Below are 54,971 nucleotides of genomic sequence, written 5' to 3'. Positions count from 1 at the left end.
AGGCCACTTATCTTGGCTAGAACACCGGGCTTGTCTTCAACGATCAGCTCGACCTCCACGAGCTTCTTTCCGGGCAGGGCTATTCTCTCCATGTGAACCTCGTTAAGGTCTGTGTCTATCTCGAGGAGAAAATAAGCCCCCTCAACGAGGCCGAGCTCGTAGGCGTAGTCTGGGGGTATTTCAACCTTTCCTTTCTCCCTTACCCTGACTATCTCGTAGTGCCTCATAGTCTAAGCTCTCCTTCCACCGATAAAAGCCTTGCCCAGCGGAAAGATTATTAACTTGCTCGCTGTAAGATTTCAACATGCAAATCATAGGCTACGTTTTCATAATCATAGCCTTTGCAAGACTCTTAGCGGAAGGCTTTGAGAGACTAGGCTACCCTGGCTTTTTGGGTGAGATAACCGCGGGCATGATACTGAGTGCAGTTTTAATCGACATGCCAAGGGGAGAGATGGTTCTTTTAGCCGAGCTCGGCCTGTTCTTCCTCATGATTTCCGCTGGCCTCGAAGTTACGCCTGAGGAGCTCCACTACGCAGGTAAGAAGACGCTGCCCCTGTATGCAATCACCTACGCCGCGATGTTCCTCGTCACGCTGCCCTTCACGGGCTGGACGGTCAGCTCGGACAACATCATAGTTGCGGCAATACTCTCGACGGCGTCTGCTCCGATAGTGCTTAGGCTGAAAAGGTTCTTCGGCGACGACTTCCTCCATGTTGCTCTCTCCTACGCGGTCATAAGCGAGGTCATGAGCCTCTTCATAGTCTACATGATGGTGAGGATACACGAGACCCCTGGCGACTACACGCCGATAATCACGAGCATCCTCAAGGATGCCATCTTCATAGGCGGCATCATGTACATCAACTACATCATAGGCATACAGCACAAGGTCTGGATTACGATGACATTGAGGAGGCTCAAGAGCGACGAGGCCGTTTTTGGCCTCTTCATGGTGTTTTCGACTTCCCTGGCCTTCGTCAGCGAAGAGATAGGCATGCACTTCAGCATAGGCGGCTTCCTTGCTGGCCTAATGATGCACAGCGACCTCGTGGGAACTAAGCAGTACGACAGGCTCACCACCATAGTCAGCGGTGTCACCTACGGCATCTTTGCCCCGATATTCTTCGCATGGAGGGGACTGAACTTCGAGACGGAGCTTTCCCTTACCGTGCTGGAGTTCTTCCTCGTGGTCTACTTCATTAGGCTTCTCCTCTCAGCGGCTGTGGTTAGGCACAGGGATGTCCCAACTTCCCTGGTTAGGGGAGCAGGAATAGCGAGCTTCGGAGTTTTGGGCCTGCTCGTCGGTGAGATAGGCTACGTCTCGGGCGTCCTCAGCGAACACATGTACGCCACGGCCTCACTCGCCTGCATCTTAGGAATATTTGCCTCAGCTACGCTGGGCCGGGCTGTGAATCACTACTGGATAAGGCGTGCGGAAACGGCCTCTTAAGCCATTCAATCTTTTTTTGATGGGGCTTTTAACTGAAAAAAGGCTCTTCGACGTTCTTTCCAATGTAGCGAAACGTTTTTAAGTGCCCCACAAATTAGCGAGTAAGCGAACCCTTGCTTTAACGTATAACCGTTTACCCTGTGAGAAAAGAAAGGAGGAAGTTGAAATGAGCTGGACAACCCCTAAGAGGGCTTTCATAGGAGCCGCCGCGGCAGAGGGCGGTACCAAGCTTAATGCATTTGACAACGCGCTCCTTAAGCTTGGCATAGGCAACGTCAACCTCGTCAAGCTCAGCAGCGTCATACCAGCGCACATAGAATGGATAGAGGAGCTCCATGATGTCCCAATAGGAATGCTCCTCCCGACGGTTTACGCACACATCGAGAGCGACGAGCCAGGAATGACCATCAGCGCTGCTCTTGGCATCGGAATAAGTGAGGGCAACGTCGGAGGACTCATCTACGAGTACAGCGGCTACTGCACCAAGGAAGAGGCGGAAGAAATGGTCAGAAAGATGGTCGAAGAGGGCTTCAGAGTCAGAGGCTGGAAGCTGAAGGAGTTTAAGGTTGCCTCCGCTTCGATAACTGTCAGGGACAAGCCCGCTGCGGCCATAGCGGCTGTGGTGATGTTCCCCTACTGAGGGTTTAGTTTTTAAGCCCTTTCTCTTCTTCAGCTTTTAGGGGTGGGAGTTTATGGGATTCAACGAGAGGGAGAACGCTTTCATTGAATGGTATCCCCGCGGCTACGGGGTGGGTTTCAAGGTTAAGGAGCGCTTGTTTGAGACTCAGACAAAGTATCAAAGACTCGAACTTTACGAGACCGAAGGCTTTGGCAAGCTCCTCGTCCTCGATGGGACTGTTCAGCTGGTCGAGATCGGTGAAGAGAGCTACCACGAGCCTCTCGTTCACCCCGTCATGCTCGCGCACCCGAATCCAAAGAATGTGCTCATTATAGGTGGCGGTGACGGCGGGACGCTGAGGGAGGTTCTCAAGCACGAAACTGTCGAGAGGGCCGTGATGGTGGAGATAGACGAGATGGTCATAGAGGTCTCCAGGCTCTACCTCGGCATAGATAAAGGGGCCTTCGAGGATCCGAGGGCAGAGGTTATGGTCGGCGACGGCGTGGAGTTCCTGAGGAACACCAACGAGAAGTTCGACGTTATAATAGTGGACTCGACCGACCCGGTCGGACCTGCGAAGATGCTCTTCAGCGAGGAGTTCTTCAAGACAGCTTACGAGAAGCTCAACAAGAAAGGCCTATACATAACCCAGTCGGGCAGCGTCTACCTCTTCACCAACGAGCTCCTCGATGCCTACCGGGGCATGAAGAACGTCTTCGACGAGGTGCACTACTTCAGCTTCCCGGTGATAGGCTACGCCTCGCCGTGGAGCTTCCTCGTTGGAGTCAAAGGTGACATTGACTTCAGAAAGGTCGATTTGGAGAGGGCCAAAGGGCTCGGCCTCTACTACTACGACCCGGAGAGGCACGAGACCCTTTTCCAGATGCCCAGGTACGTGAGGGAGCTCCTCGAGAAGAGGGCCTAACCCGCTCCCTTAAACTTTTGGAATTTTTGGAGGTGATTCACGCGTGTTTCGAGCGATACTTAAGAACACCCGAGTACTCGACGGCAGGGCCTTCATTGGGATGGGCCTCCTTGGTGTGGCCATGAGCTTTCCAAATCGCCCCGATGTTTATGATGCCCTCATATTGATGGTTTCGCTCGTCCTCTATGTTGCCTATGCCTTCGCAATAAACAACTGTTTCGACGCCGATACGGATTCCTTCAATCCAGCAAAGAGGCACAAGAACCCTGTGGCTAGCGGAGAGCTGAGCTTCCGCGCTGGGGTGATTTCGTCCCTCTCGATAATCCTTCCGGGAATCCTGCTCTCATACTCCCTCGGATTGGGTGAGTTCGCAATATATCTGGCTATGGTCGTCCTGGCAACGGTTTACTCCGCCCCACCGAGGCTGAAGGCCCGTCCGATAATCGACGTGATCTCCCACGGGGTATTCTTCGGGGCGCTGCCCTTCCTCTACGGGGCTTACTTCGACGGTCTCCTCACGCGAGGGGAGATGGCCATAACTGCCGCGGTGCTCCTCTACTCCTTTGCCCTAGAGCTGAGAAACCACCTGGAGGATTACGAGAGCGACCTTAAGGCTGGTTTAAAGACGACCCCAATAGTCCTTGGCAGGGAGACCTCGGAAATCCTGGTGGTGGCCTTTTCGGGCCTTTCCCTGGTCCTACTGCTTGCTTCCTTCAACTTCGCTCTGGGGGCGCTTGGAGTGGCTGTCTATAGCATCAGGGGCAACTACCGACTGATGGACGCTGGAATCGTCGCACTGCTCATTACCCACTTGCTCGGGGCGGTGGTGTGAATGAGGATCGCTCTCGTCAGCGACTGGTATTACCCAAAAGTCGGTGGCGTCGCGAGCCACATGCATCACCTCGCCATCCATCTCAGGGAACGCGGCCATGAGGTCGCCATCGTAACTAACGACCTCGAAACCGGGAAGGAGGAGGAACTAAACCGCTTTGGCATAGAACTCGTTAAGGTTCCCGGGATGATAAGTCCAATCTTGGGAATAAACATGACCTACAGCCTTGCCTCGAGCAGGGAGTTGGGGGAGTTCCTTGGGGATTACGATGTCATACACTCCCATCATGCCTTCACGCCTCTCGCTCTGAAGGCCGTCAAAGCTGGCAGAACCCTCGGGAAGGCCACGCTCCTGACGACCCACAGCATATCCTTCTCCCACGAGTCGAGGCTCTGGGAAGCGCTCGGACTGACGATTCCCGTCTTCAGTAGGTACCTGCGCTATCCCCACGAGATAATAGCCGTCAGCAAGGCTGCGGAGGCGTTCATCAAACACTTCACGGACGTCCCCGTGAGGGTCATTCCAAACGGGGTGGACGATGAGATCTTTAAGCCCTTGAGTAAAACGGAAAGAGAGCGCCTCAAGGACGAACTCGGTATCGAGGGAAAGGTCGTCCTGTACGTCAGCAGGATGAGCTACCGCAAGGGCCCGCAGGTTCTCCTCAACGCGTTCTCCGGAATAGAAGATGCCACCCTTGTCATGGTTGGCTCGGGCGAGATGCTCCCCTTCCTGAAGGCGCAGGCTAAGTTCCTAAAGGTGGAGGACAGGGTGCGCTTCCTCGGCTATGTGGAAAGCTCTCTCCTTCCGAAGCTCTTCGGCATGGCAGATGTCTTTGTCCTCCCGTCCATTACAGCTGAAGCTTTCGGCATAGTAATTCTTGAGGCGATGGCGTCAGGCATTCCCGTTGTCGCGACGGACGTTGGGGGAATCCCCGAGATAATTAAGGAGAGTGAGAGTGGACTCCTCGTTCCGCCAGGCAATGAGCTTTCGCTTAGACGGGCAATTCAAAAGCTCCTTAACGACGAAGAACTGCGCAAGTGGTTTGGAACCAACGGAAGGAAAGCCGTGGAGACCCGTTACTCGTGGAAGAGAGTCACCGTAGCGATAGAAAAGGCTTATGAGGATGCACTCCTTATGGGATAAGGGGATAATTATGAGGATGGAAGAACTCACCTGGCCTGATTTTGAGGAAGCCAAGAAGTCAATAGACACGGTTCTTATTCCCGTTGGGAGTGTGGAAGCCCACGGCAGGCATTTGCCGCTTGGTACCGACGTTTTTGCCCCCCTGGAGCTCTGCAGGCGCGTGGAGAAGAGAGTGAGAAAAGCGGGGAAGGACGTTCTAATAGCGCCGCCGATATGGTACGGCCATACATTCGTCCTGAACGTTTATCCTGGGACCATCGACGTTAGGGCCGATGCATTCAAAGCCTACGTTAGGGAAGTCATCTCGGAGTTCGTCGAGGAGGGCTTCAAGAGGGTAGTCCTCATGAACGGCCATGGGGGCAACGTTTATCCGCTCGTTGAGGCCGCCGAGGAAGTTGCGGAGAGCTATCCGAACGCCGAGATATGGCTCATAAACTGGTGGATCGACTTCAGGGAGGACATACTCAGCATATGCTCTAGCCAGGGTCATGCAGGCCAGGACGAAACGTCGGTGATACTCGCCATAAGGCCGGAACTCGTGAAGATGGACAAAGCAGTCGGCGAGAAAAGGACGAGCAGGGTTAGGGTCATCAGGAAGGACATAGGGAGGGAACTGTTCCCGGATGGGGTCAACGACGACCCTGGGTCGGCGACGAGGGAGAACGGCGAGGCAATACTTGGTGTAATCAGCGAAAAGATCGCCCGGTTGCTCTTGGGTGAAGTGTGATGGGAAAAGAGAAAGTTCTGGAAGAGCTGGACAGGCGTATAAAGAGACTTGAGGCCGAGATAGAGTTTGCCGAGGAGAGGCTCCGCTACCTTGAGGAGATAGGAGCACCCTCGAAGTACAAGGCACTTAAAAGGAGAGACTACTCCGTTTACTACACCATCTTCATGGGTGTCTGGATGCTCGTCGGCCTGCTCGCCCTCATGAGCATCAAGGACCGCCTCCCGGGGGTAATAAACATACCCCTGCTTCCATACCTTTTCATAGCCCTCTCGATCATTCTCATCCCCATCCTCTACCTAATGTGGAGCAAAAATCAGGAAGTCGGAACTCCGATGGACGAGTTTGAGGAAAGAGAGCGGCTCGCTCGGACGATAATCGCATCCTTCTATCGTCCACTCAGGAAGGCCATTGAGGAGGACGACAAAGAGGCCATGAAGAACCTCGCCGAGGAGCTCCTCCGGAATCCTGTCCTTGCAGGGGCCATTGAGAGAATGAACGAGGGTGACCCTAAGCTCATGGCTTACGCCCTCTACCTGTACGCTTCCTACACCGAGGGCCTTGAGGACGAAGTGAAGGGGACCATAAGCCGGCTCCACAACAAGCCCCTCAGGGCTCTCCTCGAGACCCTCATCGAGACCTAAAGGTTATAACCCATGCCGTCTCTCTTTTTATCGGTGAGACAGTTGAGATTCGAGGTTCTGGGCAAGGACGATATGAACGCCCTCTCAAGGGAGCTGAGCAGGGCTGGGATAATGAACCGAACTCTGGAGGAGGTTTCGCCCGAGATAGCGCACTACGTGGTCATAAACGGCACGTACGCCGAGATTATAGAGAAGGCCGAGGGTATAGAACCCCTCGAGGAAAGCCTGGAGGAGCTCAAGGCGGCTTTCGACGACCTAATGAGCAACTGGGAGGTAAACCAGGGAAGGACACTTGAGGAGCTCTTTGATGAGTCTGACCTGGGTAAGCTGCTTGTTGTTACGTCCCTCATTGAAGTCGGTGCTGTCATGGAAGAAGACGGAAGGCTCGTTCTCATGGAGAAGCCGAGGCTCGAGGGACTGCCCATTGAGCTGCGCTTCCCGATAGATGAGATCGAAGAGTATCTGGAAGAGCTGGAGGAGCGCTTTGAGACGAGCATGGTGACAGAGTTCACGCTGGAGAAGCACTACTATGTAGAAGTCATGGAGGTTGACAGGGAGCTCGTCGAGGCCGCGCTGGAGATAGCTGAGGAGTACGCAACGGAGGAAAGCATTGTCGAGGCCATGTTTGAGGGAATTGCTCGTTCGGTTTTGGCGGATGTTATCCTCGAGCTGGCTGAGAAGTACAGGAAGAAGAACGAGCTCATCGAGGCCCTGCTCGAGAGGGAGCCAATAGTGGTTGAGGGCAAGCGCGAGAGGGTTAACATATACTTCGACGAAGAAGCCATAGAGGACTTCCTGAAGGAGCTCCAAACGCTGGGCTACCTCAAGGTCAAGGGCAACAGGATCTGGATTTGAACTTCCTTTTTCTTCCAAATTTTGATTGGGTGTGCATGGCAACGGGAAATAGTGCTCAATGAAGCGAGCGGGATAAAGCTTAAAAATTCATTCTCCTACCTACGGCGGGGGTGGAGGAGATGGCGGTGCTGAAGGCCATCAAGTTCAAGGACAGGGACGGAGAGCTCTACTTCCGCTGCCCCAGGTGTGGAATGGTCTTCCGCAGGAGCAAGGACTACGTGAGGCACATCAACAAGGCCCACGGCCACCTCTTTAAGAAGGCTTGATCCCTCCCACTTTTTCTGAGGGATGAAGAAAAGCTAAGGGTCTGAACCGTGATGAGCGGTTCGGGCTTGCTGACCGTTATTCCCTAATCACTATGTCTTTTGTCAGCTTGACTATGAATGTCTTGCCCACCTTTTCCCTCGTGACGAGTTGCTTCTTCTCCAGCTCCTGGATTATCCTGCTTATGGTCGGTCTGGAATAGCCCGTCAGTTCGGGCAGCTCCTCCTGTTTTATAACGCCTCCCCTGTCGAGTATCGCCTTGACGACTATGCGCTCCTTCTCCGTGAGCACCTCTATCGGGACCCTGTTGGCGGCCCAGCGCTTCTTGGCGTAGTAGAGCGAAACCGGCACCGCGACGGCTAGAGACAGCAGCACCGCGGCGATTACCATGATCCAGTTGGTTCCTTCCTCTTCGGGTTTGGGTACGGTTATCTCTATGTCCTCTTTGAGCCAATACGTTTGGTAGCCCAATGCCTCTATCTTCGTCTGCACGTCCTTTGACATGCCCGCTCCCACTAGGATGACCAGCTCCGGCTTCAGCTTCTTGATAGCATCGGCCGTTGAGTCTGAGAGGGCATCCTCCTGCGTGAGGAGCAGAGGGTAGTTGTAGTTCATTGCCCATCTAGCCGCTGCCAAAGCCGAACCATAGTCGCTGGAGCTGGCCACGACGACGGTCTCCGCGCCGTTGGGGTAGAAATGTAGGGCTAACTTTGCGGCAGTTTCGGTTCTAACGGCTCCACCTATTCTCTCGACTACGAAGCCTATGTTCAGTAGCTCGTCCTGAACATCGTTGCTTACCGCCTGGGAGTCCCCTATGATAAGCACGTGGTTCCAGCCGGACTGGGCATAGGACTGGAGCTGGGCCAACGTTCCCGGATCGAGTTCCTTCGGATCAACGGGCAGAATAGGGACACCGAGCATCTTGGCGTACGGCCACGCCACGATGTAATCTATCAAATCATCGTTCCTCACGATTATCAGGTCGTATTTCGGGGTCTCCTCCTGAGCGGCGGAGAGGGAAAGCATGAGGGGCGAAACCATGAACAGGATGAGCACCAAGACAAGGGCCCTTTTAACCATTTTATCACCTGAAAAAAGAGTAGGGGAAGCTCCTTAAAAGGTTTTTCAAAGCTCCAGGCTCTCGCCGGGTTTGAGTATTACGACCTCTGCCTTATCTCCGACGAGCCTCTTGAACTCCTCAGGGTCTTTGGCAATCGGCGGCCAGGTGTTGTAGTGCATCGGAACGACCTTCTTCGGCTTGAGGAACTCGACGGCCTTGGCTGCTTCCCTCGGCCCCATCGTGAAGTGGCCGCCTATTGGGAGAAGTGCCAAATCAATCGGCCCGTAGAGCTCTGCGAGCAGCTCCATGTCCCTGAACACGAAGGTGTCGCCGGCGTGGTAGATTTTAACACCATCGAGCTCGATGATGTAACCACAGGCGTTTCCAATGCTGTACTTGCCGTCGCTGCTGGAGTGCCAGGCCGGAACCTGAACGATTTTCACGCCATCAATCTCGGTCGGGCCGTAGTTCATGCCTATGGTCGTTATCCCCTTGTTGTTCTCCATGAGGTAGGTGGCTATGTCGTACATCGCCACTATCTTAGCGCCGGTTCTTTGGGCTATCAATACGGCATCGCCAATGTGGTCGCCGTGGGCGTGGGTAACTAGGACCAGGTCGGCTTCAAGCTCCTCGGGCTTTACCGCCGCGGCCGGGTTGCCCGTCAAGAAGGGGTCGATGAGAATCCTCTTGCTCCCCACTATCTCGAAAGCTGCATGGCCCAGAAACCTCACCTTCACCATATCATCACCCCTAGCGGATATAATAACCAAAGCTCACTTAAATCTTTCGACTCTTGAGGAATTGGTTAATAATGGTCTTTTTAGCTCATGGGAGCTTTACTTATTCTCTTCCATGTTCATATTTGCCTTACTGCCCGTTTTGAGAAAGCTTATATAGAATTCCACCGAGTTAGGCTCGGTGATCCTGATGACGTTTGATTACTTCTTCAAACCCAAGGCCATAGCCGTGATCGGAGCTTCTAACGATCCTCTCAAGCTCGGCTACGAAGTCTTCAAGAATCTCAAAGGGTACCAGGACGGCAAGGTCTACCCGGTGAACGTCAAGGACGAGATCGTTCAGGGAGTCAAGGCCTACAGGAACGTCAAGGACATTCCGGACGACGTGGAGCTAGCGGTTATCGTTGTCCCCAAGAAGTTCGTCAAGCAAACGATAATCGACTGCGGCGAGAAGGGCGTCAAGGGAATAGTACTCATCACCGCGGGCTTCGGCGAGACCGGCGAGGAAGGAAAGAAAGAGGAGCGTGAGCTCGTCGAGATTGCCCACAGGTACGGAATGAGAATAGTTGGCCCCAACTGCGTCGGAATAATGAACACCCACAACGGCATGAACGCCACCTTCGTGACCAATGCTAAGAAGGGCGACATAGCCTTTATCAGCCAGAGCGGAGCTTTGGGGGCTGGAATCATCTACAAGACCATCAAGGAGGGCATCGGCTTTTCTAAGTTCGTCAGCATAGGTAATATGGCCGACATTGATTTCGCCGAATTCATGGAGTACTTAGCCGACGACCCTGAGAGCAAGGCGATAGCGCTTTACATCGAGGGGCTCAGGGATGGTAGGAAGTTCATGGAGGTTGCAAAGCGGGTAACAAAGAAGAAGCCCGTCATAGTCCTCAAAGCCGGAAAGAGCGAGAGCGGAGCGAGGGCAGCTTCAAGTCATACTGGCTCTCTGGCGGGCTCCTACAAGATTTACGAGGCCGCCTTCAAGCAGAGCGGCATAATCGTTGCCGAAACCATCGACGACATGCTCAGCATGGCTCGTGCCTTCACCCAGCCCCTGCCTAAGGGCAAGCGTGTCGCCATAATGACCAATGCTGGCGGCCCTGGAGTTCTTACGGCCGACGAGATTGACAAGCGCGGATTAAAGCTGGCTAACCTCGAGGAGAAGACGATAGAGGAGCTCCGTTCCTTCCTGCCGCCGATGGCAGCAGTGAAGAATCCAGTCGATATGATAGCGAGCGCCCGCGGCGAGGACTACTACAGAACGGCAAAGGCCCTCCTCGAGGACCCGAACGTTGACATGCTCATAGCGATATGCGTCGTCCCGACCTTCGCGGGAATGACGCCAACTGAGCACGCTGAAGGCGTTGTCAGGGCCGTGAAGGAGGTAAACAACGGCAAGCCGGTCTTGGCGCTCTTCATGGCGGGATACATAAGTGAGCCGGCTAAGGAAGTTCTCGAAAAGGCCGGCATTCCGAGCTATGAGAGACCTGAGGATGCTGCATCTGCCGCTTATGCCCTCGTGGAGTTTGCAAAGGACGTTGGAGTTTTAAAGAAGGAATGAGGTGATTTTGGATGGCGAAGGTTACTGACATAGTGTTGTGGGACAAGCCGGGGGAGAGGGTTCTCCTCCTCGGCAATCAGGCCATAGCCAGAGGTGCCCTCGAGGCCAACATAGCGGTTTTTGCCGCCTATCCAGGAACGCCGAGCTCTGAGCTGACTGATACGATGGCAATGGTTGCCAAGAAGGCTGGAGTTTACATGGAGTACTCTACCAACGAGAAAGTGGCTTTTGAGACTGCTTTGAGCGCCGCCTGGGCTGGATTGAGGGCCATGACGGCAATGAAGCACGTTGGCTTGAACGTCGCTGCCGACACCTTCATGAGCGCCGTTGGAATGGGCGTTGAGGGCGGCTTCGTCATAATGGTCGCCGACGACCCGAGCATGTGGTCTTCACAGAACGAGCAGGACACGCGCGTTTATGCTAAGTTCGCGAACGTCCCCGTTCTCGAGCCGATTTCGCCGCATGAAGCCAAGGAGATGACGAAGTACGCCTTCGAGCTGAGTGAGAAGTTCAAGCACTTCGTCATCCTCAGAACCACCACGAGGAGCTCCCACGCTAGGGGCGACGTAGTTCTCGGTGAGCTCCCGGAGGAAATAAAGACCGGCAAGAGGAAGTTCGGTGAGTTCAAGAAGGACCCGAGCAGGTTCGTCGATGTTCCCTCCAACGCGAGGCGCTTCCATCCGCAGATACTCGAGAAGATAGAGAAGATAAGAGAGGAGCTCGACAACTGCCCATTCAACTGGATTGAGGGCAAAGAGGACGCCAAGGTCGGTATCATCGCTCCGGGTTTGAGCTACGCCTACGTCAAGGAAGCTCTGGCATGGCTCGGCATCGAAGACGTCAAGATACTCAAGCTAGGAACCCCGTTCCCGGTTCCATACGGACTTCTCGAGAAGTTCTTCGACGGCCTTGAGAAGGTTCTCATCGTTGAGGAGCTCGAACCGGTGGTTGAGGAGCAGGTCAAGACCTGGGCCTTCGATAGGGACATCAGGATTCCGATACACGGCAAGGACATCGTTCCGAGGATCTACGAGATGACCACGAGGAGAGCTGTCGAGGCCATAGCGAAGTTCCTCGGCCTTGAAACCCCAATAGACTTTGCCGAGCTCGACGAGAAGTATAAGAAAGTTAGCGAGATGGTTCCGCCGAGGCCGCCAAGCCTCTGTCCTGCCTGTCCGCACAGGAACACCTTCTACGCCATCAAGAAGGCCGCAACGCCCAGGGCCATATTCCCGAGCGACATCGGCTGTTACACCCTCGGTGTTCTCCCGCCGCTCAAGGCTGTCGATACAACCGTTGCGATGGGCGGTTCGATAGGAGTTGCCCACGGTCTCAGCATAGCCCTCAACGGCTCCGTCGCCGAGGACGAGCACAAGGAGGGCAAGGAGAAGAAGGTTATCGTGGCAACCATCGGAGACTCGACCTTCTTCCACACGGGACTTCCAGCTTTGGCGAACGCCATCTACAACCGCTCCAACGTCGTCATAGTCGTCGTCGACAACCTCGTCACGGCAATGACCGGTGACCAGCCGAACCCGGGAACCGGCGACACACCGCACGGACCAGGCAAGCAGATTATGATTGAGGAAGTTGCAAAGGCCCTTGGAGCGGACTTCGTTGCGGTCGTTGATCCCTACGACATAAAGGCCACCACCGAGACCATCAAGAAGGCCCTCCAGGTAGAGGGTGTGAGCGTCGTCGTTTCGAGAAGGGTCTGTGCCCTCCACAGGATCGGCGAGCTCAGGAAGGCACGCATACAGTGGCCGCTCTACCAGGTCAACGAGGAGAAGTGTACCGGCTGTAAGGTCTGTATCAACGCCTACGGCTGTCCAGCAATCTACTGGGATGCCGAGAAGAAGAAGGCAAAGGTCGACCCGCTCATGTGCTGGGGCTGCGGTGGATGTGCGCAGGTCTGTCCGTTTGATGCCTTTGAGAAGGTCAGGGAGGGAGAGCTATGAGGGAGTACAACATCGTTATCACCGGAGTTGGCGGCCAGGGAATCCTTACGGCCGCAAACCTTCTCGGCTGGGCCGCCCTCCGTGCCGGCTACAAAGTGAGAGTTGGTGAGGTTCACGGAATGAGCCAGCGCTTCGGTAGCGTTATCGCTTACGTCCGCTTCGGCGAAGACGTTTACGGTGCGATGGTTCCGGAAGGAAAAGCTGACGTCATACTCTCCTTCGAGCCTGTCGAGGCTCTGCGCTACATCAACTACCTCAAGAAGGGTGGACTCGTCTTCACCAACGCGAGGCCGATCCCGCCGGTTCAGGTCTCCATGGGCCTCGCCAAGTATCCAAGCTTAGAGGAGATAAAGAAGGTCGTCGAGGAGGACTTCGAGGCCAAGTTCATGGCCTTTGACGCCGAAGAGCTCGCCATGAAGGCCGGCAACGTCATCACCACGAACGTCGTCCTCATTGGAGCACTCACGCAGACCCCAGGCTTCCCGCTTGACGCCGAGCACGTCAAGGAGGTCATCAGGGTTAGTGTTCCACCGAAGGCTGTCGACGTCAACATGAAGGCCTTCGACCTCGGAGTCCAGGCGGCAAAAGAGATGCTTGGGCTCTGAGTCTTCCTTTTAAATTTCCCACCACTCTTTTTGTATCTCGATTATTTTCTCCACAGTTTTGAGGGTTTCGTAGCTTGGATGAACGGTCTCTTCAGTTTCCATCCCGCTTAAGTGGCCCTCAATGAAAGCTGGCAGGCCCTTCCTCAGTCCAACGTCGTAGCCGCCCTCGAGGATTACCGCGAGGGAGTACTTGGAAAGCGTTGAGCCAGCATAGCGGAAGAACCTCTCCGTAAGTCTCAACGTCGTGAGGTGCTCCCCGAGGAAGCCATCAAAGCCCGCAGAGATGAGGATGACCTTTGGATCGAGGTTCTCGACTATGGGTACAACTATCTCCCTCCATACGAAGATGTAGTCGTCGTCCCGTGAGTAGTGCGGCATGGGTATGTTTACTTTGGTTCCTTTTGCATCTCTGCCGCCGACCTCATGTTCGTGGCCGCTCCAGGGGTAGATGTCTGTCTCGTGGATATCGATGTGAATCACGTTTGGGTCGTTCCAGAAAATCTCCTGTGTCCCGTTGCCGTGGTGGGCGTCGAAGTCGATGATTACCGCCTTTCCGTCGAGGGCTTCAACGAGCTTAGCCGCTCCAGCTATGTTGTTGAATATGCAGAAGCCAAGCGTCGGGGCGTTGAAGGCTTTTCCATTCCTGCCAGAGTGATGGCCGGGCGGCCTGACAAGGGCGAGGTAGAGGCCTTTTCGCTCCATCGCCGAAAGCGCGGCCTCGCGGGAAGCCCCAAAGGCCTTTAATGCCGCGTTCCAGGTGCCCGGAGAAACGTAGGTGTCGGGGTCGAGGTTTCCGGAGCTTTTACTCAGCTCCCTTACCCTCTCCACGTAGGGCCTCTCGTGAACCCCAAGGAGGTCGTTAAGGGTGGCTTCCTCCGGCTCCCTGACGTTCTTCCAAAGGTCGTTGGCTTTTAGGCCCTCTATAGCGTAGTCCAGCCTGCTCGGGTTCTCGGGGTGGTATTCCTCAGGTCTGTGCTCCCTGAAGAGGGGAGAGTATAAAACTTCGTAAGCGGGCAAGGCCCGCGCCCTCCAAAGGGATCACCACTCATCCTCTTCCTCGATGAGCCCGTACTTCTCGAGCTCCCTTAGGAGCTTTCTCACGGCTTCCCAGGCGTCGTGCTCGCTCTTCGCGCCGGAGCAGACTATCTTTCCTGATGAGAAGAGCAGTATAACGGCCCTTGGCTCCTTAACGCGGTAGATAACGCCCGGGAACTGCTCTGGTTCATACTCACAGTTGGGCAGGCTCAAAGCAACCGCATCGAGGTTGAACTCCATGCCGATATCGCCGCTGAATACCATGTTCTGGATGTCTATCTGTGGCGCGCGCTGGAACTTGGCCCCTATGCGCTTGAGCATCTGGATGAGCTTGTTGACTGCCCTCTCGATGTCTTCGACGCTCTTTGCACCGGTGACGACGAGCTTGCCCGAGCTGAATATCAGAAGGGCCACCTTCGGCTCATCGAAGCGACATATAATACCCGGGAACTCCTCGGGGTTGTACTTGGAGTTGGGGCATATTTCGATGACTTTCTCGAGGTTGAGCTGCGTGAACAAATCCACAGAAGCGACAATGTTCTCGATCCTGAGCTTTACATTGCTCATGTCTACCAAGGCTTACACCTCCGGATGGTGGGTTTAAAAACCCTTTATAAATGAACGCTCGAAGTTTTTAAAGGTTTAGGTCATGAAAATGTCAAAACCCCAAAAATTGAACGTGGAAGAAAAGGAAGGGAAATCAGAGGTAGGCCTCCACGAGCAGCCTTCCGGCCTCCGTGAGGCTCTTCTCTCCGAGGAAGCCCAGTGCCCTCAGTACCGTTAGGGCCTTCTTGATTTCCTCCTCGCTGAGGCTGAGGTGCTTCCTTATCACGTCTACCTCATCCTGCTTGTAGTCCTTAACCTCTCCCTTCTCCTTCCATATCCTGTTGAAGACCTCGAGGTTCTCGTAGATCACGCGGAGCACGTTGTAGGTCGTTGGCGTAATTCCAAACTTCGTGGCGATGACTTCTTGAACCTTGGCGTTCTCAATGGCCGTCTTGACCTTCTCGCCGAGCTCGGTGAGCTTGACCATGCCGTTCTGGAGCTCGACGATGAAGCCCTTTGCCTCGGCCTCTCCAATGGCCCTTACGATGTCCCTCTCGTCCCCGCCGACGTAGTCCCTCACGAGCTCCACCAGCTCACTCCTTGAGATGTACTTCCTCTTCGGCGTCTTGAGGAGTATGGCGGCATCGTACTTGGTTAAGTATGGCTTCCTCTTTATCTCCCTGCTCATCCTGAGGTAGAACCTGCCCTTATCGGTGATTCCGTTCCTTATCAGGCCCTCCTCCTTGGCCTTGAGCACCCACTCGGCTATTGGGACATCACCGCTCTCGGCGTAGGTGAGGGCCTTCATTCCGTCTGCAGTTACGACGCCGAACTCCTTAGCATTCCTGCCCCAGTCGGTAAGCCAGTAGGTGTCCTTGTTCTTCACGAGCTTTCTCTCGATGAGCTCCTTTGACTCGAGGATGTGAAGCACCGCTCCGAGGTCCTCTACTTTGGCGAGCTTCTCTATCTCCCTGTACGTTGGCAGGATTTCTGGGTTGGTCTTGTATTTCTCTTCTATCTCAGCTATAGCCTCGAGAACCTTGAGCTCGTCTGCCAGCAGGTATATTGGAAGGATCCTCTCCTCTTCCCTGCCTATGGCCTCGTAGGTTTCCATCATGGCTTTTCCAAACTCTGTGATGCCCTTCTCATCGGTGAAGCCCTGGGCATCGCTGGCCGCGCTCCTCTTGCCCGCCTTGAGGGCCTCGAAGTCCTCCTTCCTCAGGGTTATCGCGCCCGTGAAGACGGGTACCATGCTGGCGGCCTTGAGCGCGAGCCTCGCCGCGGGGGTGGCGACGAAGGCCTTCCCCTTCTCGGTGGCGGGCGAAATCTTGAGAAGCCTCATCGCCTGAAGGGCGTTAGTGATGTTGTCTCCGTAGAGCCTGGCGTTCTTGTAGTTCACCAGCTCGTCCAGGGTTCCTATCTTGGGCATTCCGCGGAGGAAGGAGACTATCTCGGGCGTGAGGTAAACGACCGGGTGGGTCTCACGGTATATCTTCAGGAGCTCCCTTCCAAGCTCGTTAACACCGTTCTCGTCAGCCAGCTGCCTCTCCCTGAGGAGCTCCATCCACTCCTCGGGAACCTCTCCGGTCTCGACGGCCAGCTCGAGTATCTTGATTATCTCGCTATCGGCAAAGACGTCGGGCAGTTTTTCAACGTCAAGCTTTTCGACGAGCTCAAGCATCCTCTTTCCTGCCTCGGTGAACCTTATTTTACCCCCCTCAAGCTCGACGAAGCCGAGGATGTAGAGCTCAACAGCTCTTATCTGGAACTCTTCTGGGAGTTTCGCCTCTATTTCGGCCCCGCTCTCGGTGTTCTTCATCTCCTTCAGAATCTCGAGGTGCCTCCTTTTCAGAAACATCCCCCATCCCTCCCCTGCCTTTTCGGACTTTTTTATTACCCACATTTTTTTAAAACTTTCGGTAACTAAAAATGGAGAAGACTTAAAAAGACCACTGATAAGTTGGTGGTGGTGAGAGCATGCTAAACACTATAGTATTGGTGAGAACCGACAACTTCCAGAAGGCCAGCGTAGCACTGGCCGACCTCGTCCGCTACGGCGGTATGCGGATAAGGGGAGACCCGAGGATAATACCCCCCGCGCTCTCTGACTGGGCATTTGAGAAGATCTCCGGAGAGAAGCCAAGGAAGAAGTTCAAAGCTCACGTGGTGGCTCAGATAGACCTCCCCCCAGCGAAGGCTATAGGCAGGCTTATGGACATCCATCCGCCCGCTCACATTCTCGTGATACCTCCGGATACAGAGGTTCACAGGGAGCTCCTCAGGCTCTGGGGAACCTTTGAGAAGCTCCGCGGCTTCCACCCACCAAAGAGAACTAAGGGCGAGGAGAGGGCCAAGAGAAAGGAAGAGGACTTTGAAGAGTTTTAATGAACCTCCAGTTCCCTTTCTTCTCGCGTTTGTTGGGTCATCGTCAAGCGTCGCAGTTACTTCTTCCTCTTCCTGATCCTGATGTTCGCTATATCGCCAAGGGTTGGCTCGTAGTCCTTGGGTATAGTTGCCTTCTCCTTGGGGACTTCCTCGACGCGCTCGATGAGGGTTATCTTGAAGTACTTCTCCAGCTTCTTGGCCTCCTTTATCGTCGGCTCGCGGTAGCCGTGGGCTATGGCCTTTAGATCCTTCATCGAGAGGCCGATCTCGTGCGAAAGCTCCTCGTAGCTCTTTCCGCTTCTCTGTATCGCCTGGTAAACTCTCTCCGCATAGTCCTCGACGATGTCCTCCGTGTAGAGGGGCCTCTCCGTCCTTGGCTTGGGAGCCGGCTTTGGCCTGGGCCTCGCGTATGGCCTCCTTGGCTCTCTTCCGGTGGGCATCACGCTGAAGGTTCCGGGCTTTTTACGCCCGTATTTCTCGTAACAGCGGTCGCAGACGAGGAGCTCGGCTCCCTCGACCCGTATCGTGTGACCCGGACCCCTGATGGTGGCACCGCAGATTTCACATATCTTGGGCTTTGCCTTCCCCATATCAATCACCTTTTGGCTCCACTTGAAGCTTGGAGCTATCTTTTATAAACCCCTCGCCGTAGTCCTAGTTTGATGAGTGAGGTAAGGATAGAGAAGCTGCAAAAACTCGACCAGGAAATTCTTGAGAGGCTCATCGAGATATACATGAGTGGCTATGAGAATATGCGCGAGTACGGCGGCGAGGGCGAGAGCTACGCCAAGCGCTATCTGAGATGGTGCTGGAACAAGGCCAAGGACGGCTTCTTCGTGGCGAAGCTTGGGGATGAAATAGTGGGCTTCATAGTCTGCGATAACGACTGGTACAGCAAGTACGAGGGGAGGGTCGTCGGTGCAGTACACGAGTTTGTGGTGGACAAACGTTTCCAGGGGCACGGGATAGGCCACAAGCTCATGGAGAAGTGCTTGGAATACCTGAGCAAATACAACAACAGGATAGAGCTCTGGGTGGGGGAGAAGAACGAAGGTGCCATTAAATTCTACGAGAGCTACGGTTTCAGGAAAGTTGGACAGAGCGGGATATGGGTCAGGATGGTAAAGGATCTCCGAAAGGATGATAAAGAGCGGAAAGATAGTTAGTTTGTTGGGTGGATGCTATGCCTTGCATAGATCCACCAAGTCCCGAGAAGGTGAGGAAGTTGAACGAGGAACTTAGAGAAGAGAGTTTTATAAGGGAAGGAAAGGGCAGGCTGAAGGTGACGATAGAGAGCAGTGGAGAGACCCTTGAAACGACGATGAGCGGCTCTTTAAAGAGCGTTGGAGAGATAGCGAAGATGCTTGGAGTTGAGGCAAAGGGCGGGAAAATAGAGGCCGTCGTAGATGGCGTTAAGGTCAAGATGGAGCGCGGGAAGCTTGAGCTGGAGTTCGAGAATGGAGATAGGATGAGGATAGAGAAGGCTTGAATCTCGTTTCTCAATTTCCTTTGTTGGACTGGTTTTCTCTTAAACTTCCCTCAAGGATCACCAGGGAAAAAGGAAGTGGAAAAGAACTCGGATCATTTCACTGGCGGCCTGAACTTGTAGCCGTAGAGGATTATTCCGTCCTCCTCGAACTCCCTTATCTTCTTGGTGACGACTTCAACTTCCATGCCGAAGTCTATCTCCTCTGGATCAACGTCCGTGAGCTGGGCCAGAACTATCGGCCCCTCCTCGAGCTCTATGAGGGCGAGGGGATAGGGCTTGTAGTATTCAAAGCCACTGGGCGGATTTCTAACGAGGGTCCAGCTTAGCACTTTGCCCTTTCCGCTCAGTTCTACCTCTTCGATCTCCCTGCTGCCGCAGACTGGGCAGATTGGCCTCTTTGGGAAGTGGACATGACCGTTCTCGCACTTTCCACCGATGAGCCTGTACTTCTCGCGGAAGTGCCTCCAGTAACGGGAAACCTGCATTGGCCTAGACATTTCAGACCCTCCTCAAAACGGTAACCGTTATGTTCGAGCCGGTTCCACCTATGTTCTGGGTCAGGCCCACCTCAGCGTCTGGAACCTGGTTCGGAGCCTCACCGCGGAGCTGGAGCACTGCCTCAACCGTCTGGTAGACGCCAGTCGCTCCAACTGGATGGCCCCTGGCCTTGAGTCCGCCCATGGTCTGTATTGGATAGTCGGCATCGATGGCGATCTGACCTTCTCTGGCGAGCTTCGCACCCTCTCCCTTCTTCGCTACTCCGAGGGCCTCGAGGCTGAGTGCGGCCATGATGGTGAACGCGTCGTGGATCTCGAAGAAGTCGATGTCCTTTGGCTCAACGCCAGCCATCTTGTAGGCCCTTTCGGCGGCAACCTTTGCCGCTTTGAGCGTGAGTAAGTCTTCCCTGTTGGCGAGGTTGATTGTGTCGATGGCCCTTCCCATTCCCGCCACTTCTACCCACTTCTCCTTTGGAACACCGAGCTCCTTGGCCTTCTCTGGAGTTGTGATTATCACCGCCGCGGCACCGTCACAGACCGGGGAAGCATCGAATAGCTTGAGCGGATCAGCGATGTAGGGGCTCTTTAAGACTGTCTCAAGCTTTATCGGCCTCTTGAACATCGCGTAGGGGTTCTTTGCTCCGTTGGTGTGGGCATTTACCGCGAAAAGAGCCAGGTCCTCCTCGGTGTAGCCGTAGGTCTTCATGTAGTAGCGCATCACGAGCGCGTTGAGCGCCACGAAGCTCGCCCCGTGGAAGAGCTCCCACTCAGCATCGGCGGCGTAGGCGAGGTAACGCGTGGCATCGTTCGGCCAGGCATCGGTCATTTTCTCGACGCCGACTACGGCCACGACGTCCTCGAGGCCGCTCAGGACAGCTTTAACTCCCTCCTGAACCGCGGCACCGCCGCTGGCACAGGCAGCTTCGATCTTTACTGCCGGGATGTTTCCTAAGCCAGCCCAGTCGGCTATGAGCGAACCGAGGTTCTCCTGCTCGACGAATGGGCCTGAAATCATGTTTCCGACGTAAAGGGAATCAACCTTGTCTATTCCAGCATCGTCCATCGCGTTGAGAACGGCCTCGACGGCCAGGTCGCGGAGGGCGAGCTTCCAGTGCTCACCAACCGGGGTCATGCCTGCACCGATTATGACGGCTTTCCTCATCTCAACCACCTCACATTATGTACTTCCTTCTCGCCTTCGCGTAGAGGGCGTAGTCGATGTACTTCTTCCTGTTCACGTAGTCCATGGTCTTTGGAGCGAGGTCGCGCTTCTCCTCTATGGCATCCTGTACGACGATGCTGAAGGCATCGCTTCCTGCTCCAGAACCGAAGGAGACCCACAGTATTCTGTCGCCGGGCTTGGCGATGTCGAGAACGGCAGAAACGCCCACCATGGTCGCACCGCTGTAGGTGTTTCCTATGATTCCGGTGAGCAGTCCGGGGAGTATCTTCTCCTTGGGGATTCCAAGAATCTTGCCGACGGTGAGCGGGAACTTGACGTTGGGCTGGTGGAAGACGGCATAGTCGAAGTCGTTGACGGTTAAACCGAGCTCCTCCATCAGGGTCTTGGCGGCGTTGACTATGTGGTGGAAGTATGCCGGCTCTCCGGTGAACCTGTTTCCGTGCCTCGGGTAGTGTTCGTGCTGCCTCCTCCAGAAGTCAGGAGTGTCTGTGACGTATGAGTAGCTGCCCTCGAAGTAGGCAACGGTCTCGCTGCTCTTCTCGCCAACGATGAAGGCGGCTCCACCGGCTCCAGCAGTGAATTCGAGGTGGTCGCCGGGCCTTCCCTGGGCAGTGTCCGCTCCGATGGCCATAGCGTAGTCGGCCATTCCTGAGCCGACAAAACCGATGGCGGTCTGAAGTGCCTCGGTTCCAGCCTTACAGGCAAACTCGAAGTCGGCGGTGCTCACATCTGGAGTTGCACCGATGGCTTCAGCTATTACAGTCCCGGTGGGCTTAACGGCGTAGGGCTTGGACTCCGAGCCAAACCACACCGCCCTGATGAGCTTGGGGTCTATTCCCGCCCTCTTGAGGGCGTTGCGAGCGGCCTCAATTCCTATGGTGAGCGCATCCTCGTCAAGACCTGGAACGGCTTTCTCCTCGATCGGGAAGCTCGAAACTCCCCAGACCCTTCCGATCTCTTCGGCTTTGATTCTATACCTCGGAACGTAGGCACCATAGCCGACGATACCGACGTCCTTGATGGGCTTCAAGAGCTTTCTCATGCGGCATCACCTACAAAAGTTGAACGTAACTCCGCCTAAGGTTGAGGTGGGCCTTATAAAAGTCTTTCGGTGAAAGTGAAAGGCTTTTTCGACGATTGGCGATACCCGGTGAAGCTCATCTGAATTCAACCGAGTCTCTAAGTGACAAGACTTTCAGAAAATGTTGTTGTTTCTGGGATACTGCCGATCCCTTTAATCTCTATTTTCCTTCGCTTTATCTCTCACCTTTATTGCCTTCTCTCTTATGCTGTCATCCATTATCGCATCCACGACTTCATCAATGTTGTCAAAAGCAAGGTAGTACCTTTTCCCGTTTGTATCCTCTATGAGCATCCCTGAATCCGAGATAGCGTATGAGATAACCTCCCCATACCGGCCCGTGTATCTCCCCAGCCTGTACCTGCCGAATCCAAGCCCGTTGGTTCTCACTTCGAGCACTTCCCGGCAATCCCTGACGCTGAAGTCCCTCACTCTGATGCGGGTGCTTCCTCTCTTTGTCTCTATCACAAGGGCCACTTTGCCGTTTTCGTGCCTCACGACCACTTTCCTGGGAACGTATTCATCCAGATACCGCTTTATCATCACTGCCACAAAGGACACCGTCAGGAGAATCGGGGTCAGCACGACCAAAAGGGGCACCAGTGAGCTGTCCGCCATCCCAACCCCCTGATTATCCGGCCCTCAAAATTAAAGACAAAGATGCCCAGAACCCGTGAAGCCTAAGGCTTCCTGACCACGAAGAGTGCGTGGTCCTTCTCGTAGGGCTCGAGCGAAAGCCTCTCGACGACCTCGAAGTAGGTCGCAAGCTCCTTCTCGACCTCCTTAAAGACCTGCTCGGGCTCTTTGGTAACGTCTATGCTCCTGCTCTTGACGGATATCATGGCATAGCCACCGCTTCTGAGATAGACCTTGGCGTTGTCGATGAGTATCTTTGCCTGCGTAGGCTGAGCCACGTCCTCAAAGATGACGTCCACCTGGGGAACCAGCGCGCGGTATTCCTCTGGCTTCGTTGCGTCACCGAGAATGGGAACGATGTTCCTCCTCTCTTCGACGATTGGTACAAGCTCCCTGAGAACCCTCGGAGAGAACTCCACGCCGAAGACCCTGCCCTCCCAGCCGACGATGTCGCTGACGTGGGAAGCAGTGGTTCCGCTCGCAACGCCCAGGTAGAGGACGCTTGATCCGGGCTTAATCGGGAAGTGCTTGAGGCCGTTCAGTATGGCCGCGCCGAGCTTCGAGCGCCTCGGGTTCCAGACCCTGTATTCTTCTCCCTCGAACTTTATCAGCCTCTCGCCGTAGACCTTCTGGCCAGGGACGAGGTTCTTGGTGGCTATCTTCTCGCTCCCGTCCTCATCGATGAAGACGTAAACGCCCGGGAACTTGTGCTTCTTAATCTTCATTCAAATCACCTCTTACCGCCCTTCTTTTTCTTCTTTCCACCCTTGCCGGGCTTCTCGCCTTTTCCACCCTTAGCCTTTTTCTTCTCCTTTCCTCTGAACTTCTCCTTGCCCTTCTTTTTGAACTTCTTGCCCTTCTCTTTCTTTTCAGGCTTCTTGGCCTTCCTCTTGGGCGGGTTCGGGTACTTCTCCTTGATCTCCTTAATCCTCGTCTCTATCTCCTGTTTGAGCTCCTCGGCTATGTATTCGCCTGAGAAGTAATCAACGCGCGCTGCTATGGCCAGCTTTCCAGCAAGGGCCCTCGCTATCTTACCCCTCTGCCACCACGGCGAGCGGTTTATGGCTGGATACTGAAAGATGACACCGTGCTTGGGCGGCTTGGCACCGCTCCTTAGGTGTCTGAAGAGGGCCTTCTCTGCACCGAGCACCTGTATGGTTGAAGCCGGCATCATGGCAAGCTCCCTTAGGCCTCCCGCAAGGCTGATGAGCCTGGCTCCGAGCTTCGCTCCGACGAGGGCCTTGAGGTTTGGCGCGACGTCGTCCATGGCCCTCTCGAGGTAGTCCTCTATCTCGGCGCGGAGCCTGTAGAGCCTGTCTATCTCCTCGGCGAAGTCCTTCACGACCTTGAGGTCGGTCTCGTCCATCTGCGCTCCCATGGTGGTCTCTTTGGCCTTGAGTATCTTCTCTATCTTGCCCTCGCTCAGTCCGAGCTCTTCGAGCCTCTCCCTCGTTGCGTTGTCCCTGTGTCCGATTGCCTTCACGAAGGCGACGTACTGCTGGTGCTTCGGCAGGAGCTCGTCGAGCTCGGGGAAGTGCAGGCTGTACCACTCCCTAAGCCTCGAAACGAGCAGATTGACGACCTTGTCTATATCATCCAAGGCCTCGATGGCCTGGATTATCATCTTGTCTCTTGCTCCGCTCTGCTCCTGTATCCTCATCCTGGTGAGGGCGACGCCAACGGTGAAGTACTCCTCAAACCAGTCCTTTCCGAGAAACTCTTCCGGGCTTTCACGGAGCTTCTTGCCGGCCAGGTTGGGGAACTCGCTCACTGCGTTGTAGCCAAGATCCTTGAGCTTTCTGCTCAGCTCCGCATCCTCGACCACGAACTCGTCGTAGCCTTGGCTTTTGAGCTCCTCGAGAAATGAGAGCAATTCCTCACTCGGCTCGCCCTTCAGGAGTTTGTCCAGGCTCGCCTCTGGTCTTCCCGAAAAGACCTTCTGCCCAATGAGGTCACCGCTCTCGTCAAAGGCGTAGATGCCCCTGACGTTCTCGGCCAGATACGCTTTCATCATCATCACCCTCTCAGTTTTTGTCCTGGGAGTATAAAAGGGTTAGGCGTTTTAAACCCTTGCGTGTGTTCGTTCGGTATTAACCTTTGTGGGGATGCGCCGGACATTTGAGAAATCTGACTGGTCCAGGTTTTAAAGGGGCATTAATCTACATCACACGAGGTTATATATGTGCAATGGTCTGACGTTCGTACTAGTATAACTTGATTTTATCTAGAGTTTCACTTCGAGTAATAGAAAGGGTTAAATAATCCAGTGGCATATCTTGTAATGCAGTTTCCCTTGGAGGTGCAAGTCGTGAAATGGAAACCCCCACTAGTGTTACTCTTGGGAATCCTCCTATTGGGGGGAATCGTGACGGCAGCACCGGTTGAAAAACCAGAAGCAGTACCATTAGCCACAGTCAAAGCACTGGCAGTCAGGGAACTTCACAAGTTCCCGGAATTCAACGGGGCAGTCCCAACCAACCCAACACCCCTCTACTTCCCTGACGGCAGGTTGGCAGCTTACGAATTCAGAATGGTCAAGAATGGAAAAACCCTAGGCTACATAATCGTCTCAGCCAACAGGAACCTACCACCGGCAATCCTAGAGGCAGGCTTTGGCGAGAAGACTCCAAGCGACCTAATGAAAGAACTCGCCACGAGAAAAGGAGTAAAAACCTACCGCTTCGTGTACTTCAGCGGACTGAACTACGGACTCCTAACAGGAGAAAAAGTCATAGACATGAAAGGCAAGGAATACAAAAAGCCAGAAAGATACAAATTAACAATGGAGGACAAATCCCAAGAAAACCAGAAAAAATGGATGAATACTGAAACTTATGAGTCTCAAGTTAGTACTGTATCATACAAAGTTCTGTATACCGTTCCAGCATGGACAGAAAGTGATCCCGGGGGAGCCAGTGATTCGCTACCGCCAGGAACCAACAGCATTGGCCAAATATCAACACTTGCGAGCTCATATGATTACATAGGCCCAAATGCAGATCCATGGGATGACTGGGATGGATGTGCTCCAATAGCAGCCTCAATGATTATCGGTTACTACGAAATTCAATATCGTGACAGCTGGTACAAGGAAGCTGTAATAGACATACTACATGAAACTATGCTGACAGATGATGAAGGATGGACTTCAACCTCAAATATCGGCCGAGGCATAGAGAATTTCTATAACCGAGCAATGTATCTTCATTCTGAAGGTGTTCTATACTATGCCCCACACTATACATACACCACTAGCACAGTTGACAATCCAAGTAATTCATTGTTGTTTACCTACGTTATGCTGGAAATAGGGAACAACAGACCCCTGATTTTAACAGCTAGTAAAGCTAGTGGAGAAAACTTCGGATGGTCCGGAGCGTTTCATACAACTACCGTTGCAGGATACAGTTCACATAGCGATGGAACAAAGTATTTGTATATTCACACTACATATTCAGATCCATACACAGCTTGGATACTATTAGATAGTATAAGCAGTGAGCGGACGTTGACTCTAGTAAATCCTGTAAAGGTCAGTTGAGGTGAAGGACGGTGAAAATAAAACCATTAGTTTTCTTTTTTGTGATACTTTTAGTTTTTACAGGGATACTCTTTTTGAAAACTGTTCCACAGAAAACTAACATAAATCTTCTGGATGAAGATAATCTCCAATTGAACTGCAGTTTGAAAACGGAACCACTATTTACTCCAATAAACGCGTGGGTGGGCTGGTCCATCGGACAGCTAAAAAATGGAACAGTCTTGAAGTTTGCGGATCTTCCAGACTATGTGCCCAATGTGTCACTAGGTTCCGAAAAAAGCACAGGTATATTGTATGGAGATGACTGGCCTGCAGAGATGGGCATTCGCCCAAAGTGCATCATTGCGGGCAGTTCAACATTCTTTCAAAATAATGGAACAGCGATAGGCATGTATTATCCATATCCCATGCCTTCAGGGACGCCCTGCAAAGATGTAAAGAGGACAAACGTTTTGCTACCAGCAGGCAACATTTATTTTGCGGACTACGTTATCCCAACAGCAAACAGTACTTGGGAAATAAGGGAAAATATACCAAACGGCAACTGGACGGATTTCTTGAAATCCGGTGGAATAAGGGGAATCCGAAAAACCCGGATTACAGGGGGGTGTACCTGTCCAATTGACGTGGTAATGAGACAATTAGACAAGGATATAAAAGCGAAGGGCTTTGGGGAAGTTCCCCTCTGGATGACACCAAAAGAGAACGACTGCTTTAAGCCTCTCAGCGTTAAACTTTACCGCAAAGACGACCAGTACCTCTACGTTGAGTTCGCACGGGTTAAGGGCATGGATCTCGTTAGAGTTCTCATGATAATGGGCAGCGAGGAAGTCGTAAAAGCCTACGCGGAAGCCTTCACTGCGGGGAGCATCGAAGACTAATGCCTTTCATTTTTCACACTTGAAAGAGCAAAGAATAAAAATGCCTCAATCCTCCCAGAGTTTGAGAAATTGAGGCATGAAGCTAACAACAACGGGCCAGGATTATTCAGAACATTCCGGCCGTATTTAGAAGAAAGTGGCGGGTGGATAACATAGCCTCATGTAATGACTTTCACAGGGTATAGAGTTTGACAGTGATGGATGTGAATCCTTATAAATCCACATGGAAGCAAGAAATCATGTGGCATTGAGAGTGGATTGAATTTTGGTAGGAAACTGGCAAAACGCGGATTTATACGTAATATACCCGACATGCAGAAGCGGGCCGGAATCATTATTCGTGGGGGATGGTAGTTGAATGGTAGGACTCTCACAAAACTGCTTGTATTTTCCATAATTTTACTTCTCCTTATAGTGATGTTTTATTTTAGAATACTTCCTCAGAGGACGGAGCATAATGAAGGCTCTAAAAATTGCCTTCTGACTTCGAACGCAACCTACTGGCCCTCAATGCCCGTGGTAACTGTTCACCGCTATCTATCGAACGGTTCGATTGTAGAGTACGGAGAAAGCTTTACCCCGTGGCCCCATGAAGATAAGGGCTTTTACGTGATCGAAGACTGGGCTGAGGAACTGGGGATAAGCCCACCGTGCTACATCACCAAGGCTACAGGAAAGGCAGTGCTGGAAGCGGAAGGGAAAGCTGGCTATGGTCTATTCCTTCGGTGGAGAGTCAAAAACGACGGGAACTCTTGGAGCGATTTGAAGAGGGTGGACAAACGGAAAGAGACCGCTGTCTCCGCGGGTTCAGTGAGAATAGCAGTTTACACGATACCGATATCCAACGGAAGCTGGAAAATCGAGGCAGGTGAGCTCTTGGAGAACCCTTACTGGTTCAACAGCACTGGTGGAGGACGGTTCGTTTCCACTTGGTTCAACGGAACCTGTACCTGTAAGCCCGAGGAAATTTTAAAGGCCACTCTTAATAAAATCAAATTCTCTGGCTTCAAAGAAAAGGAACATGTGGAAATCTTAGAAACAGAGGCATTAAAACCCATGTATTCAGCTTTTTTCGTTAGAGACAGTCAGTACCTCTACGTGGAATTTGCCCAAGTGAAGGGCATGGATCTCGTCAGAGTCCTCATGATAATGGGCGATGAGGAAGTCGTGAAGGCATATGCCGAAGCGTTCACCGCAGGAAGCGTCGGAGGTTAAAGCCTTTCATTTTTCACCATCAAATGACGAGAAATAAAGAGACAAGGAAAAACCTCAGTCCTCCCAGGGCTCGGTGTACTTGAGGGCCCAGCCGAACTCCTCCTTGAGGATGTCGATTGCCGCGCTCGGTGGAATAACTCCGCGCTCGGTTATTATGACATCCACGTATTCAGGCGGGGTAACGTCGAAGGCAGGGTTCCAAACCTCGATGTTCTTTGGCCACGTTTCAAGCTCCTCCTTTGGTATGACCTCGTAGGGGTCGCGCATCTCTATCTCGACGAGCTGACCGAGCATGGTCTCTGGGTGGAACTTGTAGGTTTCGGCGGCAATCATATTCCATACCCTGTGCTCCTTGGCGGTGAGTGCTATTAGGGCAGTTCCAATCTTGTTTATGACGGCACCATTCACGGTTATGCTGTCCGCGCCCATGACGACCTTGTCCGTCATCTTCATGTAGTGCCTCGCCGCGGAATCAACCACGTAGATGACAGGAATGCCATACGAGGCTAGCTCCTTCGCGGTTAGCTTGCCCTGCCACTTGGGTCTCGTTTCCGTAACGATGACCTTTATATCCTTGCCCTGATCCCAGGCAGTTTTCATGACGCTTATCGCCGCCTTGCTGTGGCAGTGGGTCATTATGATGTCGCCGTCCTCTATCCTCTTGGCTCCGAACTCGCCTATCCTTATCACCGCGTTTTCCGAGTTGTGGATGAACTCTTTAGCAGCATTGATGACGACGAACTTGAGCTGATCAAGATCTGCACCGCCGGCGTATGCCACCTTTCCGCGGTGCATGACGTAACGGAGCGCGTTAGGCAGGGAAACCGCTGTGGGCCTTGTCTCGAAGAGTATCTTCGCCGCCTGCTTCATCTCGCTCCAGAACTCGTCCACGTTCGTGGCCTTGCTCTTCTCGGCTTGAACCTGAAGCGCGTAGGCGGCCGAACGGGCTATCTTACCCGCCCCCCTGATCTCCATATTCCTAATCTTCTCTGCTATCTCCAACACTTCTTTCACTACCACCATCTCTATCACCCCTCACTGGTAACCCCAAATTATGCTGAGGGGGTTTATAGAGCTTTTTATGTTCACTGATGAAGTCCCCTGTGCTTTGATGTTCATAAAAAGGCCTAGAAATTCCCTTTTACAAAAGTAAAGGGCTCTAACGACCATTGCAGAAAGATTTATAACCAATCGCCGCCACTTCTTAAGTGTATAAAATTGATGACGTAGACAGTATTGTTCATCTAATGGGGGGAAGGGAAGTGGAGGAAAAGCTCATGAAGAAGCTGGGTTCAGGGTCACTGGATTTTGAGTCATACTTCTCGGAGAAGGCAATAGAAATGAAAGCCTCTGAGATTAGAGAGCTTCTTAAGCTCGTTGAGAGCTCGGACGTAATCTCGCTCGCCGGTGGCCTTCCAGCGCCCGAGACATTCCCGGTGGAAACAATCAAGGCCATAACGGAGGAGATCCTCAAGACCCACGCGGATAAGGCCCTTCAGTACGGAACCACCAAGGGCTTCACGCCGCTCCGACTTGCCCTCGCCGAGTGGATGGAGAAGCGCTACGGAATTCCGATGTCCAAGGTTGAGATAATGATGGTTGCTGGCTCGCAGCAGGCCCTCGACCTCATCGGAAGGGTCTTCATCGATCCTGGGGACATAGTCGTCGTTGAAGGCCCGACTTATCTCGCTGCTCTCAACGCCTTCAAGTACTACGATCCGGAATTCCTCTCGATCCCAATGGACGACGATGGAATGATTGTGGACATCCTCGAGGAGAAGCTGAAGGAGCTTAGGGCCGAGGGGAAGAAGGTCAAGTTCGTCTATACCGTATCGACCTTCCAGAATCCAGCGGGAGTTACGATGAGCCTTAAGAGGAGGAAGAAGCTCATAGAGCTCGCACACGAGTATGACTTCCTTATCGTCGAGGACAGCCCATACAGCGAGCTCCGCTACTCCGGCGAGCCGATTCCACCCATCAAGCACTTCGACGACGAGGGCAGGGTCATCTACCTCGGCACATTCTCGAAGATATTTGCCCCCGGCTTCAGGCTTGGCTGGATAGCGGCTCACCCGCACTTCATCAGGAAGATAGAGATAGCCAAGCAGGCCGTTGACCTCTGCGCCAACCCATTTGCTCAGGTCATAGCCTGGAAGTACGTCGCAGACGGCCACCTCGACGAGCACATCCCCAAGATCATCGAGTTCTACAAGCCGAGGAGGGACGCTATGCTCGAAGCTTTGGAGGAGTACATGCCAGAGGGAGTCAGGTGGACCAAGCCGGACGGAGGAATGTTCATTTGGGTAACCCTTCCAGAGGGCATTGATACCAAGCTCATGATGGAAAAGGCCGTCGCCAAGGGAGTTGCCTACGTTCCTGGCGAGGCGTTCTTCGCTTACAGGGACGTCAAGAACACCATGCGCCTGAACTTTACCTACGTGCCAGAGGAGACGATACGTGAGGGCGTTAAGAGGCTCGCCGAGGTCATCGAGGAGGAAATCAAAGCTCTTAAGGGCTGAACTCCCTTATTTTCTTCTGTAAATCTTTTTATACCCTACAGCGTTTCTCTCTCTGGGTGGTTGTGATGAAGCCCTTAATCGGTATAATCGGCAGTATGGACTACTCCAAGAACCGCCTTTTCCTCAACAAGGCCCACTTGGAGAAGGTACTCAATGTTGGGGGAATTCCCGCTGTTTTCAGCGCAGATTCGTCCCCTGATGAGGTTCTAGAACACGTTGATGGAATCCTCCTCATCGAGGGTCCGGATATACACCCCCACTTCTACGGGGAGGATCCTTCCGGTGTCCTCAAATACGTGGATGTTGCGAGGGATGAGTTCGAGATATGCCTGGTGAAAAAAGCCGTTGAGAATGGGGTGCCCATTCTGGGCATCGGCAGGGGGATGCAGGTGATAAACGTCGCCCTCGGTGGAACGCTCTACCAGGATGTTTCAACGGAGATTCCCAAGGCGATAAAACACGACTGGGACCTTCACCTGATGGGACCAACGCAGCGTGTCCACGGGGTGAGGATAAAAACGAGTTCGAGGCTCTACGAGATACTGAAGGAAGAGCTGAACATAGAGGGCACCAGCGACGTGTTCCTTCGCGTGAACAGCTTCCACCATCAGGCCATCAAGAGGGTCGGGGAGGGAATAAAGCCGGTCGCCTATGCCGTGGACGGCCTCATAGAGGCGATAGAAGGTGAAGAAGGCTTCATCGTGGGTGTCCAATGGCAGGCAGAGTACCTCCCAGAGATGGAAAGGCTCTTCGAGGCCTTCGTCCTCGCTGCGGCTGAATACCGTGCCAAAAAGCTCGATATGGAGATGCGGGAGATAGAAGCTAAAGTCAGGGAGGGACTAAGTGAGAGCCATCGCAGCTCGGAAACGAGTAGTAACCCTCCCGACACGAGCCAAATGTGATTCCCCTCTTCTCTATCTTTCTCCTCGCCTCTTCGAGGATTTTCATCCTGAATTCTTCCGGCAGGTAATAGTAGCCTCCAATCCTCTCACCTTTCTCGTAGAGGGGCTCCAGCCTCTCCATAACCTCTGGCAGCTTTGCCTTCATTCTACTCAATCCATCGGGCCTCAGCTTCAGCGTCGAGACCGTTATGTGGCTCACAAAGCTCAGCGCGTCTAGGGTCTTATCGAAGTCTTCCCAGGTGTAGAATGGAATTACCGGATCTATGCGCGCGTAGACTGGAATTCCTGCACTCTTGGCCTTTTTAAGCGCCCGTATCCTGTCCTCTGGCTTCGGTGCGTTCGGTTCTATGAGCTTGGCCTTTCTTTCATCAATGGTCGTAACGGTGATCCCCACGGCACACTTCAGCTCGCTCAGAATATCGAGGTCGCGCTCAAAGATGTCTGATTTTGTAAGCAAAAGACACCTCACGTCGTATCGCCGGAACAATTCGAGCACCTTTCTTGTTATGCCTAGCTCTTTCTCGATGGTTGGGTACGGGTCGGAGGAATAGGAGAGGGCTATTATGTACCTTCTATCGAACTTCCTCAGCTCGCGTTCCAGCTTCGGCAAAAGCCCCTCCTTCGTCCTCACGCGGAAGGCCTTGGGGATGTAGCTCGTTATGTAGCAGTAAAGACAAGCATGGTCGCAGCCGGTGTAAACGTTCAGCGTATACTTGAACGGGCATGTGCAGAGCTTTGCCTTCCATGGGTCGAAGGGTCGGATGTACATGTTTCTGTCTACGAAAATGCCTTAAAATGGATTGCGTTTCCACTTACGGGTGAAAAAAGTGCCAAGCGAGGTTAGGGGTCGTGTAAAGTGGATTGAAAAGGGGCAGTTCATCGGCAGGGTGGAGCCTGATGGGTGCTCGATCGTCCTTGGGGACGGCGGGATAAGCCCGATGAAACTCCTTCTCCTCGGCGTCGCTGGCTGTACTGCCTATGACGTGGTTATGATACTCCAGAAGATGAGGGAACCTATAGAAGGGCTTGAAGTGGAGATAAGCGGCGAGAGGCGCGAGGAGCACCCGAGGATGTATGAAAAGGTTCACATCCACTACAGAATTTACGGCGATGTGAAGGATGAGAAAGCAAAGCGCGCCATAGAGCTCAGTCAAGACAAGTATTGCTCCGCCTCGGCCCACATAAAGCTCAGCGGTGCAAAGCTCACGTACTCCTATGAAATTATCAAGGGTTAACCTTTTAACTTCCCCTTCTTAGCCAGCGCGGGTGGTCGCGTGATAGAGATTATCAAGTACTTCGTGCTCCTCTACGGTGGACTGTTTGCCATTACCAACCCAGTCGGTGCTGTCCCGGTCTTTCTAAGCGTTACCCACGACCTTTCCATGGAGGAGAGGCGCGAGATAGCGGCCAAAACTGCCATAACTGTAGTCATAACCCTCATTACCTTCGCCCTCATCGGTCAGTGGATATTCAGGTTCTTCGGCTCGAGCGCAGACGCGTTCTCGATAGCCGGCGGTATTCTGCTCTTCCGCATGGCGATGGATATGCTCTCTGGAAGTCTCTCCTCGATTAAGATAAGTAGGGAAGAGACGGAGGAGTTCGACGAAGAGGTCGTTACCCTTGAGGAGGTCGCCATAATTCCACTCGCGATTCCCCTAATCTCTGGCCCGGGCGCGATAACAACCGTTATGCTCTACATGGCCAAAAGCCTCAGCGTATCGGAGAGGGCTGCGGTAATAGCGAGCATAGTCGCGATAGGTTTCACCGTCTGGCTCGTACTATGTTCAGCCAACAGGATAAAGACCAAGCTTGGAAGGGTTGGAATCAAAGTCATGACGAGGATGATGGGCCTAATTCTGACATCTATGGCAGTGCAGATGATAATCAACGGCATCAAGGGTGCCTTTGGCCTTTGAGGAAGGCTTTTTAAGTCTTTTTTCTAACCTTCCTTGGTGATGGTATGCGGGGAGAGCTGATTAAGATTCTCAGCCTCATTGAGGAGAAGGCCAACGAGCTCAAGCTCGACGGTTACGAGCCGGATGTCGTTCTCTTCGGCTTCGAGGCCTACGAGTTCCTGAAGAACCAGGTGAACAAGGAGTTCGGCGGTGAGGAGGAGGTGCTGGAGCTTTCTGGCATGAAGGTCCGCCTCCTCGACGAGCTCGGAAAGGACGCGGTCGTCGTTGACAGCAAAGCTTTGGGCCTTGGCCTGGGGGGAGCGAAGCGCTTTAAGGTTCTCGAGTGAAGCGGTAGCCCTTGAGAACGAGCAGGCTCAGGGCGATGGCCATTATATCGGCCAGACTTCCCGGATTCCTTAAGTCCTTCTTTTCTCTCAGGAAGGCGTCGAACTCCTCGAGCGTGAGCCTTCCCTCGAGGACTTCCCTGGCTCTCTCCCGGACGAGTTCCGCTTCCTCCTTTCCGGCCTTTCTCACGATGAGGGTGTCGGTGTTTTCGGCCAGAAGTTCGACGAACGCCCTCTGAACTGCCTCTTCGAGCGTCATCTCTTTCGTCAGCTCGTAGAGCCTCGCGAAGGTTTTGTAGCTCAGCTCGTAGCCGTTGAGCCACTCGCAGAAGATTAACTCCCTTTCACAGCTTATTTCGGCCAGCCTTTTCAGGTTGATGCCGTCCCTAAACAGCTCCCTGAAGGAGTCATCGGAATAGACGTCGTACTTGACCCCGCTCGGGATTCCCTTGGGGTTCGCTATTCTTATCGCCCGGTAGAGCTCCATCGTGTCCCGGACAGTGGACTCGTCTATGAGCCTTCTGACCCAGTCCCGAGCCTCGAGCATGTTCTTGCTCATTGAGAGGGCTATCACGAGCGGGATCTGGAGTGCCACTATCCCGAAGTTCGGGTTTGCATCCTGAACCTCCCTTGCGTTCTGGACGGCACGCTTTATCAGCTCGCCTATTCCGGCCTCATTGAGCCGGTAGGTTCCCCTTCTGAGCTGGTCACCGATCTTAGTGGCCTCGTGGAGTATGTCTATTGTCCAGGTCTCCGCGAAGATGAAGTGGTAGAGGGTCAGATCTTCGAAGTCAGCGTAGCGGTTCACGTTGCCCGGCTTCGGGATGGCCGCCTCTAAGAGGGGCCCGAGGGTGAAGGCCTTTATGATCCTCCACCGCTCCATTCAGACCACCAGGTAGAGGAGAAGGTAGATGAGGTACGCTATGAGGACGAGCTTCCTAGCGGTTCTTCTGGTGAGCATGTAGAGACCGAAGGCTATCAGCGTAACGCCCCAGAAGGCGCCCTTGATTTGGTGAGCGTAGGGTGCAAGCCACGAGATAAATGCTGGATTGAACTCCCTTACCAGAAGAACGATTCCGAGGAAGACGAGTATTATCCCGAGCGTCCGCATCTCAATCACCCCTCGCAAGCAGTATTATGCCTATTACCAGGAGGGTGAGGGCTAAGAGTGTAGTTCCGCCAATTGGGCCGATCAGCGGGAAGAGCGGCTTTGCTACAATAGCTGCACCGATGGCTATCAGTATTATTGCGAGGGTCTTTGTGCTGTCGCTGCCCGAAAAGATATCGTTGATCTTCTTTTCAGTCTCATCCGCCAGCTTGTTGAGCTTCTCCTCGAGCGACGTTTCCCCGTTCTCTTCCTCTGGCATGACCAGCGCCAGCAGGAAGTACAGCAGGACCATCGCGAAGGGGTTGAATACGAGCAGAACTACAAAGATTACTCTCACGAGCGTCGGGTCTATCTCGAGGTGCTCGGCTATCCCTCCGAGAACCCCCAGGAAGACTCTGTTGTCCTTTGAGCGCATCAGCTTCTTTGCCATTTCTCATCACCGGTTGTAAGAAAGGGAAAGGGGCTTAAAAAGTCATCCCCTAATGTTCACGTCTCCAACCACGTTGGAAATTGAAACGATTATTGTGCCATTTTCTCCGCCCGCGGTGTTCCTAACGTTTCCCAGCACGTCCTCCGCGTTGAGGGCCACACTAAAGTCCGGCGGGACGATGACTGTAATATCGCCCACCACATTGTTGATGCTCACGTGATCGCTGGCGTGGAGCGTTATATCCCCTACGACATTCTCGACTGTGTATTCTGCCCAGCTCTCGCCTTTAAAATCGCCGACAAAGTCTCTTACGGTCACTCTCTTGGCCCCTGCCGAGACTAAGAAGTCCCCGACGGCGTGCCCTATGCTAAGATAGTCGAGCTCTCTACCGACTTCTACCACAACGGTGCCGTTCCTGTAGTCGTTGCAGACGTTCCTCCTCCCGATAATGCTTTCCTTGATCGGGCAGTACACTTCGAGGATGCCGTTTTCAAAGCTGACGTTTATGGGGAGGTTGCTCTTGACCACGAGGCCGCTCACGTTTGCCTTAACCACGTATACATCTTCCACGGTGCTCCTGATGACAAGGGATGATGCGTTGAACTCTCCAAACTTGACAAGCGCTCCGGCGGTCTTTTTCGGGGTTATACCTCTGATCTCGATGTCACCGTGGAGCGCTAAGGCTAACGTCACAGCGGCACCCACGAGAACCGCCACGAGGATGAACGTGATGAGTGTGCCGAGAGCCCCGCCTCGCCTTTTCATGGACTGCACCTATAAAACTCTCATCACTTTTCTGTATAAGGCTTACGCTCAAGAAAAGTTAAGGAATCAGCGAAGGAGCTTCACGAACTCCCTCATCCAGGCGTAGAGGTCGCCTGGGTGCCTCGAGCTGACCCAGTTGCCGTCGACGACGACCTCTGCATCTACCCACTCGGCACCGGCGTTGACCACGTCGTCCCTGATGGTTATCGTGCTCGTTCCCTTCCTGCCCTTAAGCACTCCGGCGGAGATGAGTATCTGCGGCCCGTGGCATATGCTCGCTACCGGCTTTCCGTCCTCAAACATCTTCCTGGTTACCGCTACGGCCTTTTCGTTGAGCCTGACTATCTCCGGGGCCTTCCCACCAGGAAGAACGAGGGCATCGAACTCATCAGGATCAACCTCGTCAAAAGCTAGGTCAACGTTCACGGTGTAGCCGTGCTTGCCCGTTATCTTACCCCTCTGAAAGCTCGCAACGTAGACCTCGTGGCCCTCCTCTTTAATCCTGTGGAGCGGGTATATCAGCTCCAGATCCTCGAAGCCATCCGCGCTCAGAAACAGCACTTTCATAGAAACACCTCCGTATTAACGCTCAGAGAGAAATAGAAATGGGACACTTATAAGCTTTTGTGGACAGAGATGGGCAATTAGAGGGGCAGCTCGGTGGTCTCTTTGTGGACCTTGAGCACGACCATGGTGTGGGTCGCTTCAACGCCCTCGATTTCACCGATGGTGTCAAGGAACTCGTTGAGCTCCTCGCTTCCCTTGGTTCTGATCTTCACGAGCATGTCGTAGTCGCCCGTCGTCTCATAGATTTCGATTATCTGCGGGTACTTCGTGAGTTCCTTGGCGACGTGGGAGTATTTGCCGGCCTTCGACTTTATGAGGATGAAAGCCAGTATCCTGAAGCCAAGGGAGTCTGGATCGAGAATGACTGTGAACTTCCGTATGATTCCCCTTTCCTTTAGCTTCTTTATTCTCTCGTAAACGGTCGATTCGGCCAAGTTGACCTCTTTAGAAATCTCTCTCAGGGGCGTTCTGCTGTTCTTCTGAAGTATGGTGAGAATCTTCTTGTCGATTTCGTCCAAACCCATTCGCATGAGCACCACCGCCTGTAAAAAATTTTCGGAAGGTTATATAAACTTGCCGATTTCCGGGAACCATACTTTTATAAAATACCCCCCTCTCTTTAATTCAGAAACTTCTGGAGGGTCAGCCATGCCAACCAACGTTACGGCAGAGTACTTAGCGGCCGAGGAGGAGTACAGGAACGCCAAAACTATCCCAGAGAAGATAAGGGCGCTCGAGAAGATGTACGCCACCGTGCCAAAACACAAGGGGACTGAGAAGCTTAGGCTCCAGATAAAGCGAAAGCTGGCCGAGCTGAGGAAGGAGCTTGAAAAGCAGAGACAGGTTCAGAAGAAGGGTGGTGGCTACTCCTTCAGCGTGAGGAAAGAAGGGGCGGCACAGATAGTTCTGGCTGGCCTTCCGAACGTTGGGAAAAGCTCGCTTATGAAGGCACTGACCAACGTTGACATAGACGTTGCTGACTACGCCTTCACCACCGTCGAGCCAATCCCCGGAATGATGCACCATAAGGACGTTCAAATCCAGCTCGTTGAGGTCCCTGGCCTCGTTGAGGGGGCCGCTCTCGGTAAGGGTATGGGGCCTCAGCTTTTAAGCGTGATAAGGAACGCCGATGCGATAGCCATCGTTGTGGATCTCTCCCAGGATCCTGTGAAGCAGATGGAAATCCTCCTGAGGGAGTTCGAGAGAGCTGGAATAAAGCTCAACAAGCGCCGCCCGAGGGTCGAGATAAAGAGAACCGCCAGCGGCGGAATAATCATCAACGGCCAGGAGAACATAAAGGGCGACATTCAAGAGGTCATGAAGATGCTTCGCGAGGAGAGAATCCACTCCGCGGAGATAACCGTCAAAGAGCCCGTAACTCTGGAGGAGTTCGCCGATGCGCTCGACGAGAGTCTGGTTTGGAGAAGGGCGATGATAATAGCCAACAAGGGCGACGCTTCAGGCAGCAAGGAGAACTACGAAAAGCTCGTCCAGACCTATGGAGACAGGTTCAAAATCGTGCCAGTCTCGGCGAGGAGGAAGATAAACCTCGACAAGCTCAAGGATGAGCTCTACGAGTTAGCAGGAATAATCAGGGTCTTCACGAAAAGCCCGGGAGAGGAGCCGGCTTATCCACCAGTCCCGCTCAAGAAGGGCTCAACGGTTATGGACTTGGCCGAGAGGATTCACAAGGACTTCGCCAAGAACTTCCGCTACGCGAGGGTTTGGGGCAAGAGCGTCAAGTTCCCGGGCCAGAGGGTCGGAGCGGATCACGTCTTGGAGGACGGAGATATAGTGGAGATTCACGCGCGGTGATCTTGTCACCTACATCTCAGTCCGCGGCATGTTGGTCGTCTTTCTATTCTTGTTAAATCCCTCAGCCTGAACTCCTTCCCGTCCAGGCTGTCCATCACGAACTTTTCTCCGTCCCTCTCGAACACCCAGAAGACCTTGTAGGCCATCGCCTCCCTTACTATCTCAATCCTAGGTAACCACCAGGAGATTATCTTAATGTTGCCCCAGTGGATGGCGCTCTCAAAGGCCTTGATTTTGGCTTCTTCGTAGTCCACGAGGGGCTCCATTACCTGCCTCTCGTCGACGTCCCACTCATAGAGCTCTATGAAACCGTCGCCCCTCTCGGCGCCGAGGCGGTAGAGGTCAACGTAGACATAGTAATCAAGAACCCTGTCGCTCCTGCCGAGGCGTTTGTAGAAGAGCTTGAGGTGAAATATCCAATAGGGGTAGAGCACGAACTTAGAGTCCCCTTCAGGCTGGAATATTGGACGCATGACTTTAACCATCATCTGGGCATCCTCCGTTACAATCTGTTACAATCTATTGGGCCCAAATTAACTCGCAATCTCAACCAATAGTTTTCAACGATAGGTTTATAATATTTTGGTGCCTATTGAATGTTGCTGACCATCGGTCAGCATATATATTCAGGAGGGTTCAAAATGGGCCTAAGTAGTGCAGCTTGGGCGACCCTTCTGGTTCCAACTATTTTGGGCATTTTGGTGATGGTGCTCTACGGCTACTGGGACAAGATAACGGGCAAGGAGTACTACGTAGACGACGAGATTCTGGCCTATGACGAAGACCTTATGGAAGAACTAAGGAAGGAGGGTAAGGCATGAACACGGGAATACTCTTCGGTTTCCTGATTTACCTTGCCCTCCTTGCTTATATAGGCTGGTGGGCCAACCGCTACACTAAAACTGAAGACCAGTACTTCGTCGGAGGAAGGAGGGTCCATGTCCTGGCAGCCGCCCTGAGTGACAAGGCGAGCGACTTCTCTGGCTGGCTGATGCTCGGCTATCCCGGAGCGGCCTTCAAGAGCGGTCTCGGAGCATTCTGGGCGGCAGTTGGCTGTTTCTTTGGAACTCTGGCTGACTACCTCCTTATAGGGCCGAGGCTCAGGATATACACCGGAAAGTTCAGGGCCATAACGGTTCCCGACTACCTTGAGGCGAGGCTCAAGGATGACACCAAGCTCATCAGGATTCTCGGAGCGCTAATCATCGTGATATTCATGACGGCATACGTTGCGGCCCAGTTTACCGCCGGAGGAAAGACCTTCGCGGAGGGCTTCGGGATAAGCGACAACATGGGCATAATCCTGACGGTGATAATCCTCACTGCCTACGTTATCACCGGTGGCTTCTTCGCCGTCGTCTGGACGGATGTTGTTCAGGCCATGTTCATGCTACTGACCCTCATAATCGTCCCGTTCTTGGCGCTTGCAAAGGTTGGCGGCTTTGGAAAGGCCACGGAAATCATAGCCGCGAGCAACCCAACGCATCTCGATCCATTCGGCGGAGCAACGGGATGGGCTGCCCTAATCTTTGCCATAGGCTACGCCAGCTGGATAGTTGGCTACCTCGGACAGCCGCACATAGTTACGCGTTACATGAGCGTTGAGGATCCGAGAAAGCTCAGGAGGCCGGGTATATTCATCAGCGGCATCTGGACGATAATAGTCCTCTGGGGAGCCTTCTTCGCGGGCTTCCTCGGCTACGCCATGTATCAGACGGGCATCCTCCAGGTCAGTGACCCGGAGAAGGTCATCCCTGCTATGGCGGTTGAACTGATGCCCAGCTGGTTGGCGGGCTTCGTCATAGCGGGCATAATCTCGGCCGTCATGAGCACCGCGGATTCCCAGCTCCTAGTGGCTTCATCCGCCATCGCGAGGGACTTCTACCACAAGGTTCTCGGCAAAGAGCTCGGCAAGAGGCAGATGGTCAATATGGCGAGGATAGTCGTTACGGGCATCGCCCTGGTGGGCCTCTACTTCGCCCTCACTGGCAACAAGGTCGTCTACCAGATGGTCGCCACTGCCTGGGGCGGCCTCGCGGTCGGCTTCGGCCCGATACTGACCCTGAGCCTCTGGTGGAAACGCGTTACCAAAGAGGGCGGAATAATAGGAATGGCCTACGGTCTCATCAGCGAGGTCATCCTTGAGGCTAAGATATACGGCTGGGCATTCAACCCGGATGCTCCTGGCTTCTTCGGCACCCTCGGCCAGTGGTTCAACGCCGTGCCGGTGTTCTTCATCAACTTCTTCGTGACGCTGTTCGTCATAATCGTCGTCAGCCTGCTCACTAAGCCGCCTGAGGAGGTAGTTAAGCTCCACGAGGAGATATTCAGGAAGGTGCCCATCGAGAAGGGCGGCAAGACTGTTATGCAGGCCAGGGCCAAGAGCCAGGTCGAAAACGTCGCGGAGTTCGTCCTCGCGAAGGGACTCGCCTGATTTCCCTTCATTTCTATTTTGGGGGGCGATGAAATTTAACCTAACGTTGAGAACCATTTTTGATCAACTTAACATTTATAAGCATTGGTGTATATCTAAGAACGTCCGTTTCGTGGAATCTCTGGGGTGGGAGTATGAGACTCCTTGATCTAACCGAGAAGGACCCTTCTAAGAGAATTACCATATATTTTGAGGGAAAACAGCTCGAAGCGTACGAGGGAGAAAAAATCACCGTCGCGCTTCTGGCCAACGGCATATACTGGCTCACCACGAGCACTGACGGCAGGAAGAGGGGGGCCTTTACATTTGGGCCGGTTCCTCTTGTAATAAACGGCGTGAAGAATGTTAATGGGCGGAAGGCCATTGTTAGGGACGGTATGAAGATAGAGAGGCAAACCTACGGGGACTTCCAGGAGACTGTCGAGATTGACGGGGGTAAGCCCGTTCTGAGGCAAGTCGTTGACGTCGCTATAATAGGTGCTGGACCCGCCGGAATAGGGGCAGCGTTGGAGATTCAGGAGCATCTGACCGTTGCCCTCATCGAGGAGCGCGGCTGGCTCGGCGGCGACATGTGGCTCAAGGGCCTCCCCCAGGAGGGCTTTGAAGGCGAGCCGAAGGAGGTCATCAAAGGGCTCACCGGGAAGTTCAACGAGAACGTTAGGGTTTTCAGGAAGACTGTAGCCTTGGGAGTCTTCGACGAGGGCGAGTACTTCCTCGTTCCAGTCGTTAGGGAAAACCAGCTCATTGAGATAATGGCCAAGCGCGTCGTTTTGGCCACTGGAGCGGTGGACAACATCCTCCTCTTCGAGAACAACGAGTTCCCGGGTGTCTTCAGGAGGGACTTCGCGCTGGAGGTTATGAACGTCTGGGGAGTCGCTCCCGGGAGGAAGGTCGCCGTCGTTGGAAGCAGGCCCGAGGATGTAACCCCCGAGCTGGAGCGCTGGGGAATTGAATACATCGTCGTTCCCAATCCAAAACGCGTCGAGGGGGACGAGAAGGTTGGAAGACTCATAGACATGAACGGCAACGTTTACGAGGTTGATGCCGTCATTGTTTCCGACGGCAGAAGACCGGACATAAACCCGATAACCCAAGCTGGAGGAAAGCTCCGCTTCAAGAGGGGCTATTACACCCCTGTTCTCGACTCAAAGCACAGGATAAGGGATGGAATTTACGTAGCGGGAAGCGCCGTCAGCATAAAGCCGCACTACGCGAACTACCTTGAGGGAAGGCTTGTTGGAGCGTACATTCTCCAGGAGTTAGGCTACGAGGCTAATCCCTGCATCTACGAGGAGAGGCTGAAGGAGTACGAACCTGAAGCGGTTACGATTCACAGGATACCCTTCGAGGAGTTCAACCTCGAGGACGTCCAGATATGCGGCTGCGATGTAAGCCTGAAGAAGGTCGACGACGTCGTCAAGCAGGGCATAACGGACTTGCAGATAATCAAGCGCCTAACGCACCTTGCCATGGGCTTCTGCCAGGGCCGCTTCTGCCTCTTCAACGGCGCGGTGGTGGTCTCCCAGAGAACGGGAACCGACATGGCGAAGATCGATCTGCCCGTTGCGAGGCCTCCGCTCAAAAACGTGAGGATGAAGGTTACCGCCGCCAGGGGATGATTGCCATGCCGACGAGGGAACTCCCCGAGAAGAGTGAAATCGTAATCATCGGCGGGGGGATAATAGGCGTTACCCTCGCCCACGAGCTGGCCAAGCGCGGTGAGGAAGTTACCGTCATAGAGAAGCGCTTCATCGGCTCCGGCTCCACCTTCCGCTGCGGAACGGGCATCAGGCAGCAGTTCAACGATGAAGCCAACGTTCAGGTTATGAAGCGCTCAGTGGAGCTGTGGAAGAAATACAGCGAGGAGTATGGTTTCTCCTTCAAGCAGACGGGTTACCTCTTCCTGCTATATGACGAGGAGGAAGTCGAGGAGTTCAAGAGGAACATAGCGATACAGAACCGCTTCGGCGTCCCCACGAGGCTCATAACGCCAGAAGAGGCCAAGGAGATAGTTCCCCTCCTCGACATAAGCGAGGTGATAGCTGCATCATGGAACCCGACCGACGGTAAGGCCAGTCCCTTCCACTCAACCGCTGCCTTCGCCCTCAACGCTGAGAAGTTCGGGGCAAAGCTGGTCGAATACACCGAGGTCAAGGATTTCATCATCGAGAAGAGCGAGATAAAAGGCCTTAAGACGAGCAGGGGCGTCGTAAAGACGGGCATAGTCGTTAATGCCACCAACGCCTGGGCCAAGCTCATCAACGCGATGGCCGGAATAAAGACGAGCATCCCGATAGAGCCCTACAAGCACCAGGCGGTGATAACCCAGCCCATCAAGAGGGACACCATAAAGCCCATGGTCATCTCATTCAAGTACGGCCACGCTTACCTCACCCAGACCAGCCACGGCGGAGTCGTTGGTGGTGTGGGCTACGAGATAGGGCCGACCTATGACCTCACGCCGACCTACGAGTTCATGCGTGAGGTGAGCTATTACTTCACCAAGATAATCCCTGCCCTGCGGGAGCTCCTTATCCTGAGAACCTGGGCAGGCTACTATGCCAAAACGCCCGACAGCAACCCTGCCATAGGAAAAATCGAGGAACTGAGTGACTACTACATAGCTGCGGGCTTCTCCGGCCACGGCTTCATGATGGCGCCGGCCGTTGCCGAGATGGTGGCTGACCTGATAACCAAGGGTAGGACCGACCTTCCAGTCGATTGGTACGACCCGTATCGCTTCGAGCGCGGCGAGCTCAGGGGACAGGCGCTCCAGATGGGCTGAGTCCCTCCTTTTCTTTGACTTTCCAAGCGTTTCCAGCGCTTTTAGAGCCGGAGAAATTTTATAAAGGAGAATCTCCTAGGCGCGAGCGATGAGCAGAAGGGAGCTCGTCGTAACTCAGGGAAGGCGCGAGAAGGCAGGGAAGGTTCGCAGAATAAGAATCAAGCGCCGGAACGTGGTTCTGTTAGCTGTAGGCATGTTTCTGGCCAACGTCGCCTTTGGCATGGCCTTTCCCTATCTGAGCGTCTACATGAGGCTCCTTGGCGGCGGCATGCTTATGGTGGGTTTACTGAGCGTGGCCTTCAACCTGACCTCGACTGTCTTTCAGTACCCCTTCGGCTACCTCTCAGACAGGACGCACAACAGGAAGGCCTTCATATCCTTCGGCCTCTTCTCCACCGGCGCAATCTACGCACTCATGGCCTTCGTATCCACTCCCATCGCCCTGCTCGTCCTGAGGACTGTTCAGGGGACCTTCGGCTCGGCCATGATGCCTGCTCACTCAGCTCTGATAGCAGAACTATCCACGAGGGTAGGCTCAGCTTATGGGCTCTTCGGCTCGATTGAGAACGCAGGCTACATGCTGGGCAACTTCATCGGCGGGTTCATCATAAAGTACGTCGGCATTAGGGGAATCTTTCTCATAGCAGGGGCTCTCCTCGTCCTTTCCTCTGCGATAGTTCTCCTCCTCAGGGAGAGACCCAGGCCGAAGAGGGCTCCAAGAAAGCTTATACTCGTCCAGGAAGGGCGGGAAAGCGAGAAGGCAACCTTCCAGGGTGCGGCATTCAAGCGGCTCATGAGGGGCCATCTGGGCCTTTTCTATCTCACAGTTCTGCTCGTGATGATAGCTTCAGGTCAGGTCTATTCGGTGGTCTCGGTTTACTTCGAAGAGACATTTGGCAGCGAGTGGGTCGGCCTTCTCTTTGGCATAGATTCTCTGGCAGCTGCTTTAAGCGGCTACCTCCTCGGGAAGCTCATAGACAGGTACGGTGCGAAGAAGTTCTACCTTCTGGCGATAGCGGGCTATGCCATTGCCTTCCTCGGCTACGCCTTCGCCAAGAGCCTGCCCATAATGGTCGCCGTGGCGATTCTCTCGGGCGTCAAGTGGGCCATGACCCTTGGAGCTTCGTCCACATACGTGGCAACTAAGGTAAAAGCCGTAGAGAGGGGCCAGGCAATGGGCCTGCTCAACGCGGTGATGAGCCTTGGCTGGGTGATTGGGCCGTTCATCGGAGGCTATCTCTCGAGCATGAGCTTCGAGCTGAACTTCACGAGCACGCTCGTTCCCCTTGGCCTGGCCTTTCTCCTGGCGGTCAGACTTCCAGAGTGATGCACTCTGGCGGAACCCTCTCGACTATCCTGACGTTCTTCCCGGCTTTGTAAATCTTCAAGCCTTTCTTTCGAAGGCATTCGGCGTCTATTACCAGAAGAACCACGTCCCGCCCGTGCCGCCTGCCGGTTTCGATTGCCTCGCTTTTGCTTGTACTCAGGTGGACGAACTGCCTCTTCATGGGCTTCAAACCCTCGCGGAGGATGCTCTCGAGGTTCCTCCTCGGCGTGCCGTGGTAGAGAATCCTGCTTTCTCTGTCCTCCTCGTGGTTCAGGCTCACCGGAAAGCTGTGGCCGTAGCGGGCGCGGATTTTGTTTCCCCTGATTTCATAGCGACCCTTGGAATCGAGTTCGACTATCCTTCTTACGAACTCCTCCGTAACGTCTGGATAGACAGTTTTTAGGGCCTCGACGAGCTCGGAAAGGGGCACGAAGCCCTCCACGTCAGGCCTCAGTCCGAACTCTTCCGGCGAGTGCCGCAGGATGTAAGCCATTAGCTTGCTGACCTTCACGCGGTTCATGGTTCAAGGTTGGCGAGACGTTTTAAATGCTCTACCCTCTTCTCAATCGAAGGGTGTCTGTTCAACAGGTTAAACCATTTCCCCGTTTTTTCCGGCAGCAGGTTGAGCTCGGCCAGCTTTTTAAGCGCCCTTAGGGTTGGTTCAAGCCCCACGACATTCGCCGCGAACTCATCTGCCTTGAACTCGTTCCTTATGGATATCCTCGATTCAATAACAAAGAGCCAGAAGTAGAAGGCAAAGAAGAAAACGCCGAAGAAAATCCACGGTGATGAGAACAACTGAACGTTGAATTTGTGGAGGATGTAAATGAGTCCTATCCAGAAGAGGAACCAGCCAATGCTCAAAGCCGCGTTTATCCAGAGGTGCTTTCCTTTTATGTGCCCTATCTCATGGGCTAAGACCGCTTTAATCTCGTCCTCTTCGAAGTTATCAACCAAATAGCGGGTTAAAACAACGTAGCGGTAGCGGGGGATTATACCCGTAACCATGGCGTTGGCAAGCTTTTGGCCGGGCTTTCCTTTAACGATTATGTCCCTGACTTTAACTCCCTGCTCCTCACAGAACCTCATGAGCTCGGCCTTAAGCTCGGGGTCGAGCTCGCTCCTTGTCCCGACTCTAATTAGGATGAGGGGAAAGAGCGCAAAGAAAGCGAGTATTAGGATTGAGTACACGAGCAGGTCAAACCACCACTTTGAGGTTAAACTCTCTGGCAGGTAGAGCATCAGCAGCAGCCAGATAAAGGCAAAGCCGATGATCGGGCCCAGGATCAGTGCGAGAGCTTTCAGAACCTCCTTTTTTGGATTTTCAATCTTTTCCTCTGTAATATTCACTCCTACTTTAACAGTCTCGTAGATGATGAGGAAGATTGACAGGAGAAGCGGGAAAAGCAGGATTGCTGCAAATGCAAATACCTTGAATATTTCAGGTAGGGGAAGCTTATCTACCACGTCAGAGGCCCAATCGAGGGCTCCGAGGGCTATCATCGCCGGGAAGTAGAGTATGAAGGCCCCAAAGATACAGATGACCTCAGCCTTCAGCAGATTGTAGTTTTTCTCTTTCTTTGGTAGTTCTTCCCTCAGGATTTTGCGGCCCCAATACCTCATGATGATGGGAGGAACAAGGACGGTTGCAATGGACACCAGAATCAATGAAATCTCTTTCATATTTTCACCGGACAGAGATACGTCTGGTTTGGAATTTAAGAGTTGTGGTTCAATTTTCGAAAAAGGTTGGAAGAGTAAAAACCTCACGGCAGCTCGATGATGGCCCATATGGGCCTGTGGTCGGAAACTTCCACATCGCAGAGGCATCCGTAGTCTTTGACCTTTGCCGGCCAGTCCTTCTTGAGCAGGATGTAGTCGATGTTTTCGATGTCGATGTTGCCCCAGTTGAAGGTGTAAGGCGGCCTCTCCTCAAAGGCGTCATAGTAGTCGCGCGTGAGTATGGCTATCGCCTTCTCATCCGGCTCGGCGTTGGTGTCGCCTGCTATTATCTGGGCTACCGGCTCACTCTCCGTGAACTTGAGGAGCTCTTCCGCCTGCATCGCCCTTTCCTCAGGTGAGAGCCCCATGTGGACGTTGACGAGGATTAATCCGAGCTCATCGATGGTCACCTTCTGAGCCGGCCTCGCCTGTCCGACGCTCTCGAGGTTGAGTTCACTCTCCGTCTTCATGTGCCAGTGCGAGAAGACCGCTATGCCGTAGGTTCCTTCAACGGCCGGCTTGTACTCGTAGGCGTAGCCAAGATAAGCTGAAATCATCAGCGGGACGTCCTGGTAGCCGTTGCCGATCATTCCACCGACGACCTCCTGCGCCGCCCAGATATCAGGCTTCTGCTCCTTCAGGAGGCTAATCAGCTCGTAGCCGTTGAACGCCCCTTGGTAAGGCCCGAAGCCCTGGTGGACATTGTAGCTCCAGATGAGGACGTCCTTCTTGGCCTCAACGTAAGTCGGGCCTGCGTTGAAGAGGGCGAGAACTATTATCGAAACCACTGCGGGGCCGAGGAGCGAGCCCGCTATTTCTTTAGCGTTTGGAAGCCTAACCTCAGCACTTCCACCGTAGCTCGCGAGGGCGTAGATCACGGAAGCGGCTAGAATTAGGGCTTCAAGGTTGTCCTCCATGAAGGGCAAGCCGATGTCCCTGCCGACGTAGGCGCCCAAAGCCAAGGTTGCCACGAGGAAGAGGTAAACCGAGCCTATTACTCCGAAGCGGCTTCCCTTGGCGTTCTCAAGGAGTGCCATCGAAGAGGCCAGCGCGAGCGGGAGGCCGAGGAGGCCGAGCGGTTTAACGAAGAGCGCCGCCGCGCCCAGAACCAGGAGGAGCGATGCGATGCCCGGCTTCTTGGCCAGGTAGGGTCCAGCGAGAATTGCCAGAGCAATCACGAAGGAGTGGGCAACGAACTGGGGAAGGTAATAGACGGTAACCCCGGAATACCTCAGGACAGCGTTGGGATAGATTAGGCCAAGCTCGATTAGGGCCGCGAAGGCGTAAAGGCCGAAGCCAGGCTTTTTGAGTGTTCCCGCTTCCTTCCAGAGCGCAAAGGCTCCGAGGAGCACCAGAACCGCCAGGAGGACCCTTGTGTGGAGGAAGTCTATCGGCTCACCGCCGACGGCAAGAACCCTTAAGCTCAAATCCGCCACGAGGCCGATTGCGAGGTATTTAACGTCCAGTTCCTTGACGAGCGCGAGGGCTACTGGAATGGCCAGAGCTGCTATGAGGTGGGTGTATTCCGTTGCATCCGTGAGGAGCGACGCTAGAGCGTAAGCGACCATCACCGCTGCTCCTGCCTTCCTGCTTATCTTACCCACTAAGAACGCTGCGATTACGAAGAGGACTATCCCCAGCGCCGAGGGAAAGTTGGCACCATAGAAGAAGGTCTTCTCCAGACTCGAGTAAGCGCCAGCGACGAAAACCCTCAAACTCGATGCCAGCAGAACTCCAGTTCCTATCCCGAGCAGCACCCTGTCCTTCTCGCTCACTTTCATGGTATCACCTAAGGATGTGGTTCAACCTGGGAGGACTTAAAGTTTGCCCGCAGTGGCCGTCTCGATTGGTCTCACGAGGGATATAGAAAAGAAAAGGGCTCACCTGAGCTTTCTCAAAGCCATCTCGGCCGCAACGCTTATCGGATCTATCGTCGGGCTTATCGGCGGGGCGTAAGCCGTTTCGAGGTAAACGACGTCATCAACCGTTGCGCCCTTCTGTGCCAACGCGGAGAGGGTCATTATCCTGCCCCAGACGCGCTCGCCGCCGACTATCTGCGCGCCGATGAGCTTCCTGTCGTCTTTCCTGAAGATGACCTTAACTGTTATCGGCTTGCCGCCGGGGTAGTACTCGGGCTTGGTGGAGCCCTTGAACTTACCGACGGCTATTTCAACGCCCTCTTTCTTCGCCCTATCCTCCGTTATGCCGAAGGTGCCAATCTCAAGGCCGAAGAGCTCGGTTATTGCCGTGTTGAAGACCGGCCTGAAGGAGACGTCCTTTCCTGCTATGTGCTCGGCGGCAACCTTGGCCATTCTAACGGCGCTCGTTCCGAGCTGGCTGAGGATTCTCTGTCCGGTAACGGCGTCAATAACTTCCGCACAGTCGCCTATCGCGTATATGTCCGGGTCGCTCGTCTGGAGGTGCTCGTTGACGACTATTCCGCGGTTCACCTCAAGTCCTGCCGCCTTGGCGAGGTCAACGTTGGCCCTCACACCGGTGGCGACGAGAACCAGATCAGCCTCGACTTCCTCATCGCCTATCTTAACCGCCTCGACCGGGCTTCCGATTATCTCGCTCACACCGACGCCGAAGCGGAAGGAAACGCCGTGCCTCTCCATCTCCGTTTGAACGAGCTTGGCGGTATCCTTGTCCAGCATCGTGGGCAGAAGCCTGTCCAGCAGCTCGACGACGAGGACCTCCATGCCGAGCTTTGCGAAGGCCTCGGCACCTTCAAGACCGATCAGGCCAGCACCGATGACGACGGCCTTCTTCGGCTTTCTCTCGGCTATGTAGGCCTTTATCTTCCTCACGTCGTCGAGGCTCTTGAGCGTGAAAACTCCTTCGTTCTCGACGCCCTTGATCGGCGGAACGAAGGCCTTTGAGCCTACAGCCAGAACGAGCTTATCGTAGGGAACTTCGCCCTTGTCTGTAATGACAACCTTCCGCTCCCTATCTATCTCCTTGGCCTCGGTGCCGAGCATGAGGGTTATTTTCTGCTTCTCGTAGAACTCGTTCGGGAAGACTATAACATCCTCGGGCTTCTCTATCGTGCCGCTTATCACGTGGGGGAGCGCGCACGGAGAGTACTGCATCGTCTCCTCCTTTCCGATAACGGTTATCTCAGCTTTCCTGTCGAGCTTCCTCATGAAGAGGGCGAAGTTGCTCCCCGCTGTGCCAGAACCGATGACAACGATTTTCATAGGTACCACCGGAGAAAAAGAGGAAGGAGGGATATAAAAATCTGCCCTTAACCGAAGGTTAGTTAGCGCATCCATTTGCGAGCTATGACCGGGACGGTGCCCTTATTCAAACGCCTTAACAAATGATGTAAGAAATCAGGGCTCCACAACCGTCCCGCTGTGCTTCCCCTTTATCACGTCGAAGAGACTGTAAGCGTCCTTCTTGCCCACGATGTACGTCCTTATCTTTCCGCGCTGGATGAACTTGGCAGCGAGAGCATCGACGACGCCGCTTCCTCCGGCTTTGGCTTCTCCCTCCATCGCTATCTCGACGAGCTGGTCAACGGTGACCTTCGGCAGCTTCTTTGCGTCAGGGTTCTTCCTCGGGTCGCTGTCGTAGACGCCGTCGACGTTGGTGACCACGACCAGAAGGTCCGCCTGCAGGTACTCCGCGAGAAGGGCAGCGACTGCATCGGTCGTGTGGCCTGGGTGAGTTCCGCCCATTATCGGTATCTTCTTGAGCTGTATGACCTCCCATGCCTTCCTGAAGTCCTGGACGACGAATGGGTAGGCTTTTTCACCGAGGGCTGCTATCAGCAGCATCGCGTTGGCCCTCGTGATGTGTATGCCTATGTAGTCCTTGAAGGTCTCGTTGGGCGTGAAGGTCTTCGCAGCCTGGATGTACTTGCGCGCCACTTTGCCGCCGCCGACTACCACAGCCACCTCGTGGTCCTCGCTTATCTTGGTGAGCTCGTACGCGATGGCCTTGATGAAATCGATGTCGGGATCGTCCGGAACGAGAACAGAGCCTCCGATGTCAAACACTATCCTCATGATGACCCTCACGGTGCTAATCGGCGGCCCTTTATAACCTTTTTCTTGCCGAGAAAATAGCAAAAAGATAAGAAGTCAGTAGTAGTACCAGATGGTCTCGTAGTCCTCCCTCTTCTCCCCGATGCTCTCCAGGTAGCGGAGGTACTCCTCTATCGGGACGTCCGTGTAGGTGTAAAGCTTCGTCTCGCTGATGCCCTTCTCCCACGGGTGGAAGAGGTACACCCTGCTTCCGTCGGGCTTTATGGCTATGAGCTCCCTGTCCTGCCAGGCCCTCAGGTGGTTCTTGCCCATCCTCGGCACGTTGAATATCGGCTCGTCCGTCCTGAACTGGCCCGGTAAGAGCCTCGCCTCCTCCTTTCTCTCCTGGACGACCCTCGCTATCGGCACGAGATAGTCCCTCTGCTCGGTCTTGCCCTTTGGATAGAAGGTGTAGTAGGGGTCGATGCCAATCTTCTTGAGGGCTATCCTCAGCGCGACGTTCTCGAAGCGCCTGCTGACGTTTCTCTGGTAGACCAGCTGGTTGTAGATGTAGATGCCCTGCCTCCTGAGGTTGTAGGCTGCCTTGGCCATCTCGGGCGTTACTTCGTAGGCAGTCTCAACGTGGGTCGAGACGGCCACGTTCCTCTTGCCTGGCTCGATGTATGATCCGAGTATCTCGGCCAGCTCCTCAGTTATGCGCATTGGAACGGTCACTGGAATCCTTGTTCCCCAGCGGATGTTAATGACGTGGTCGAACTCGCTCAGGCGGGACATCATCTTGTCTATGATCTTGTTGCTCAGGGCGAAGGGGTCTCCTCCGGTTATGAGCACGTCTATCATCGACTCGCGCTCGCCGAACCACTCTATGGCCTTCTCTATCTTGTCCCAGCCCGGGAAGGAGCCGGCCATGAATGGCTCAAGGACTTCCCAGTTCCTCTGACAGTAGACGCATATCTGCGGACAGGTGTCGAAGGCCTTGAGGATCGCTATCATCACGTACCTCCTCGTGACGAGGTCTATCGGAGAGGTGTCGTGCTCGCCCATGAAGTCGAAGGCGTACTCCCTGTCCTCGCGGTGGAGTATCATGTTGTCCATGTACCACTTGGGCGGCATCACCTGCCTCCTGACGTGTCTGTCCTCCTTGTAGGGCTCCTCGAAGTCCCAGAGGTTGAGGTAGTAGGGCGTTATTCCCCAGGGGATGCGATACTTGACTGCCTTCTCGACTTCCGCCAGGTCACCCTCCGGGATTTTTACTATCCCGAGCTCGTTGAGCTCCCTGAGGGTTTCGAGGCCCTTCCTGCCCTTGAGGACGTGGCTGAACTGCCACCTGTAGTCGAACCACTCCTCATCGCCTATGCCCCAGTACTCCTGGAGCTGCTTCCTCTGCTCCTCCCTCTTCTTGATTATCCTCTCGTCGAGGCCACTCGGATAGCGGTTCAGCCAGGTCTTTATGTATTCGTAGACCTTGTCGAGGTAGTCTGAGCGCAGCTTCCCCGCTTCCCTGCCGTGAACCTTACTGAAGTCGGGTGAAACTATGCCGGCTTTTTCCAGCTTCGGCCCGAGCCATCCCTTGGAGTAGTTGGCCTTGCCAGACATGGCAAGGAAGAGGTGCCTGAACTCCTCGAGGAAGCCCTTGGTGAGAACGCTCAGGGTCTTTTCGTCGCCCTTAGCGGCCTTCCAAAGGTATTCCAGGGTTGAAAAACCAGCGGCTTTTTCGCTGTACGGAGAGAGTATGTTCTCGAAGACGTCGCAGGCGTAGACGGCGAGCCACCTGTCGATGGGGTTGGCTTCGATTTTACCACTCCGGAACTTCCATCTGAGCTCTCTAACGAACTCAAGAAGTTTCTCTCTGGCTTCCTCTGGGCTTTTGCTCTCCTGAAGAATCCTGCCAATATCTGGCAGTGGCTCAAATATTTTCATGAATTCTCCGTGTCCCACCCCCTGCTCAAGGCCCCATGGAGACTCCTCAACTCCAAAGGCCGAAAGGGCACTCTCAACCTTAATCACGGTAATCACCTCTAGACTTTTAAGAGGACAGAAAGAGGCACTAAAGCCCGTATACGGGCGTTAATTCTAAGAAGGCCTATTTAAATTTTGCCCTTATCCCCGAATAACATGCATTACATTGTGTAAAAAACAAAAGAATATTTAGCAAACTTTTGGAATATGTCAGCCTATCTGGAAGGCCGAGCTCCTCAGCTCCCCCCTCTCGAAGCGGTAGGGGTCGTACCACTCCCAGTCGAGCGGAACCCTGCTCCTTCCCTCCGCTATTAACTCCGCCATCGCCTGGGCAACGGCGGGAGCCATCATGAAGCCGTGCCCGCTGAAGCCGGCAGCGATGTAGAAGTTCTCGAGGAGCTTTCCGATGGCAGGGTTCTTGTCGGGGGTTTTGGCGTAAAAACCTGCCCACTGGCGGACGATGTGTGCGTGGCGGATGGCCGGGATTATCTTCACTGCGTATCTCAGCACGCCCCTCAGGAAATCGTAGGTTGGCTCGTAGTCGTCCAGACTTTTGGCCTCGTGCTCTATTCCCGAGCCGCAGATTATTCCGCCGTCCTCGCCGTCTTGAATAACGTAGCTGTCGTTCCAGCTCGGTGGGCAGACGAGCGGCTCGACCTGGCCTTCCTTAAGAGGCTCGGTCTTCACGAGCTGGTGTTTGTAAGGGGTTATCGGGATCAGGTCCTTCTTAAGTCCTGCCATCTCGTTAATCAGCGGCGCCCAGGCGTTGGCCGCGTTTAGAACCGCATCGACCTTAACACTCTCAACCTTCCCGTTGCTTCTGAACTTAACCGCCTTAGCCTCATCACCTTCGCGCTCTATTCCGATTACCTCGGTGTGCTCCCTGGCATCGACGCCCAGCTCCTTGGCCTTGGCCAGATACGCGAAGAGCGTCTTGAAGGGATTTGCTTTACCATCCATGGGGTTCCAGGCCCCGGCCAAGAACGGCTCGGTGTTCAGGATGGGAACGATTTCTCTGGCCTCGTCCATGTCTATGAGCCTCGTGGGGACGCCGAAGCGGTTCTGGAGCCGGATGTTGTTTTTGAAGGCTTCGACCTCCTCCTCGCTCGTGGCTAGGAAGAGGTATCCCGAGTGCCTGAACCCTATCTCCGCTTCGAGTTCCTCTCCAAGCTTCTCCCAGCGTTCGATGGAGTACTTCATGAGCCTTATGTTCGCCTCATCGGTGAACTGTGCCCTTATACCGGTTGCACATCGGAAGGTGGAGCCAGAGCCGAAGTAGTTCTTCTCGAAGAGTATAACGTCCACGCCGAGCTTCGCCAGCTCGTAGGCCGTAGCAACTCCGATTATCCCGCCGCCGATTACCGCTACCTTACTCATCGTCACCACCCACGAGAACTTCGACGCGAACTGGCATTATCGGCACCCTGGTGTTAGGGAGGGGTATATCCTCGGGCTTCTTTCCAGTCTTCCTTGCGAGGATGGAGATTACTATCGGGATGCACGTCCTCCCCTGGCATGGCCCCATGCCTATCCTGAGGAGGCGCTTTATTTCCTCGATGTCGGTGATGCCAGAGTCTATAAGCCTCTCCACGTCCTCAACGGTTACATCGTTACAGCGGCAGACTATTCTCTGACCGTCAGTCATTATTACCACCTCTCTCAACCCGGACGGCCCTCACTTCCCAGGCGAGCTCTGTGGGAATCTCCACGGTGATTATCGGGGTGTCTCCCCTGCTCTTCTCCCTCGGGACTACCGTGAGAACTTTTCCCTTACCAACAGGCTCTCCGACGCGATTGAGGAGAATGACCTCCTCGCCCCGCTCTGGAAGGAGCAGAAGCTCGTGAGGCATCGTTATCCTCGCCTTATCGCCAACGTAGTGTATCATGAAGAATGCCAGCCCAGGGCATATCTGAACACAGAGGGAGCAGCCTATGCACTTCTCGTAGTCAACTATCGGCAAATCGTTCGGCGTGGGCATGCTTATCGCCCCGGTGGGGCATATCTCTCTACAGGGAGCGCAGGGTATCTCCTGTGGGCATTCGGGGACGGCAACTGGTCTTTTTCTTAGACGCTCCTCGCTCGGCCTTGGAATTATTTCGAAGAGCTCCTCGGGAGTGATGTATCCCTCTCGCAGGTAGTTGGGCATCTCGCTCATTCTCTCACCACCAGAGCCTTCTTTATTCCCTCAAGCACGTGTCTTCCGAAGGGCCCGCTTCTGAACTCCTCCAGATCCTTTTGCGCTTTTTCAAGCTCTTTCAGCCAGCCCTCGTCGGCTATGCCAAGTCTAAGCGCGGCTGCTATCCCTGCTATCTTGCCTTCGAGCATAGCTGTCGTCGCTTCCTCTATTCCTGCGGAATCTCCAGCCACGAAGATTCCCCTCACGGTCGTTTCCATCCACTCGTCCCTTACAGCGACGTGACCGCTGAGCTCTCTGATGTACCTTATCTGACAGCCGGCCTGGTGGAGGAGTTCTATGCTTGGCCTCAATCCTACGGCAAGGGCTATGACGTCGACCTCGAAGGTCTTCTCCG

60 protein-coding genes (2 of these 60 only partly in view) are annotated in these 54,971 nt (G+C 53.9%); 28 read left to right on the top strand and 32 right to left on the bottom strand.

Going from position 1 to position 54,971, the window contains the following annotated elements:
• Positions 1 to 227: the 5' portion of an ACT domain-containing protein gene (locus E3E23_RS04790; RefSeq protein ID WP_167906843.1), read on the bottom strand. The gene continues 181 nt to the left of window position 1, outside the view; only the first 227 of its 408 coding nucleotides appear in the window; its start codon is at positions 225 to 227; the stop codon falls past the left edge of the window.
• 77 nt (positions 228 to 304) lie between these two features.
• On the opposite strand from E3E23_RS04790, the gene E3E23_RS04785 reads away from it, so the two are divergent.
• The 9 genes from E3E23_RS04785 (at position 305) to E3E23_RS04745 (ending at position 7,461) form a co-directional block, all read left to right on the top strand.
• Positions 305 to 1,453 carry a cation:proton antiporter gene (locus tag E3E23_RS04785; RefSeq protein ID WP_167906841.1) on the top strand — a complete coding sequence of 383 codons (1,149 nt, stop codon included), beginning with the start codon at positions 305 to 307 and terminating at the stop codon, positions 1,451 to 1,453.
• Positions 1,454 to 1,619: 166 nt separating this feature from the next.
• Complete coding sequence (locus tag E3E23_RS04780; protein ID WP_167906839.1) at positions 1,620 to 2,093, top strand: pyruvoyl-dependent arginine decarboxylase; 474 nt, start codon at positions 1,620 to 1,622, stop codon at positions 2,091 to 2,093.
• Between the two features lie 52 nt (positions 2,094 to 2,145).
• Positions 2,146 to 2,997: a polyamine aminopropyltransferase gene (gene speE / locus E3E23_RS04775; RefSeq protein ID WP_167906837.1), complete on the top strand. Its 852-nt coding sequence runs from the start codon at positions 2,146 to 2,148 to the stop codon at positions 2,995 to 2,997.
• Between the two features lie 43 nt (positions 2,998 to 3,040).
• Complete coding sequence (locus E3E23_RS04770; RefSeq protein ID WP_167906835.1) at positions 3,041 to 3,829, top strand: UbiA family prenyltransferase; 789 nt, start codon at positions 3,041 to 3,043, stop codon at positions 3,827 to 3,829.
• Positions 3,830 to 4,972 carry a glycosyltransferase family 4 protein gene (locus tag E3E23_RS04765; RefSeq protein ID WP_167906833.1) on the top strand — a complete coding sequence of 381 codons (1,143 nt, stop codon included), beginning with the start codon at positions 3,830 to 3,832 and terminating at the stop codon, positions 4,970 to 4,972.
• Positions 4,973 to 4,982: 10 nt separating this feature from the next.
• Positions 4,983 to 5,699 (top strand): creatininase family protein, encoded by a 717-nt coding sequence (locus E3E23_RS04760; RefSeq protein ID WP_167906831.1) that lies wholly within the window; start codon positions 4,983 to 4,985, stop codon positions 5,697 to 5,699.
• The gene (locus tag E3E23_RS04755; protein WP_167906829.1) at positions 5,699 to 6,340 is read left to right on the top strand and encodes a hypothetical protein; all 642 of its coding nucleotides are present in this window, start codon (positions 5,699 to 5,701) and stop codon (positions 6,338 to 6,340) included. The genes E3E23_RS04760 and E3E23_RS04755 overlap by 1 nt, the downstream gene beginning before the upstream one ends.
• A 42-nt stretch (positions 6,341 to 6,382) precedes the next feature.
• Positions 6,383 to 7,195 (top strand): hypothetical protein, encoded by an 813-nt coding sequence (locus tag E3E23_RS04750; RefSeq protein ID WP_167907444.1) that lies wholly within the window; start codon positions 6,383 to 6,385, stop codon positions 7,193 to 7,195.
• A 119-nt stretch (positions 7,196 to 7,314) separates the two neighbouring features.
• Complete coding sequence (locus E3E23_RS04745; RefSeq protein WP_167907442.1) at positions 7,315 to 7,461, top strand: C2H2-type zinc finger protein; 147 nt, start codon at positions 7,315 to 7,317, stop codon at positions 7,459 to 7,461.
• A 76-nt stretch (positions 7,462 to 7,537) separates the two neighbouring features.
• On the opposite strand, the gene E3E23_RS04740 is transcribed toward E3E23_RS04745, so the two are convergent.
• Both E3E23_RS04740 and E3E23_RS04735 read right to left on the bottom strand, forming a co-directional pair.
• Positions 7,538 to 8,539 carry a cell wall-binding repeat-containing protein gene (locus E3E23_RS04740; RefSeq protein ID WP_167906827.1) on the bottom strand — a complete coding sequence of 334 codons (1,002 nt, stop codon included), beginning with the start codon at positions 8,537 to 8,539 and terminating at the stop codon, positions 7,538 to 7,540.
• A gap of 45 nt (positions 8,540 to 8,584) precedes the next feature.
• On the bottom strand, positions 8,585 to 9,259 hold the full coding sequence (locus E3E23_RS04735; protein ID WP_167906825.1) for a metal-dependent hydrolase: 675 nt from the start codon (positions 9,257 to 9,259) through the stop codon (positions 8,585 to 8,587).
• A 187-nt stretch (positions 9,260 to 9,446) separates the two neighbouring features.
• Between E3E23_RS04735 and acs the strand changes: the two genes are divergently transcribed.
• Genes acs through E3E23_RS04720 form a run of 3 tightly spaced genes read left to right on the top strand, consistent with a single transcriptional unit; the run spans position 9,447 to position 13,386 of the window.
• Positions 9,447 to 10,823 carry an acetate--CoA ligase alpha subunit gene (acs, locus tag E3E23_RS04730; protein WP_167907440.1) on the top strand — a complete coding sequence of 459 codons (1,377 nt, stop codon included), beginning with the start codon at positions 9,447 to 9,449 and terminating at the stop codon, positions 10,821 to 10,823.
• A gap of 11 nt (positions 10,824 to 10,834) precedes the next feature.
• Positions 10,835 to 12,781 carry an indolepyruvate ferredoxin oxidoreductase subunit alpha gene (gene iorA, locus E3E23_RS04725; RefSeq protein WP_167906823.1) on the top strand — a complete coding sequence of 649 codons (1,947 nt, stop codon included), beginning with the start codon at positions 10,835 to 10,837 and terminating at the stop codon, positions 12,779 to 12,781.
• Positions 12,778 to 13,386, top strand: coding sequence for an indolepyruvate oxidoreductase subunit beta (locus E3E23_RS04720; protein ID WP_167906821.1), 609 nt, complete (start codon positions 12,778 to 12,780; stop codon positions 13,384 to 13,386). Before iorA ends, E3E23_RS04720 begins: the two co-directional genes overlap by 4 nt.
• Positions 13,387 to 13,395: 9 nt before the next feature.
• On the opposite strand, the gene E3E23_RS04715 is transcribed toward E3E23_RS04720, so the two are convergent.
• The 3 genes from E3E23_RS04715 to E3E23_RS04705 form a co-directional block, all read right to left on the bottom strand.
• The gene (locus tag E3E23_RS04715; protein WP_167906819.1) at positions 13,396 to 14,403 is read right to left on the bottom strand and encodes a histone deacetylase family protein; all 1,008 of its coding nucleotides are present in this window, start codon (positions 14,401 to 14,403) and stop codon (positions 13,396 to 13,398) included.
• Between the two features lie 21 nt (positions 14,404 to 14,424).
• Complete coding sequence (locus E3E23_RS04710; RefSeq protein ID WP_167906818.1) at positions 14,425 to 14,997, bottom strand: TATA-box-binding protein; 573 nt, start codon at positions 14,995 to 14,997, stop codon at positions 14,425 to 14,427.
• 124 nt (positions 14,998 to 15,121) lie between these two features.
• Complete coding sequence (locus E3E23_RS04705; protein WP_240920744.1) at positions 15,122 to 16,870, bottom strand: DUF505 family protein; 1,749 nt, start codon at positions 16,868 to 16,870, stop codon at positions 15,122 to 15,124.
• 74 nt (positions 16,871 to 16,944) lie between these two features.
• On the opposite strand from E3E23_RS04705, the gene E3E23_RS04700 reads away from it, so the two are divergent.
• Positions 16,945 to 17,352 (top strand): DUF356 domain-containing protein, encoded by a 408-nt coding sequence (locus tag E3E23_RS04700; protein WP_167906817.1) that lies wholly within the window; start codon positions 16,945 to 16,947, stop codon positions 17,350 to 17,352.
• A 56-nt stretch (positions 17,353 to 17,408) separates the two neighbouring features.
• Here the strand turns inward: E3E23_RS04700 and E3E23_RS04695 are convergent, their stop codons facing one another.
• Complete coding sequence (locus tag E3E23_RS04695; RefSeq protein ID WP_167906816.1) at positions 17,409 to 17,942, bottom strand: multiprotein bridging factor aMBF1; 534 nt, start codon at positions 17,940 to 17,942, stop codon at positions 17,409 to 17,411.
• Between the two features lie 72 nt (positions 17,943 to 18,014).
• On the opposite strand from E3E23_RS04695, the gene E3E23_RS04690 reads away from it, so the two are divergent.
• Both E3E23_RS04690 and E3E23_RS04685 read left to right on the top strand, forming a co-directional pair.
• A complete protein-coding gene (locus E3E23_RS04690) occupies positions 18,015 to 18,518 on the top strand; it encodes a GNAT family N-acetyltransferase (RefSeq protein WP_167906815.1) in 504 nt (167 codons plus the stop codon).
• Between the two features lie 17 nt (positions 18,519 to 18,535).
• Positions 18,536 to 18,841, top strand: a complete 306-nt coding sequence (locus tag E3E23_RS04685; protein WP_167906814.1) for a hypothetical protein — start codon at positions 18,536 to 18,538, stop codon at positions 18,839 to 18,841.
• A gap of 92 nt (positions 18,842 to 18,933) precedes the next feature.
• On the opposite strand, the gene E3E23_RS04680 is transcribed toward E3E23_RS04685, so the two are convergent.
• The 6 genes from E3E23_RS04680 to E3E23_RS04655 all read right to left on the bottom strand — a co-directional run bounded on the left by E3E23_RS04680 (position 18,934) and on the right by E3E23_RS04655 (position 24,249).
• Positions 18,934 to 19,338: a Zn-ribbon domain-containing OB-fold protein gene (locus E3E23_RS04680; protein WP_167906813.1), complete on the bottom strand. Its 405-nt coding sequence runs from the start codon at positions 19,336 to 19,338 to the stop codon at positions 18,934 to 18,936.
• 1 nt (position 19,339) lies between these two features.
• Positions 19,340 to 20,500, bottom strand: a complete 1,161-nt coding sequence (locus E3E23_RS04675) for a thiolase domain-containing protein (protein ID WP_167906812.1) — start codon at positions 20,498 to 20,500, stop codon at positions 19,340 to 19,342.
• A 10-nt stretch (positions 20,501 to 20,510) separates the two neighbouring features.
• Entirely contained in the window at positions 20,511 to 21,563 is a 1,053-nt protein-coding gene (locus E3E23_RS04670) for a hydroxymethylglutaryl-CoA synthase (protein ID WP_167906811.1), read from the bottom strand.
• A 192-nt stretch (positions 21,564 to 21,755) separates the two neighbouring features.
• On the bottom strand, positions 21,756 to 22,220 hold the full coding sequence (locus E3E23_RS04665) for a hypothetical protein (protein WP_167906810.1): 465 nt from the start codon (positions 22,218 to 22,220) through the stop codon (positions 21,756 to 21,758).
• A 62-nt stretch (positions 22,221 to 22,282) separates the two neighbouring features.
• Positions 22,283 to 22,963, bottom strand: coding sequence for a fibrillarin-like rRNA/tRNA 2'-O-methyltransferase (locus E3E23_RS04660; RefSeq protein WP_167906808.1), 681 nt, complete (start codon positions 22,961 to 22,963; stop codon positions 22,283 to 22,285).
• A 5-nt stretch (positions 22,964 to 22,968) separates the two neighbouring features.
• The gene (locus tag E3E23_RS04655; RefSeq protein WP_167907436.1) at positions 22,969 to 24,249 is read right to left on the bottom strand and encodes a C/D box methylation guide ribonucleoprotein complex aNOP56 subunit; all 1,281 of its coding nucleotides are present in this window, start codon (positions 24,247 to 24,249) and stop codon (positions 22,969 to 22,971) included.
• A 297-nt stretch (positions 24,250 to 24,546) separates the two neighbouring features.
• On the opposite strand from E3E23_RS04655, the gene E3E23_RS04650 reads away from it, so the two are divergent.
• From E3E23_RS04650 to E3E23_RS04640, 3 genes are all read left to right on the top strand, one after another.
• Positions 24,547 to 25,779 (top strand): C39 family peptidase, encoded by a 1,233-nt coding sequence (locus E3E23_RS04650; RefSeq protein WP_167906806.1) that lies wholly within the window; start codon positions 24,547 to 24,549, stop codon positions 25,777 to 25,779.
• 11 nt (positions 25,780 to 25,790) lie between these two features.
• Entirely contained in the window at positions 25,791 to 26,660 is an 870-nt protein-coding gene (locus E3E23_RS04645) for a hypothetical protein (RefSeq protein ID WP_167906805.1), read from the top strand.
• A gap of 354 nt (positions 26,661 to 27,014) precedes the next feature.
• Complete coding sequence (locus E3E23_RS04640; RefSeq protein WP_167906803.1) at positions 27,015 to 27,875, top strand: hypothetical protein; 861 nt, start codon at positions 27,015 to 27,017, stop codon at positions 27,873 to 27,875.
• A gap of 54 nt (positions 27,876 to 27,929) precedes the next feature.
• Here the strand turns inward: E3E23_RS04640 and E3E23_RS04635 are convergent, their stop codons facing one another.
• On the bottom strand, positions 27,930 to 28,898 hold the full coding sequence (locus E3E23_RS04635) for a ribose 1,5-bisphosphate isomerase (RefSeq protein WP_167906802.1): 969 nt from the start codon (positions 28,896 to 28,898) through the stop codon (positions 27,930 to 27,932).
• Between the two features lie 239 nt (positions 28,899 to 29,137).
• On the opposite strand from E3E23_RS04635, the gene E3E23_RS04630 reads away from it, so the two are divergent.
• Together E3E23_RS04630 and E3E23_RS04625 are read left to right on the top strand one after the other, a co-directional pair.
• Positions 29,138 to 30,394, top strand: coding sequence for a PLP-dependent aminotransferase family protein (locus E3E23_RS04630; RefSeq protein ID WP_167907434.1), 1,257 nt, complete (start codon positions 29,138 to 29,140; stop codon positions 30,392 to 30,394).
• A gap of 65 nt (positions 30,395 to 30,459) precedes the next feature.
• Positions 30,460 to 31,296, top strand: coding sequence for a gamma-glutamyl-gamma-aminobutyrate hydrolase family protein (locus E3E23_RS04625; protein ID WP_167907432.1), 837 nt, complete (start codon positions 30,460 to 30,462; stop codon positions 31,294 to 31,296).
• On the opposite strand, the gene E3E23_RS04620 is transcribed toward E3E23_RS04625, so the two are convergent.
• Complete coding sequence (locus E3E23_RS04620; protein ID WP_167906801.1) at positions 31,223 to 32,065, bottom strand: radical SAM protein; 843 nt, start codon at positions 32,063 to 32,065, stop codon at positions 31,223 to 31,225. The genes E3E23_RS04625 and E3E23_RS04620 overlap by 74 nt on opposite strands.
• Positions 32,066 to 32,123: 58 nt before the next feature.
• On the opposite strand from E3E23_RS04620, the gene E3E23_RS04615 reads away from it, so the two are divergent.
• From E3E23_RS04615 to E3E23_RS04605, 3 genes are read left to right on the top strand one after another with little or no spacing between them, the layout of a single operon-like run.
• Complete coding sequence (locus E3E23_RS04615) at positions 32,124 to 32,531, top strand: OsmC family protein (protein WP_167907430.1); 408 nt, start codon at positions 32,124 to 32,126, stop codon at positions 32,529 to 32,531.
• A 39-nt stretch (positions 32,532 to 32,570) separates the two neighbouring features.
• The gene (gene snatA, locus E3E23_RS04610; RefSeq protein ID WP_167906800.1) at positions 32,571 to 33,212 is read left to right on the top strand and encodes a neutral amino acid NAAT transporter SnatA; all 642 of its coding nucleotides are present in this window, start codon (positions 32,571 to 32,573) and stop codon (positions 33,210 to 33,212) included.
• Between the two features lie 44 nt (positions 33,213 to 33,256).
• Positions 33,257 to 33,538: a family 4A encapsulin nanocompartment shell protein gene (locus E3E23_RS04605; RefSeq protein ID WP_167906799.1), complete on the top strand. Its 282-nt coding sequence runs from the start codon at positions 33,257 to 33,259 to the stop codon at positions 33,536 to 33,538.
• Here the strand turns inward: E3E23_RS04605 and E3E23_RS04600 are convergent.
• The 6 genes from E3E23_RS04600 to E3E23_RS04575 form a co-directional block, all read right to left on the bottom strand.
• A complete protein-coding gene (locus E3E23_RS04600) occupies positions 33,522 to 34,418 on the bottom strand; it encodes a triphosphoribosyl-dephospho-CoA synthase (protein WP_167906798.1) in 897 nt (298 codons plus the stop codon). The two genes, E3E23_RS04605 and E3E23_RS04600, sit on opposite strands and share 17 nt — an antisense overlap.
• Positions 34,419 to 34,646 (bottom strand): hypothetical protein, encoded by a 228-nt coding sequence (locus E3E23_RS04595; RefSeq protein ID WP_167906797.1) that lies wholly within the window; start codon positions 34,644 to 34,646, stop codon positions 34,419 to 34,421.
• Between the two features lies 1 nt (position 34,647).
• Positions 34,648 to 35,073, bottom strand: coding sequence for a PspC domain-containing protein (locus E3E23_RS04590; protein ID WP_240920743.1), 426 nt, complete (start codon positions 35,071 to 35,073; stop codon positions 34,648 to 34,650).
• Positions 35,074 to 35,115: 42 nt separating this feature from the next.
• Positions 35,116 to 35,838: a hypothetical protein gene (locus E3E23_RS04585; RefSeq protein WP_167906795.1), complete on the bottom strand. Its 723-nt coding sequence runs from the start codon at positions 35,836 to 35,838 to the stop codon at positions 35,116 to 35,118.
• A gap of 66 nt (positions 35,839 to 35,904) precedes the next feature.
• A complete protein-coding gene (pfpI, locus tag E3E23_RS04580; protein WP_167906794.1) occupies positions 35,905 to 36,405 on the bottom strand; it encodes a deglycase PfpI in 501 nt (166 codons plus the stop codon).
• Between the two features lie 77 nt (positions 36,406 to 36,482).
• Entirely contained in the window at positions 36,483 to 36,935 is a 453-nt protein-coding gene (locus E3E23_RS04575; RefSeq protein WP_167906793.1) for an Lrp/AsnC family transcriptional regulator, read from the bottom strand.
• Between the two features lie 118 nt (positions 36,936 to 37,053).
• Between E3E23_RS04575 and E3E23_RS04570 the strand changes: the two genes are divergently transcribed.
• Entirely contained in the window at positions 37,054 to 38,220 is a 1,167-nt protein-coding gene (locus tag E3E23_RS04570; protein WP_167906792.1) for a GTP-binding protein, read from the top strand.
• A gap of 5 nt (positions 38,221 to 38,225) precedes the next feature.
• Here E3E23_RS04570 and E3E23_RS04565 read toward each other — a convergent pair whose 3' ends face one another.
• Positions 38,226 to 38,708 carry a hypothetical protein gene (locus E3E23_RS04565; RefSeq protein WP_167906791.1) on the bottom strand — a complete coding sequence of 161 codons (483 nt, stop codon included), beginning with the start codon at positions 38,706 to 38,708 and terminating at the stop codon, positions 38,226 to 38,228.
• A gap of 329 nt (positions 38,709 to 39,037) precedes the next feature.
• On the opposite strand from E3E23_RS04565, the gene E3E23_RS04555 reads away from it, so the two are divergent.
• From E3E23_RS04555 to E3E23_RS04540, 4 genes are all read left to right on the top strand, one after another.
• The gene (locus E3E23_RS04555; protein WP_167906789.1) at positions 39,038 to 40,654 is read left to right on the top strand and encodes a sodium/proline symporter; all 1,617 of its coding nucleotides are present in this window, start codon (positions 39,038 to 39,040) and stop codon (positions 40,652 to 40,654) included.
• A gap of 134 nt (positions 40,655 to 40,788) precedes the next feature.
• Entirely contained in the window at positions 40,789 to 42,273 is a 1,485-nt protein-coding gene (locus tag E3E23_RS04550; RefSeq protein WP_167906788.1) for an FAD-dependent oxidoreductase, read from the top strand.
• 5 nt (positions 42,274 to 42,278) lie between these two features.
• A complete protein-coding gene (locus E3E23_RS04545) occupies positions 42,279 to 43,439 on the top strand; it encodes an FAD-binding oxidoreductase (RefSeq protein ID WP_167907426.1) in 1,161 nt (386 codons plus the stop codon).
• Between the two features lie 88 nt (positions 43,440 to 43,527).
• Positions 43,528 to 44,766 (top strand): MFS transporter, encoded by a 1,239-nt coding sequence (locus E3E23_RS04540; protein WP_167906787.1) that lies wholly within the window; start codon positions 43,528 to 43,530, stop codon positions 44,764 to 44,766.
• Here E3E23_RS04540 and E3E23_RS04535 read toward each other — a convergent pair.
• The 10 genes from E3E23_RS04535 to E3E23_RS04490 form a co-directional block, all read right to left on the bottom strand.
• On the bottom strand, positions 44,750 to 45,286 hold the full coding sequence (locus tag E3E23_RS04535) for an RNA 2'-phosphotransferase (RefSeq protein ID WP_167906786.1): 537 nt from the start codon (positions 45,284 to 45,286) through the stop codon (positions 44,750 to 44,752). The two genes, E3E23_RS04540 and E3E23_RS04535, sit on opposite strands and share 17 nt — an antisense overlap.
• On the bottom strand, positions 45,283 to 46,449 hold the full coding sequence (locus E3E23_RS04530) for a M48 family metalloprotease (RefSeq protein ID WP_167906785.1): 1,167 nt from the start codon (positions 46,447 to 46,449) through the stop codon (positions 45,283 to 45,285). Before E3E23_RS04530 ends, E3E23_RS04535 begins: the two co-directional genes overlap by 4 nt.
• An 83-nt stretch (positions 46,450 to 46,532) precedes the next feature.
• Positions 46,533 to 48,269 (bottom strand): endonuclease/exonuclease/phosphatase family protein, encoded by a 1,737-nt coding sequence (locus E3E23_RS04525; RefSeq protein WP_167906784.1) that lies wholly within the window; start codon positions 48,267 to 48,269, stop codon positions 46,533 to 46,535.
• A 99-nt stretch (positions 48,270 to 48,368) separates the two neighbouring features.
• The gene (locus E3E23_RS04520; RefSeq protein ID WP_167907425.1) at positions 48,369 to 49,688 is read right to left on the bottom strand and encodes an NAD(P)/FAD-dependent oxidoreductase; all 1,320 of its coding nucleotides are present in this window, start codon (positions 49,686 to 49,688) and stop codon (positions 48,369 to 48,371) included.
• A gap of 135 nt (positions 49,689 to 49,823) precedes the next feature.
• Positions 49,824 to 50,501, bottom strand: a complete 678-nt coding sequence (gene pyrH / locus E3E23_RS04515; protein ID WP_167907424.1) for a UMP kinase — start codon at positions 50,499 to 50,501, stop codon at positions 49,824 to 49,826.
• A gap of 75 nt (positions 50,502 to 50,576) precedes the next feature.
• The gene (locus tag E3E23_RS04510; protein ID WP_371807520.1) at positions 50,577 to 52,487 is read right to left on the bottom strand and encodes a KamA family radical SAM protein; all 1,911 of its coding nucleotides are present in this window, start codon (positions 52,485 to 52,487) and stop codon (positions 50,577 to 50,579) included.
• Positions 52,488 to 52,649: 162 nt separating this feature from the next.
• Entirely contained in the window at positions 52,650 to 53,816 is a 1,167-nt protein-coding gene (locus tag E3E23_RS04505) for an FAD-binding oxidoreductase (protein WP_167907422.1), read from the bottom strand.
• The gene (locus tag E3E23_RS04500) at positions 53,809 to 54,084 is read right to left on the bottom strand and encodes a (2Fe-2S)-binding protein (protein WP_167906783.1); all 276 of its coding nucleotides are present in this window, start codon (positions 54,082 to 54,084) and stop codon (positions 53,809 to 53,811) included. Before E3E23_RS04500 ends, E3E23_RS04505 begins: the two co-directional genes overlap by 8 nt.
• Positions 54,077 to 54,595, bottom strand: a complete 519-nt coding sequence (locus tag E3E23_RS04495) for a 4Fe-4S dicluster domain-containing protein (RefSeq protein WP_167906782.1) — start codon at positions 54,593 to 54,595, stop codon at positions 54,077 to 54,079. Before E3E23_RS04495 ends, E3E23_RS04500 begins: the two co-directional genes overlap by 8 nt.
• On the bottom strand, positions 54,592 to 54,971 hold the 3' end of the coding sequence (locus E3E23_RS04490) for an FAD-dependent oxidoreductase (RefSeq protein WP_167906781.1). Its footprint extends 1,057 nt past the window's final position; only the last 380 of its 1,437 coding nucleotides appear in the window; its start codon lies off the right edge, out of view; the stop codon is at positions 54,592 to 54,594. The genes E3E23_RS04495 and E3E23_RS04490 overlap by 4 nt, the downstream gene beginning before the upstream one ends.

Source organism: Thermococcus sp. CX2 (assembly GCF_012027555.1).
Classification (GTDB): domain Archaea; phylum Methanobacteriota_B; class Thermococci; order Thermococcales; family Thermococcaceae; genus Thermococcus.
The sequence above is the reverse complement of the archived record's forward strand: the minus strand, read 5'-3'. Positions and strand labels throughout refer to the sequence as shown.

Coding starts and splice junctions, on each gene's coding strand:
- E3E23_RS04780 (WP_167906839.1), top strand. CDS start 1,620: ATGAGCTGGACAACCCCTAAGAGGGCTTTCATAGGAGCCGCCGCGGCA.
- E3E23_RS04755 (WP_167906829.1), top strand. CDS start 5,699: ATGGGAAAAGAGAAAGTTCTGGAAGAGCTGGACAGGCGTATAAAGAGA.
- E3E23_RS04690 (WP_167906815.1), top strand. CDS start 18,015: ATGAGTGAGGTAAGGATAGAGAAGCTGCAAAAACTCGACCAGGAAATT.
- E3E23_RS04760 (WP_167906831.1), top strand. CDS start 4,983: ATGAGGATGGAAGAACTCACCTGGCCTGATTTTGAGGAAGCCAAGAAG.
- iorA (WP_167906823.1), top strand. CDS start 10,835: ATGGCGAAGGTTACTGACATAGTGTTGTGGGACAAGCCGGGGGAGAGG.
- E3E23_RS04590 (WP_240920743.1), bottom strand. CDS start 35,073: ATGGCAAAGAAGCTGATGCGCTCAAAGGACAACAGAGTCTTCCTGGGG.
- E3E23_RS04700 (WP_167906817.1), top strand. CDS start 16,945: ATGCTAAACACTATAGTATTGGTGAGAACCGACAACTTCCAGAAGGCC.
- E3E23_RS04665 (WP_167906810.1), bottom strand. CDS start 22,220: ATGGCGGACAGCTCACTGGTGCCCCTTTTGGTCGTGCTGACCCCGATT.
- E3E23_RS04620 (WP_167906801.1), bottom strand. CDS start 32,065: ATGTACATCCGACCCTTCGACCCATGGAAGGCAAAGCTCTGCACATGC.
- E3E23_RS04595 (WP_167906797.1), bottom strand. CDS start 34,646: ATGCGGACGCTCGGGATAATACTCGTCTTCCTCGGAATCGTTCTTCTG.
- E3E23_RS04600 (WP_167906798.1), bottom strand. CDS start 34,418: ATGGAGCGGTGGAGGATCATAAAGGCCTTCACCCTCGGGCCCCTCTTA.
- E3E23_RS04585 (WP_167906795.1), bottom strand. CDS start 35,838: ATGAAAAGGCGAGGCGGGGCTCTCGGCACACTCATCACGTTCATCCTC.
- E3E23_RS04735 (WP_167906825.1), bottom strand. CDS start 9,259: ATGGTGAAGGTGAGGTTTCTGGGCCATGCAGCTTTCGAGATAGTGGGG.
- E3E23_RS04570 (WP_167906792.1), top strand. CDS start 37,054: ATGCCAACCAACGTTACGGCAGAGTACTTAGCGGCCGAGGAGGAGTAC.
- E3E23_RS04530 (WP_167906785.1), bottom strand. CDS start 46,449: ATGAAAGAGATTTCATTGATTCTGGTGTCCATTGCAACCGTCCTTGTT.
- E3E23_RS04555 (WP_167906789.1), top strand. CDS start 39,038: ATGAACACGGGAATACTCTTCGGTTTCCTGATTTACCTTGCCCTCCTT.
- E3E23_RS04540 (WP_167906787.1), top strand. CDS start 43,528: ATGAGCAGAAGGGAGCTCGTCGTAACTCAGGGAAGGCGCGAGAAGGCA.
- E3E23_RS04500 (WP_167906783.1), bottom strand. CDS start 54,084: ATGACTGACGGTCAGAGAATAGTCTGCCGCTGTAACGATGTAACCGTT.
- E3E23_RS04525 (WP_167906784.1), bottom strand. CDS start 48,269: ATGAAAGTGAGCGAGAAGGACAGGGTGCTGCTCGGGATAGGAACTGGA.
- E3E23_RS04550 (WP_167906788.1), top strand. CDS start 40,789: ATGAGACTCCTTGATCTAACCGAGAAGGACCCTTCTAAGAGAATTACC.
- pfpI (WP_167906794.1), bottom strand. CDS start 36,405: ATGAAAGTGCTGTTTCTGAGCGCGGATGGCTTCGAGGATCTGGAGCTG.
- E3E23_RS04740 (WP_167906827.1), bottom strand. CDS start 8,539: ATGGTTAAAAGGGCCCTTGTCTTGGTGCTCATCCTGTTCATGGTTTCG.
- E3E23_RS04495 (WP_167906782.1), bottom strand. CDS start 54,595: ATGAGCGAGATGCCCAACTACCTGCGAGAGGGATACATCACTCCCGAG.
- E3E23_RS04635 (WP_167906802.1), bottom strand. CDS start 28,898: ATGGTGGTAGTGAAAGAAGTGTTGGAGATAGCAGAGAAGATTAGGAAT.
- acs (WP_167907440.1), top strand. CDS start 9,447: ATGACGTTTGATTACTTCTTCAAACCCAAGGCCATAGCCGTGATCGGA.
- speE (WP_167906837.1), top strand. CDS start 2,146: ATGGGATTCAACGAGAGGGAGAACGCTTTCATTGAATGGTATCCCCGC.
- E3E23_RS04565 (WP_167906791.1), bottom strand. CDS start 38,708: ATGATGGTTAAAGTCATGCGTCCAATATTCCAGCCTGAAGGGGACTCT.
- E3E23_RS04605 (WP_167906799.1), top strand. CDS start 33,257: ATGCGGGGAGAGCTGATTAAGATTCTCAGCCTCATTGAGGAGAAGGCC.
- E3E23_RS04685 (WP_167906814.1), top strand. CDS start 18,536: ATGCCTTGCATAGATCCACCAAGTCCCGAGAAGGTGAGGAAGTTGAAC.
- E3E23_RS04535 (WP_167906786.1), bottom strand. CDS start 45,286: ATGAACCGCGTGAAGGTCAGCAAGCTAATGGCTTACATCCTGCGGCAC.
- pyrH (WP_167907424.1), bottom strand. CDS start 50,501: ATGAGGATAGTGTTTGACATCGGAGGCTCTGTTCTCGTTCCGGACGAT.
- E3E23_RS04785 (WP_167906841.1), top strand. CDS start 305: ATGCAAATCATAGGCTACGTTTTCATAATCATAGCCTTTGCAAGACTC.
- E3E23_RS04575 (WP_167906793.1), bottom strand. CDS start 36,935: ATGCGAATGGGTTTGGACGAAATCGACAAGAAGATTCTCACCATACTT.
- E3E23_RS04545 (WP_167907426.1), top strand. CDS start 42,279: ATGCCGACGAGGGAACTCCCCGAGAAGAGTGAAATCGTAATCATCGGC.
- E3E23_RS04660 (WP_167906808.1), bottom strand. CDS start 22,963: ATGAAGATTAAGAAGCACAAGTTCCCGGGCGTTTACGTCTTCATCGAT.
- E3E23_RS04695 (WP_167906816.1), bottom strand. CDS start 17,942: ATGGGGAAGGCAAAGCCCAAGATATGTGAAATCTGCGGTGCCACCATC.
- E3E23_RS04670 (WP_167906811.1), bottom strand. CDS start 21,563: ATGAGAAAGCTCTTGAAGCCCATCAAGGACGTCGGTATCGTCGGCTAT.
- E3E23_RS04655 (WP_167907436.1), bottom strand. CDS start 24,249: ATGAAAGCGTATCTGGCCGAGAACGTCAGGGGCATCTACGCCTTTGAC.
- E3E23_RS04745 (WP_167907442.1), top strand. CDS start 7,315: ATGGCGGTGCTGAAGGCCATCAAGTTCAAGGACAGGGACGGAGAGCTC.
- E3E23_RS04505 (WP_167907422.1), bottom strand. CDS start 53,816: ATGAGTAAGGTAGCGGTAATCGGCGGCGGGATAATCGGAGTTGCTACG.
- E3E23_RS04625 (WP_167907432.1), top strand. CDS start 30,460: ATGAAGCCCTTAATCGGTATAATCGGCAGTATGGACTACTCCAAGAAC.
- E3E23_RS04705 (WP_240920744.1), bottom strand. CDS start 16,870: ATGTGGGTAATAAAAAAGTCCGAAAAGGCAGGGGAGGGATGGGGGATG.
- E3E23_RS04675 (WP_167906812.1), bottom strand. CDS start 20,500: ATGAGGAAAGCCGTCATAATCGGTGCAGGCATGACCCCGGTTGGTGAG.
- E3E23_RS04720 (WP_167906821.1), top strand. CDS start 12,778: ATGAGGGAGTACAACATCGTTATCACCGGAGTTGGCGGCCAGGGAATC.
- E3E23_RS04765 (WP_167906833.1), top strand. CDS start 3,830: ATGAGGATCGCTCTCGTCAGCGACTGGTATTACCCAAAAGTCGGTGGC.
- E3E23_RS04680 (WP_167906813.1), bottom strand. CDS start 19,338: ATGTCTAGGCCAATGCAGGTTTCCCGTTACTGGAGGCACTTCCGCGAG.
- E3E23_RS04520 (WP_167907425.1), bottom strand. CDS start 49,688: ATGAAAATCGTTGTCATCGGTTCTGGCACAGCGGGGAGCAACTTCGCC.